Origin of the sequence: Janthinobacterium breve, assembly GCF_051380895.1 — a bacterium.
Taxonomy (GTDB): domain Bacteria; phylum Pseudomonadota; class Gammaproteobacteria; order Burkholderiales; family Burkholderiaceae_D; genus Janthinobacterium.
On the sequence record NZ_JBNYXY010000003.1, the window covers coordinates 399970 to 457316 of the forward strand.

The 57347-nt window shown below is 61.5% G+C and carries 50 protein-coding genes, 1 tRNA gene and 2 pseudogenes (2 of these 53 only partly in view); 25 read left to right on the plus strand and 28 right to left on the minus strand.

Annotated features, from left to right (window positions below; genetic code table 11):
* The 8 genes from ACQ4W0_RS07220 to pepN form a co-directional block, all read right to left on the minus strand.
* On the minus strand, positions 1-1209 hold the 5' portion of the coding sequence (locus tag ACQ4W0_RS07220) for an efflux transporter outer membrane subunit (RefSeq protein ID WP_436576133.1). 189 nt of this gene lie to the left of the window's left edge; only the first 1209 of its 1398 coding nucleotides appear in the window; it begins with the start codon at positions 1207-1209; the stop codon falls past the left edge of the window.
* Positions 1206-2375, minus strand: coding sequence for an HlyD family secretion protein (locus ACQ4W0_RS07225; protein WP_436576134.1), 1170 nt, complete (start codon positions 2373-2375; stop codon positions 1206-1208). Before ACQ4W0_RS07225 ends, ACQ4W0_RS07220 begins: the two co-directional genes overlap by 4 nt.
* Positions 2362-4056, minus strand: a complete 1695-nt coding sequence (locus ACQ4W0_RS07230) for an MFS transporter (protein ID WP_436576135.1) — start codon at positions 4054-4056, stop codon at positions 2362-2364. The genes ACQ4W0_RS07225 and ACQ4W0_RS07230 overlap by 14 nt, the downstream gene beginning before the upstream one ends.
* A 194-nt stretch (positions 4057-4250) precedes the next feature.
* Positions 4251-6662, minus strand: a complete 2412-nt coding sequence (locus ACQ4W0_RS07235) for a catalase (RefSeq protein ID WP_436576136.1) — start codon at positions 6660-6662, stop codon at positions 4251-4253.
* Positions 6663-6902: 240 nt separating this feature from the next.
* On the minus strand, positions 6903-7256 hold the full coding sequence (locus tag ACQ4W0_RS07240; protein ID WP_436576137.1) for an ElaB/YgaM/YqjD family protein: 354 nt from the start codon (positions 7254-7256) through the stop codon (positions 6903-6905).
* Positions 7257-7713: 457 nt separating this feature from the next.
* Positions 7714-7789 (minus strand) — tRNA-Thr (locus ACQ4W0_RS07245).
* A 117-nt stretch (positions 7790-7906) separates the two neighbouring features.
* Positions 7907-8908, minus strand: coding sequence for a class 1 fructose-bisphosphatase (locus tag ACQ4W0_RS07250; protein ID WP_101482594.1), 1002 nt, complete (start codon positions 8906-8908; stop codon positions 7907-7909).
* 33 nt (positions 8909-8941) lie between these two features.
* The gene (gene pepN / locus ACQ4W0_RS07255; protein WP_436576138.1) at positions 8942-11596 is read right to left on the minus strand and encodes an aminopeptidase N; all 2655 of its coding nucleotides are present in this window, start codon (positions 11594-11596) and stop codon (positions 8942-8944) included.
* Between the two features lie 198 nt (positions 11597-11794).
* Between pepN and ACQ4W0_RS07260 the strand changes: the two genes are divergently transcribed.
* Entirely contained in the window at positions 11795-12424 is a 630-nt protein-coding gene (locus ACQ4W0_RS07260) for a DUF4136 domain-containing protein (RefSeq protein ID WP_436576139.1), read from the plus strand.
* Positions 12425-12593: 169 nt separating this feature from the next.
* Here ACQ4W0_RS07260 and ACQ4W0_RS07265 read toward each other — a convergent pair whose 3' ends face one another.
* The 4 genes from ACQ4W0_RS07265 to ACQ4W0_RS07280 all read right to left on the minus strand — a co-directional run bounded on the left by ACQ4W0_RS07265 (position 12594) and on the right by ACQ4W0_RS07280 (position 17520).
* Positions 12594-13523: a quinone oxidoreductase family protein gene (locus tag ACQ4W0_RS07265; protein WP_436576278.1), complete on the minus strand. Its 930-nt coding sequence runs from the start codon at positions 13521-13523 to the stop codon at positions 12594-12596.
* A gap of 93 nt (positions 13524-13616) precedes the next feature.
* A complete protein-coding gene (locus ACQ4W0_RS07270) occupies positions 13617-14006 on the minus strand; it encodes a methylglyoxal synthase (protein WP_102122069.1) in 390 nt (129 codons plus the stop codon).
* A gap of 29 nt (positions 14007-14035) precedes the next feature.
* Entirely contained in the window at positions 14036-14956 is a 921-nt protein-coding gene (locus tag ACQ4W0_RS07275; RefSeq protein WP_436576140.1) for a DMT family transporter, read from the minus strand.
* A gap of 92 nt (positions 14957-15048) precedes the next feature.
* A complete protein-coding gene (locus tag ACQ4W0_RS07280; protein ID WP_436576141.1) occupies positions 15049-17520 on the minus strand; it encodes an alkaline phosphatase D family protein in 2472 nt (823 codons plus the stop codon).
* A gap of 186 nt (positions 17521-17706) precedes the next feature.
* Between ACQ4W0_RS07280 and ACQ4W0_RS07285 the strand changes: the two genes are divergently transcribed.
* From ACQ4W0_RS07285 to ACQ4W0_RS07335, 11 genes are all read left to right on the plus strand, one after another.
* Complete coding sequence (locus ACQ4W0_RS07285; protein ID WP_010401062.1) at positions 17707-18432, plus strand: YebC/PmpR family DNA-binding transcriptional regulator; 726 nt, start codon at positions 17707-17709, stop codon at positions 18430-18432.
* Between the two features lie 73 nt (positions 18433-18505).
* On the plus strand, positions 18506-19774 hold the full coding sequence (gene purD, locus ACQ4W0_RS07290; RefSeq protein WP_436576142.1) for a phosphoribosylamine--glycine ligase: 1269 nt from the start codon (positions 18506-18508) through the stop codon (positions 19772-19774).
* A gap of 140 nt (positions 19775-19914) precedes the next feature.
* Positions 19915-20727, plus strand: coding sequence for a hypothetical protein (locus tag ACQ4W0_RS07295; protein ID WP_436576143.1), 813 nt, complete (start codon positions 19915-19917; stop codon positions 20725-20727).
* Positions 20728-20830: 103 nt separating this feature from the next.
* Positions 20831-21745, plus strand: a complete 915-nt coding sequence (gene hemF / locus ACQ4W0_RS07300; RefSeq protein WP_436576144.1) for an oxygen-dependent coproporphyrinogen oxidase — start codon at positions 20831-20833, stop codon at positions 21743-21745.
* Positions 21746-21756: 11 nt separating this feature from the next.
* Positions 21757-22425, plus strand: a complete 669-nt coding sequence (locus ACQ4W0_RS07305) for a nicotinate-nucleotide adenylyltransferase (RefSeq protein WP_436576279.1) — start codon at positions 21757-21759, stop codon at positions 22423-22425.
* Entirely contained in the window at positions 22426-23112 is a 687-nt protein-coding gene (gene rsfS / locus ACQ4W0_RS07310; protein WP_436576145.1) for a ribosome silencing factor, read from the plus strand.
* A 6-nt stretch (positions 23113-23118) separates the two neighbouring features.
* Positions 23119-23589 (plus strand): 23S rRNA (pseudouridine(1915)-N(3))-methyltransferase RlmH, encoded by a 471-nt coding sequence (gene rlmH / locus ACQ4W0_RS07315; protein WP_034747108.1) that lies wholly within the window; start codon positions 23119-23121, stop codon positions 23587-23589.
* 7 nt (positions 23590-23596) lie between these two features.
* Complete coding sequence (locus ACQ4W0_RS07320) at positions 23597-24217, plus strand: Maf family protein (protein WP_436576146.1); 621 nt, start codon at positions 23597-23599, stop codon at positions 24215-24217.
* 43 nt (positions 24218-24260) lie between these two features.
* Positions 24261-25724: a ribonuclease G gene (rng, locus tag ACQ4W0_RS07325; protein WP_034747098.1), complete on the plus strand. Its 1464-nt coding sequence runs from the start codon at positions 24261-24263 to the stop codon at positions 25722-25724.
* A gap of 2 nt (positions 25725-25726) precedes the next feature.
* On the plus strand, positions 25727-26509 hold the full coding sequence (locus ACQ4W0_RS07330) for an AraC family transcriptional regulator (RefSeq protein WP_436576147.1): 783 nt from the start codon (positions 25727-25729) through the stop codon (positions 26507-26509).
* A 79-nt stretch (positions 26510-26588) separates the two neighbouring features.
* Complete coding sequence (locus tag ACQ4W0_RS07335) at positions 26589-27218, plus strand: LysE family translocator (RefSeq protein WP_436576148.1); 630 nt, start codon at positions 26589-26591, stop codon at positions 27216-27218.
* Here the strand turns inward: ACQ4W0_RS07335 and ACQ4W0_RS07340 are convergent.
* Together ACQ4W0_RS07340 and ACQ4W0_RS07345 are read right to left on the minus strand one after the other, a co-directional pair.
* On the minus strand, positions 27215-27547 hold the full coding sequence (locus tag ACQ4W0_RS07340; RefSeq protein ID WP_436576149.1) for a DMT family transporter: 333 nt from the start codon (positions 27545-27547) through the stop codon (positions 27215-27217). The two genes, ACQ4W0_RS07335 and ACQ4W0_RS07340, sit on opposite strands and share 4 nt — an antisense overlap.
* Positions 27544-28416: an NAD(P)H-binding protein gene (locus ACQ4W0_RS07345; protein ID WP_436576150.1), complete on the minus strand. Its 873-nt coding sequence runs from the start codon at positions 28414-28416 to the stop codon at positions 27544-27546. The genes ACQ4W0_RS07340 and ACQ4W0_RS07345 overlap by 4 nt, the downstream gene beginning before the upstream one ends.
* 199 nt (positions 28417-28615) lie before the next feature.
* On the opposite strand from ACQ4W0_RS07345, the gene ACQ4W0_RS07350 reads away from it, so the two are divergent.
* Complete coding sequence (locus ACQ4W0_RS07350) at positions 28616-29209, plus strand: TetR/AcrR family transcriptional regulator (RefSeq protein WP_436576151.1); 594 nt, start codon at positions 28616-28618, stop codon at positions 29207-29209.
* 69 nt (positions 29210-29278) lie between these two features.
* On the opposite strand, the gene ACQ4W0_RS07355 is transcribed toward ACQ4W0_RS07350, so the two are convergent.
* A complete protein-coding gene (locus ACQ4W0_RS07355; RefSeq protein ID WP_436576152.1) occupies positions 29279-29818 on the minus strand; it encodes a hypothetical protein in 540 nt (179 codons plus the stop codon).
* Between the two features lie 64 nt (positions 29819-29882).
* A complete protein-coding gene (locus ACQ4W0_RS07360; protein WP_436576153.1) occupies positions 29883-30908 on the minus strand; it encodes a LacI family DNA-binding transcriptional regulator in 1026 nt (341 codons plus the stop codon).
* A 207-nt stretch (positions 30909-31115) separates the two neighbouring features.
* On the opposite strand from ACQ4W0_RS07360, the pseudogene ACQ4W0_RS07365 reads away from it, so the two are divergent.
* From ACQ4W0_RS07365 to ACQ4W0_RS07380, 4 genes and pseudogenes are all read left to right on the plus strand, one after another.
* Positions 31116-32354: pseudogene (locus ACQ4W0_RS07365) on the plus strand (malic enzyme-like NAD(P)-binding protein); the annotation flags it as partial.
* Positions 32355-32607: 253 nt separating this feature from the next.
* Positions 32608-33825, plus strand: a complete 1218-nt coding sequence (locus ACQ4W0_RS07370) for an O-antigen ligase family protein (protein WP_436576154.1) — start codon at positions 32608-32610, stop codon at positions 33823-33825.
* Positions 33826-33875: 50 nt separating this feature from the next.
* Complete coding sequence (gene msbA, locus ACQ4W0_RS07375; RefSeq protein WP_436576155.1) at positions 33876-35609, plus strand: lipid A export permease/ATP-binding protein MsbA; 1734 nt, start codon at positions 33876-33878, stop codon at positions 35607-35609.
* A gap of 35 nt (positions 35610-35644) precedes the next feature.
* Entirely contained in the window at positions 35645-36745 is a 1101-nt protein-coding gene (locus ACQ4W0_RS07380) for a glycosyltransferase family 9 protein (protein WP_436576156.1), read from the plus strand.
* A gap of 14 nt (positions 36746-36759) precedes the next feature.
* Here the strand turns inward: ACQ4W0_RS07380 and ACQ4W0_RS07385 are convergent, their stop codons facing one another.
* The 4 genes from ACQ4W0_RS07385 to ACQ4W0_RS07400 form a co-directional block, all read right to left on the minus strand.
* Positions 36760-37371, minus strand: coding sequence for a response regulator transcription factor (locus ACQ4W0_RS07385; protein ID WP_436576157.1), 612 nt, complete (start codon positions 37369-37371; stop codon positions 36760-36762).
* The gene (locus tag ACQ4W0_RS07390) at positions 37358-38953 is read right to left on the minus strand and encodes an ATP-binding protein (RefSeq protein WP_436576158.1); all 1596 of its coding nucleotides are present in this window, start codon (positions 38951-38953) and stop codon (positions 37358-37360) included. Before ACQ4W0_RS07390 ends, ACQ4W0_RS07385 begins: the two co-directional genes overlap by 14 nt.
* A gap of 118 nt (positions 38954-39071) precedes the next feature.
* Positions 39072-40460 (minus strand): ATP-binding protein, encoded by a 1389-nt coding sequence (locus ACQ4W0_RS07395; protein ID WP_436576159.1) that lies wholly within the window; start codon positions 40458-40460, stop codon positions 39072-39074.
* Positions 40457-41143 (minus strand): response regulator, encoded by a 687-nt coding sequence (locus ACQ4W0_RS07400; protein ID WP_436576160.1) that lies wholly within the window; start codon positions 41141-41143, stop codon positions 40457-40459. The genes ACQ4W0_RS07395 and ACQ4W0_RS07400 overlap by 4 nt, the downstream gene beginning before the upstream one ends.
* Before the next feature lie 157 nt (positions 41144-41300).
* Between ACQ4W0_RS07400 and ACQ4W0_RS07405 the strand changes: the two genes are divergently transcribed.
* From ACQ4W0_RS07405 to ACQ4W0_RS07420, 4 genes are all read left to right on the plus strand, one after another.
* A complete protein-coding gene (locus ACQ4W0_RS07405) occupies positions 41301-42122 on the plus strand; it encodes a MipA/OmpV family protein (protein ID WP_436576161.1) in 822 nt (273 codons plus the stop codon).
* Positions 42123-42182: 60 nt separating this feature from the next.
* Entirely contained in the window at positions 42183-42770 is a 588-nt protein-coding gene (locus ACQ4W0_RS07410) for a universal stress protein (protein WP_436576162.1), read from the plus strand.
* 46 nt (positions 42771-42816) lie between these two features.
* On the plus strand, positions 42817-43815 hold the full coding sequence (locus ACQ4W0_RS07415) for a VirK/YbjX family protein (RefSeq protein ID WP_436576163.1): 999 nt from the start codon (positions 42817-42819) through the stop codon (positions 43813-43815).
* 178 nt (positions 43816-43993) lie between these two features.
* Positions 43994-44224, plus strand: coding sequence for a DUF6139 family protein (locus ACQ4W0_RS07420; RefSeq protein ID WP_436576164.1), 231 nt, complete (start codon positions 43994-43996; stop codon positions 44222-44224).
* A gap of 65 nt (positions 44225-44289) precedes the next feature.
* On the opposite strand, the gene dnaE is transcribed toward ACQ4W0_RS07420, so the two are convergent.
* Positions 44290-47838: a DNA polymerase III subunit alpha gene (gene dnaE, locus ACQ4W0_RS07425; protein ID WP_436576165.1), complete on the minus strand. Its 3549-nt coding sequence runs from the start codon at positions 47836-47838 to the stop codon at positions 44290-44292.
* A gap of 137 nt (positions 47839-47975) precedes the next feature.
* On the opposite strand from dnaE, the gene ACQ4W0_RS07430 reads away from it, so the two are divergent.
* From ACQ4W0_RS07430 to ACQ4W0_RS07445, 4 genes are all read left to right on the plus strand, one after another.
* Positions 47976-48869, plus strand: a complete 894-nt coding sequence (locus ACQ4W0_RS07430; RefSeq protein ID WP_436576166.1) for a sulfurtransferase — start codon at positions 47976-47978, stop codon at positions 48867-48869.
* Between the two features lie 151 nt (positions 48870-49020).
* On the plus strand, positions 49021-49995 hold the full coding sequence (locus ACQ4W0_RS07435; protein WP_436576167.1) for a glycosyltransferase family 2 protein: 975 nt from the start codon (positions 49021-49023) through the stop codon (positions 49993-49995).
* Between the two features lie 115 nt (positions 49996-50110).
* A complete protein-coding gene (locus ACQ4W0_RS07440; protein ID WP_436576168.1) occupies positions 50111-50449 on the plus strand; it encodes a DMT family transporter in 339 nt (112 codons plus the stop codon).
* A gap of 61 nt (positions 50450-50510) precedes the next feature.
* Positions 50511-51821, plus strand: coding sequence for a hypothetical protein (locus ACQ4W0_RS07445; protein ID WP_436576169.1), 1311 nt, complete (start codon positions 50511-50513; stop codon positions 51819-51821).
* Here the strand turns inward: ACQ4W0_RS07445 and ACQ4W0_RS07450 are convergent.
* The 7 genes and pseudogenes from ACQ4W0_RS07450 to ACQ4W0_RS07480 form a co-directional block, all read right to left on the minus strand.
* Positions 51818-52993 carry an alginate O-acetyltransferase AlgX-related protein gene (locus ACQ4W0_RS07450; RefSeq protein ID WP_436576280.1) on the minus strand — a complete coding sequence of 392 codons (1176 nt, stop codon included), beginning with the start codon at positions 52991-52993 and terminating at the stop codon, positions 51818-51820. The two genes, ACQ4W0_RS07445 and ACQ4W0_RS07450, sit on opposite strands and share 4 nt — an antisense overlap.
* 6 nt (positions 52994-52999) lie before the next feature.
* Positions 53000-53338, minus strand: coding sequence for a hypothetical protein (locus ACQ4W0_RS07455; RefSeq protein ID WP_436576170.1), 339 nt, complete (start codon positions 53336-53338; stop codon positions 53000-53002).
* Between the two features lie 11 nt (positions 53339-53349).
* Positions 53350-53970 (minus strand): MBOAT family O-acyltransferase, encoded by a 621-nt coding sequence (locus tag ACQ4W0_RS07460; protein WP_436576285.1) that lies wholly within the window; start codon positions 53968-53970, stop codon positions 53350-53352.
* Positions 53877-54740 (minus strand): annotated as a pseudogene (locus tag ACQ4W0_RS07465) (MBOAT family O-acyltransferase). Before ACQ4W0_RS07465 ends, ACQ4W0_RS07460 begins: the two are co-directional and overlap by 94 nt.
* 221 nt (positions 54741-54961) lie before the next feature.
* Complete coding sequence (locus ACQ4W0_RS07470; protein WP_436576171.1) at positions 54962-55804, minus strand: GNAT family N-acetyltransferase; 843 nt, start codon at positions 55802-55804, stop codon at positions 54962-54964.
* Positions 55805-55940: 136 nt separating this feature from the next.
* Entirely contained in the window at positions 55941-57071 is a 1131-nt protein-coding gene (locus ACQ4W0_RS07475; RefSeq protein WP_436576172.1) for a lipopolysaccharide biosynthesis protein, read from the minus strand.
* A 184-nt stretch (positions 57072-57255) separates the two neighbouring features.
* Positions 57256-57347: the 3' end of a polysaccharide biosynthesis protein gene (locus ACQ4W0_RS07480; RefSeq protein WP_436576173.1), read on the minus strand. It continues 1822 nt past the right edge of the window; 92 of the gene's 1914 nt are visible here — the last part of the coding sequence; its start codon lies off the right edge, out of view; the stop codon is at positions 57256-57258.

The window sequence follows — 57347 nt, forward strand, 5'->3', positions numbered from 1 at the left end:
TGCGGTGGCGCGGCGCGCATCGTTTTCCACGGCTTGCTGCTTGAGCCGGTAGATGGCGCCCAGGCTGTTCTCCGTTTCGGCGAAGGCGTTGCGCACCACGTTTTCATACGTGTACGCCAGCTGGTCGCGCTGCGCGCCGGCCGCATCCGTCTGCGCCTGCACCCGCCCGCCGTCGAACAGGGGACCGGCCGCCAGCGCCGTCAGCCGCCACAGGGCCGTCGGTGCATGCAGGAAATCGGTGAGCTTCGTGGCTTGCCCGCCGCCCACGGCCGTCAGCTTGAACGAGGGCAGCAACTGGTCGCGCGTGGCGGCCAGGCTGGCATTGGCGGCCGCCAGGTTATGTTCCGCGCGCGCGATGTCGGGCCGCCGGCGCAGCAATTCGGACGGCAGGCCGGCAGGCACACCGGGCGCCGCCAGTTCGGCCAGCGGCAAGCCTCGGGCGATGGGGCCGGGATTGCCGCCGACGAGGACGGCCAGCGCGTTTTCCTGTTCGAATATCTGCCGCTGCAGCTGCGGCACCTGCTCGGCCGCCGCATGGTATTCCGATTGCGCCTGCAGCCATTCCAGCCGCGAGCTGTAGCCCACCTCGAACTGCTTGCGCGCCAGCTCGCGCGACTGTTCGCGCAGCTGCAAGGTCGATTGCGTCAGCGCCAGCTGCGCGTCCAGGCCACGCAGATTCAGGTAGGCCGTGGCCACGCTGGCGGCGATCGACAGGGCCGCCGCATCGAGGCTGGCCTGCTCTGCGCGGTAGCTCTCGCCGGCCGCGTCGCTCAGACTGGCCAGCCGGCCCCACACATCGATTTCATAGCTGGCCTGCAGTTCCGCCTGGAAGACGTTCGTTACATACGGCACGCCGTTATAGGCCAGCGTGCGCGTGCGCGTGGGCGAGCCGTCAAAGGCCAGGTTCGGCGCGCGGTTGGCATCGGCCTGCGCCAGGCGTGCGCGGTATTCCTGCACGCGTGCGCGCGCCACGCGCAAGTCGCCATTGCGCGCCAGCGCCTCGCCCACCAGATCACTTAAAACGGGATCGCCGAACGCCTGCCACCACAGCTGTTCCACCTGCGTGCCATGCGCGGACGCTGCGTCGCCCTCGCCTTGCGCGCGCCAGCCGGACGGCAGTTGCAAGGCCGATGCGGGCTGCGGCGGCGCGTTGGCGGCGCAGCCAGCCAGCGCCAGCACGCTAGCAATCAGCAGAAGGCGGCGCTTCATGGTTTGGCCTTTTTTGGCGCAGGCGGAGGCGCCGGATTATCCGCCGAGTCGTTCAGCACGGCGGACGTGTCGACGCTGACCACCACCGACATGCCCGGCACGAGCCGGCGCGCATTCGCCTGCCCCGCATCGATGCGGATGCGCACGGGAATGCGCTGGGCAATTTTGAGGTAGTTGCCCGTCGCGTTATCGGCCGGCAGCACGGAAAATTCGGAACCCGTGGCCGGTGAGATGCGCTCCACCTGGCCCGTCAGCACGGCGCCGTCAAGCGCGTCCACGTGGAAGGTGGCGCTCTGCCCTTCCTGCACGCCGTTCATCTGCGTTTCCTTGAAATTGGCGATGACCCACATCTGGCGCGGCACCAGCGCCATCAGCTGCGCACCCGAATTCACGTACGCGCCCTGGCGCACCGCCACCTGGCCCAATTGTCCATCGGATGGCGCCACGATGCGCGTGTTATCGAGGTCGATCTTCGCCGCCTTGACGGCCGCCTGCGCGTTCGCCACGGCCGCTTCCAGCGCCTGCTTGTTGACCACCACGCTATGCACGCTTTGCTGGGCGATGTCGAGATTGGCGCGCGCCTGCGCCAGCGCCGCAGCCATCTGCGCCTGCGTGGCGCGCGACTGGTCGTGTTCGCGCTGCGACAGCGAACCGTCGGCCACCAGCAGCTCCACGCGATTCAGGTCGGCGCTGGCCTTGCGCGCCTGCGCTTCCGCGTTGGCCAACGCCGCCTCGCTGACGGAAATCCCCGCCTGCGCGCTGGCCTTCTGCTGCGCCCAGTTCGACAGCGCCGCCTGCTGCGCCGCCAGCTGCGCCTGCGCCTGCTCGTAGCGCTGCTGGTAGATGCGGTCGTCGATGCGCACCAGCAGCTGGCCCTCCTTCACATCCATGAAATCCTGCACCGTCACTTCCACCACATAGCCGGACAGCTGCGTGCCGATGATGGTCACCTGCCCGCGCACGGTGGCGTTTTCCGTCGTCACGATGGGACTGGTGAACGGCGGCAAACGCCACGCATACAGCACGATCAGCACGCCCACTAGGGCCACGGCGGCAAAGGCCAGCGCGGACAGCCACTGGTGGCGCCGGTCCGGCTGTGCAACGGAAGGGGCGGCGGGTGCGGGTGCGATGGGAGGTACTGGCGGCGTGCTGTTATTTTCTGTCATTGCTCGGTTCCGAATTGGTAATGGGGACGATGGCCATGGCCGTTTGCGCATCGCGCACGGGGCCGACCAGGCGACGCGCGCCGGAGGTGATGCGGGTCCAGGACTGGCTGACCAGCATCCACAGCAAGGTGGCGATGGCGACGCCGGCGATCATCAAAAAAACATCGTTGTACGCGAGGACATTGGCTTCGCGCGTGGCGATGGCGCCCAGGCGCGCCACGCCCTGGGCGCTGCGCAAGGCGGGGTCCATCAACACGCCACTGTAGCTTGCGGCGCCCGACTGCACGCGCGCGGCCACCTGCGGGTCGAGCATGGTCAGGTGCTCGACCAGGTAGCTGGAATGGTATTTTTCGCGCGCCGTCTGGATGGTGCCGACGATGGCAGAACCGAGCAAGCCGCCCAGGTTCTGGGTCATGGTAAACATCACGGAAAAACTCACCAGGTTGCGCGGTTCGGCAATCACGGCGCCCATGCCGGCCACCATGGTGGGGCCGAGGAAATACGTGCCGCCAAAGGCCAACAGGAACTGGCTCAGGTACATATTGACGGGGCGCGTCTGGCTGGTGGCGTGCGCGTCGATGAGCGCCCCGGCGGCGATCAGCAGCAGCGCGAACATCAGCGAGCGGTTCAGCGTCGCCGGATTGATCGTCAGCGCGCTGACCACCAGGCCCGCCACGCTGCCCAGAAGCACCACGATGAACAGGTTCTGCATCTGGTCCGTGTTCAAACCCAGCGCTTGCAGGAAGCCGACGGCCCCCGTCGACTCGGACAACACAATGCGAAACAGCAGCACGGATAAAAACAGCTTGGCGATCTTGCCCGTGCTAAGCCAGCGCGTATTGAGCAGCGGGCGCGCGCGGTTATGCTCGATGGCCAGCGAGGCGGCGATCAGCACGATGGAGCACGCCAGGCACACGCCCACCCATTCGGCTTCCATCCACCACGCCGTGCGCCCCTGCGCCAGCACGGCGCACAGCAGGGCCACGCCGGGCGCGAACAGGATGAAGGTGAGGAAATCGAGCGGCTCGAAGGTTTGCACGCGGTCTCCCGGCGGCAATTTGAGGGCCAGCACGCAGCCCAGCGCCAGCAGGGCCAGCCCCAGTTCGAACAGGTACAGGCCGTGCCATTCGCCGATCTGCAGCAGTTCGGAGGTAAAGATGCGCGCCAGGGGCAAGGCCAGCTGGGCAAAGCCCAGGCCCAGCACCACGCCCTTCAGGCGGTGCCGCGCGGGAAACGCCTGCAGGGTGTAGTACAAGCCCAGCACCCCCAAGGCGCCGCCCACCATGCCATGCGCGGCGCGCACGGCGATCGCCGACGGCAAGGTATTGGCATACAGGTGGGCGAACGTCACCAGCGCATACAGCACCAGGAACGCTTCCGTGAACAGGCGCAGGCCGAACTGCTGGCGGAACTTCACCAGCAGCAAATTCATGGACACGATGGTCATCACATAGGCGGCCGGCAGCCACTGCATCTGGTAGGCATAGGCGGCCAGCGAACCTTGCAGGTTCAGCAAATTGGCCGTCACCAGACCGTTGCCCAGCCCTCCCGTCAGCGCGACGATCAGGCCGACGATGAAATACGCGACACGCTTGGGTGTCGAATGTTCTGGCATCGATGGCGACCCGGGCAAGGTCGGGCGTTCGCCCGGCCCCCAGGTGCGAGGTGTGTACTTGTCCATGCAGTAATCGCGATCCGGTTTGCTGAAGCTGTTCTTTGCTGCTATAGAAATAGTTGCAAATGAACAGTTCTAGTCAGCAGCATATCACCGCGGGACGTTTTTATTGTTTACATTGTTGCAGGGCGTTGCGCAGGCAGCGCAAACAGGATATGCAACGGAACCAGCGCATCCGGCCCCGTTGCTGACGCAGCCACTCACACCCTAGGCGGATCCGTTTCGCGCGCGAACGCCCGGTGCGCCGTCAGCGCCTTTTTAAAGGCCGCCACGGCTTTCACCACGTCGCCGGATGGCGCGACGATGACGGCAAGATCCGGCTTGCCATCGGGCAGGGCCGCCGGCACACAAGCCTTGTCCAGCAAACCCTTGCCCGCGCCGATAGCCAGCATCGGCTTGCAGTGGCGGTATTGCAGGCGCAGGAAGTCGAGCGCGTTGGCGTCGGCGCCCAGCTGCTGCACGGCGCCCTGGCCGTCGGCAAGCACGACGGCGTCGAACAGTACGGACGGTCCCGCTTCGAGCGAGATTTCCACGTCGAGCGGCGCACCGCCGCTGGTATCGACCCGGCCAAGCTGGCTGCCCACCAGGCGCGGCACGGCGCCGTCGGCCAACAGCGCGGCATAGATACTGCGCACCTGCGCGCCATCGCTGCCCGGCCCCACCAGCATGGCCACGCGCAGCGTATGGATGCCCGTCTTGCCGGGACGGAAAAAGAGCGACAGCGCTGGCGACGGCGCATACGCGGGCAGCGGCTGCAGGGAGGCGCGCGGCATGACGGGCGGCAGCGCCAGGCCCAGCGCATCGGCCAGGCGCTGCGCCAGGGTTTCGTCGACATTGCGCAGCATGGCGACGATGCGCTGACGGATCACCACCGTCTGCACCTTGCTCAGCTCAAAGCGGAAGGCGTGCACGATATGGTCTTGTTCGACCGGCGTCTGGCTGATCCAGAACAAACGCGCCTGGCCATAGTGCTCGGCGAATTTCTCGGGCTTGCCGCGCACCTTGTCGCCTTCGGCGGCTGCGGGAAAACTGTTAAAACCCCTGGCGCCCGCCTGGAACGGGCAGCCGCCCGCCAGCGAATTGGGTTCGTACGCGACCCGGCCACGGTTGACGGCCTGGCGATGGATGCCGTCGCGCTGGTTGTTGTGCACGGGCGCCAGCGGAGCATTGATGGGAATTTCATGGAAGTTCGCGCCACCCAGGCGCGTGATCTGCGTGTCCATGTACGAGTGGATGCGGCCCTGCAGCAGCGGGTCGTTGGAAAAATCGATGCCGGGCACGATGTGCGCCGTGCAAAAGGCCACCTGCTCCGTCTCGGCAAAAAAATTGTCCGGATTGCGGTTCAAGACCATTTTTCCGACGGGGACAAGCGGCACCAGCTCTTCGGGAATCAGCTTGGTCGGATCGAGCACGTCGAAGGGAAAAGCTTCGGCCTGCGCTTCCGTGAAGACCTGGAAGGCCAGCTCATATTCGGGATACTCGCCGCACTCGATAGCTTCCCACAGGTCGCGCCGGTGGAAATCGGAATCGGCGCCGCTGATCTTGACGGCTTCGTCCCACACGAGGGAATGCGTGCCGGCCATGGGCGACCAGTGGAATTTACAGAAAACGGACTGTCCCTTGGCATTCACGAGACGGAAGGTGTGCACGCCGAAGCCCTGCATCATGCGGTAGCTGCGCGGAATGGCGCGGTCGGACATGGCCCACATCAGCATGTGCGTGATTTCCGGCGACAGCGAGGCGAAATCCCAGAAGGTGTCGTGCGCGCTGGCCGCCTGCGGCATGCCATTGTGCGGCTCGGGCTTGACGGCGTGGACCAGGTCGGGGAATTTCATCGCATCCTGGATGAAGAAGACGGGCATGTTATTGCCCACCAAATCCCAGTTGCCTTCATCCGTATAAAACTTCACGGCGAAGCCGCGCACATCGCGCGCCGTATCGGTCGAACCCCGTTCGCCGGCCACGGTGGAAAAACGCACGAAGACGGGCGTGCGCTTGCCCGCCTTGGCGAACAGCGTCGCGCGCGTATGCTTGCTTTGCTCCTTGTAGCATTCGAAGTAACCATGGGCGGCCGAGCCGCGCGCATGCACGACGCGCTCGGGGATGCGCTCGTGGTCGAAATGCGTGAGTTTTTCACGCAGAATAAAATCTTCCATCAGGGTGGGACCGCGCAAGCCCGCCTTCAGCGAATTCTGGTTGTCGCCCACGGGCACGCCCTGGTTCGTCGTCAGCACGCAGCCACTGTCATCGGACCTGGCGCGGTCCAGCGAGGCATTCGCGGCACTCTCGCCCAGCGCGGGCTGGCCATCGCCGGTCTTCGGTGACGCTGTCGTTTCACCCGTGGTGCTGGCCGTGGCCAGCGGTTCGCCCACTGCCACATGCACGCCTTCGGCCGGCGTGCGCGCCGCGTCGCCGTACTGGCCGCCTTCCTTGGGATTGACAGCCATGGCCTCGGCCAGCTGCTGGCCGGCGGCCGTTTTTTGCAGCAGCGAGCGGGTCACATCATTGTCCGCGCCCAAGCTGTACGGCGCCTTGCTGTCGGATGGGCCGGACATGCTGCTCAAGACGGAACCCGCACCGTCCGTGGACGGCGTTTTCTTGTTGCTAGCCATGACATCTCCTGTGAGGTGTTGCCCTGGGAAGTAACGCTACAACTCCCTCATTCAGCGCACGAACAGGGCAATCAAAATAATGATGGGAATAGGTATGCCGATCAAGCACAACAAAACGGAGCGCATCATCACTCTCCTTTCTGCCTGCTACTACCTTGTGCGCGTGGGCGCTGACCCGACTCGCCATGACGGCGAAAGGAACAGCGCCCACGACAACTACCTTGCCGGACTGCGTAAAACTTATTTACGCGAACCCAGCAGTTTGGACAGGCCATAACCGGCCGCTGCAGCAATCAGCAGGGATACGGCAGGGCGCTCGCGCACATAGCCGCGCCCCGTCTCGCCGGCGCGCTGGCAGGCGGCGCCCAACTGCTTGCCGCGCGCCATCAGCGTTTCGGAAGCTTTGCTGACGCTGTCGCTGACCTGTTCGATGCGCTCGCCCACCTGGTCCACGCCGTCGTGGGCGCGCGTGGCCACCTTGTCGGCCAGGGGCTGGGCCTGGCTTGCCACCTTGTCGATGGTACGGTGCAAGTCCTGGCGGGTATCTTGGACGGTGCCATTCAAATCGGAGCTGGTTTTTTCAATCGCGTTCATGATGGTTTCCTTTAAAAGTGAATAAATCCAACCATGCTCGATGCCGTGACCGAATCATGATTCTCCTCGCTTCGGTGAAAAAGAAGCGGCTAAACGCTGCCGGGCTGAGCCATATCAACTACTGGATCAGCAGCAAGCTGTTGACACCACCTTAACCGCGCCTGCCGCACGCCACCGTGCGCTGCCACACCTTGTGACCCAGACTTAAATGCCTGTCGGAAAGAACCATCCCCGCCGGGCTGGTAGGGCGGGCGAGACGTTTCCCTCCTGCAATTGCCGCAATTGCAAGAGCTGCCCCGGAGTCGCGCGGCGCTGGCGCAAGCGCGCAAGGATGGCCTGCGTGGCCAGTCCCAGGCGCGAGGCGGCGGAGATCCCGCCAGAGCAGGCTGGCGGCGACAAAGCTGCAGGCGAAAAAAAACCACCGTTTGAGCGGTGGTTTTTTTCTACTGCGAATACTTGGTGCCGTTGGCCGGAATCGAACTGGCGACCTTCACATTACGAATGTGCTGCTCTACCAACTGAGCTACAACGGCGAAGACCCACATTCTACAAACAATGCACAAAATTTGCTAGTGTCAACGCGATCTTTTTTGATTTTTTTTAGCAGCCCGGCTGCGGGCCGCTGAAAATCCTGGAAAAATGCGGTTTTTTTACTCCGCGTGGTAGGCCGTCACGCGGGCCACTTCGTCCTTCGAGCCGAGGAACACGGGCACGCGCTGGTGCAGCTTGTGCGGGGCGATGTCCATGATGCGCTGCTGGCCGTCGGTGGCGGCGCCGCCGGCTTGCTCGACGATGAAGGCCATCGGGTTCGCTTCATACATCAGGCGCAGCTTGCCCGGCATCGACGTGTCGCGCAGGTCGGCCGGGTACATGAAGATGCCGCCGCGGTTCAGGATGCGGTGCACGTCGGCCACCATCGAGGCGATCCAGCGCATGTTGAAGTTGCTGCCGCGCGGGCCCGTGTCGCCGGCCAGCAGTTCGTCGACATAGCGCTTCACGGGCGGATGCCAGTGGCGCGCGTTCGACATATTGATGGCGAACTCCTTCGTCGTCGGCGGAATCTGCATATTGCTTTGCGTGAGCACCCACGACCCCATTTCGCGGTCCAGGGTGAAGCAGTTCACGCCATTGCCGAAGGTCAGCACCAGCATGGTTTGCGGACCGTACACGGCGTAGCCGGCGGCGACCTGCTTGGTGCCCGCCTGCATGAAGTCCTGCTCCGTCGGCTGGCCCATGCCCTCCGGCGCCTTCAGTACCGAGAAGATGGTGCCGATCGAGACGTTGACGTCGATGTTCGACGAACCATCGAGTGGGTCGAACAGCAGCATGTATTCGCCCTTCGGATAGCGGTTCGGAATCGGGTGGATCGATTCCATCTCTTCCGACGCCATGGCCGCCAGGTGGCCGCCCCATTCATTTGCTTCGAGCAGGATCTCGTTGGAGATGATGTCGAGCTTTTTCTGCACTTCGCCCTGCACGTTTTCCGTGTCGGCCGTGCCCAGCACCTCACCGAGAGCGCCCTTGCCGACAGCGTGGCTGATGGTCTTGCAGGCGCGCGCGACGACTTCAATCAGCAAGCGCAGTTCGGCCGGAATGCTGTTGTTCGAGCGCTGCTCTTCAACCAGGTATTGCGTAAGACTGATGCGTTTCATGAATTCCCTCTGTTTTGATGTGTTATTGCGGTGTTAATTGGCCAATGCCTTGCTGACGACTTCCATCACGTCATTCGACAAACTGGCCTGGCCGGCGACTTTTTCCAGCGCATCGCGCATGTGGCTTTGCAGCGCGGGTACGTAACGGCGCCAGCGGTCCATGGAACGCGCCAGGCGCGCGGCCACTTGCGGGTTCAGGGCGTCGAGCGCGATGACTTGCTCGGCCCAGAAGGCGTAGCCGCTGCCGTCCGCCGCATGGAACTGCGATGGATTGCCGTTGGTAAAATTGAAGATCAGGCTACGCGCGCGATTCGGATTTTTCAAGGTGAACGCCGTATGCGTCATCAACTGGCGCACGGCCTGCACATCGGTCGTTGGCGCGGCCGCCTGCATGGCAAACCACTTGTCGACCACCAGCGCTTCGTTCTCGAAGTCGGCATAGAAACTGGCCAGCGCCGCCTGTGCGTGTGCAGTAGAACCCGAATGGATCAGGGCCGCCAGCGCAGCCGCGCGGTCCGTCATGTTACCGGCGCTGTCGAACTGCTGCTGCGCCAGCGCCAGTTCAGCAGTGCCTGGTGCGATCAGCAGGTAGGACAGGGCCAGGTTTTTCAGCGCCCGCTTGCCGGCCGACAGGGCGTCGGGGCTGTACTCACCCGGCGTCTGGTTGGCATGGTACTGCGCCAGCAGTTCCGGTTTTAGCGCCGCCGCGATGGTTGTGCGCATGAATTGGCGCGCCGCATGGATCGCTTGCGGGTCGACTTGCGCCATGCGCTCGGCGATGATGGTTTCCGACGGCAGGATCAGGGCCAGCTCGCGGAAGGCAGGATCGAGCGTTTCGTCGGCCAGCAGGGCACGCTGCGCTTCGATGAAGGTGTCGTCCAGCGCCAAGGTCTCTCCGGCGGCGACGGCGCCAGTGAGTTTCAGCAGGCGCTCCATGGCCAGGCGCTGGCCCGCCTCCCATCGGTTGACGGGGTCGCTGTCGTGACGGAACAGGTGCAGCAGTTGCGCATCGGTATAGTCGTATTCCAGCACCACGGGCGCGGAAAAGTCGCGCAGCAGCGATGGCACGGGCACTTCCCCCACCTGCGTGAAGCGGAAGGTTTGCGACGCTTCGGTCAGCTCCAGCACGACGCTGGTGGCGCCGTTCGACGCCACGCCATCGATCTGCAGCGGCAGGTCGCGCCCATCCGCGCCCAGCAAGCCGACCGTGACGGGAATATGGAATGGCAGTTTTTTCGGCTGGCCCGGCGTGGCGGGGCAGCTTTGCGCCAGGGTCAGCTCGAACGTCTGGCTGGCCACGTCGTAGCGCGTGGATGCCTTGACGACGGGCGTGCCGGCCTGGCTGTACCAACGTTCGAATTGCGTAAAATCGCGGCCGTTCGCGTCCGCCATGGCGGCGCGGAAGTCGTCGCACTGCACGGCCTGGCCATCATGGCGCTCGAAGTACAGGTCCATGCCCTTGCGGAAGCCGTCGCGGCCCACCAGGGTCTGGACCATGCGCACCACTTCAGCGCCTTTTTCGTAGATCGTGACGGTATAAAAGTTATTGATCTCGACGAAGGAGTCGGGACGCACGGGATGCGCCATCGGGCCTGCGTCTTCGGGGAACTGCGCCTGGCGCAGGGTGCGCACCTGGTCGATGCGCGTGACGGCGCGGCCCGTGTCCGTGCCTATCATGTCGGCCGAGAATTCCTGGTCGCGGAACACCGTCAAGCCTTCTTTCAGCGACAACTGGAACCAGTCGCGGCAGGTCACGCGGTTGCCAGTCCAGTTATGGAAGTACTCGTGGCCCACCACCGCTTCGATGCCCGCGTAATCGACGTCGGTCGCCACGCGCGAATTGGCCAGCACATACTTGGTATTGAAAATGTTCAAACCCTTGTTTTCCATGGCGCCCATGTTGAAGTCACCCACGGCGACAATCATGAAGCGGTCCAGGTCCAGCTCCAGGCCGAAGCGTTCCTCGTCCCAGCGGATCGAGTTTTTCAGCGACTGCATGGCGTAGTCGGTTTTATCCAGGTTGCCCTCTTCCACCCACACTTGCAGCAATACTTCGCGGCCCGACTTCAGGGTGTAGCGCTCTTCCTGGCACACCAGGCGCGCCGCCACCAGGGCAAACAGGTAAGACGGCTTCTTGAACGGGTCTTCCCACTTGGCGTAATGGCGGCCATCGCCCAGGTCGCCCTCTTCGATCAGGTTGCCGTTCGACAACAGCACCGGATACTTGTCCTTGTCGGCGCGCAGCATGACGGTGTACTTGGCCATCACGTCCGGGCGGTCCGGGAAGAAGGTGATGCGGCGGAAGCCTTCCGCTTCGCACTGCGTGAAGAAGTTATGGTTCGACACATACAGGCCGGACAGCGAGGTATTGTCCTGCGGGGCCAGCACGGTCTCGATATCGAGCAGCACCTCGTCCGGTGCCTTGGGAATGGTCAACATGCCGGCCGTCAACTTGTACTGCGACGGTTTCAGCAGCTTGCCGTTCAGGCGCACTTGCACCAGTTCGATGTGTTCGCCGTGCAACTCGATGCTGCGGCTGGTGCTGGCCGGGTTGTGGCGCATGCGGATCCGGCTCGCCACCACTGTGCGGGCGGGATCAAGATCGAAACCAAGTTCGACGCTGTCAACCAGGAAGCTGGGCGGCGTGTAATCTTTGCGGTAAATCGTCTGAGGGCTGTCTGTGCGCATAGGGATTTGGGTGGGAGCGGAGGCAAAAGCCTATTTTACCAACACCAGCCCCCCGATAGTCGCGATTCAGGTCAGGAATGTCAGATTCCCTTACACGCCGACATACCAGGTAACATTCTGTAATAATGCATGGAAACAAATAGAACTATTCTTATAATACTAAGCGATGAATTGCGTCTACTATCAGGAGATCATGCAATGAAACGATATCTCACCATCATGATGGCCGCATTGACCGTGTTGCTGACCGGATGCGCCACCACCGTACGCAGCGATGTGACCGTCTTCCATGAATGGCCTGCGCAATTGCAGGACAAATCGTATGTCTTTGAAGCGCCAGTGGCGGAAAACGATACGCTGGAATACCGCAACTACCAGAACCTGGTGCGCGCGGAACTGGCAAAACACGGCTTCGGCGAAGCTTCAGGCCCTGCGGCAGCCAATTTGCGCGTGGCGATGAATTTTTCGACAGTCGACTATCCTGAGCGCGTGCTGCAAGCATCCGATCCATTCTGGTATGGCCCCGGCTACTGGCCTGGCCGCTACGGCTATCGCTACGGCGCGTGGCCAGGCTATGGCCGCTTTGGCTATAACCCCTACTGGTATGGCCCGATGGAAGTGGAAGAAAGCGTGCGCCATCAATACGAACGCGAATTGCGCGTGACGATCAATGACCGCAGCGGCAAGAAACTGTACGACGTGACCGTGCAATCGACCAGCAACAAGCGCGCCACCTCGCAAGTGATGCCAGCCATGGTGGCCAGCGCCTTTGCCGACTTCCCCGGCCAGAGCGGCGTGCCCCGTAAAGTGGAAGTCAAGGTAGAATAATTACGTGGCAATACAAAAAACCGGCTTGTGCAGCAATGCGCAAGCCGGTTTTTTTTCACTTAAGAATAATATGCCTCGGCGGCGAAGGTGAGCACGCCGATCAGGGCCACTGCCAGCAGCAGCACAATCAGCAGGCGGCCGAACTTCGGCGTGCCGTCATGGGCGCCGCTCATGGCACGATGATGGTCGAGCCGGTGGTCTTGCGCCCTTCCAGGTCCGTATGCGCCTGGGCGATATTGGCCAGGCTGTAGCGCTGATTGATCTCGATTTTGACTTCGCCGCTGCTGACGACGCCGAACAGCGAGGCAGCCATCTCTTCCAGGTTCACGCGGTTGGAGGCATAGCTGAACAGAGCGGGGCGCGTGATGAAGAGCGAACCGCGCGAGGCCAGCTCGGACAGGGTAAACGCCGGCACGGGGCCGGAGGCATTGCCGAAGCTGACCATCATGCCCAGCGGCGCCAGGCAGTCGAGCGAGCCCGTAAACGTGTCCTTGCCGATGGAATCGTAGACGACAGAAACGCCCTTGCCGCCGGTGATCTCGCGCACGCGTTCGACGAAGTTTTCCGTGTTGTAGTTGATGACATGGGCCGCGCCATGCGCCTTGGCCAGCGCCGCCTTTTCATCGGAGCCGGCCGTGCCGATCAGGTTCACGCCCAGCACCTTGGCCCACTGGCAGGCGATCAGGCCCACGCCGCCCGCGGCCGCGTGAAACAGGATGGTATCGCCCGCCTTCAGGGCCACCGTGCGGTGGAACAGGTATTGCACCGTCAAGCCTTGCAGCATCATGGCGGCGGCCGTATCGAAACCGATGCGCTCGGGCAGCGCCAGCAGCAGGGCCGCCGGCAAGTTGCGCTGCTGCGCATACGCGCCATTGATGCGCGCCGCGTAGGCCACGCGATCGCCCACCTTGACTTCCGTGACACCCTCGCCCACCGCCTCGACGATGCCCGCGCCCTCGACACCGAGGCCATTGGGCAGCGGCTGCGGATACAGCCCCGTGCGGAAATACACATCGATGAAATTGAGGCCGATCGCCTCGTGTTTCACGCGCGCCTCGCCGGGACCTGGCGGCGGCAGCTCCACATCCACATATTCCATCACTTCCGGGCCGCCCACGCGCTTTACACGGATGGCTTTGGTGGTAATCGTTGCGCTCACAATATGCTCCTTGAAGAAGAATCGGGAAAAACGTCAGGCGGCCGCGCGGGCCAGCGCCTGCAGCTGCGACAGCACCAGGTGCGCCGACGACAGATTCGTCGCGCACGCCACGTTGTGCACGTCGCAGGCGCGCACCAGGGCGTTGATGTCTGGCTCGTGCGGCTGCGGCGTCATCGGGTCGCGCAGGAAGATCACGCAATCGATCAAGCCTTCCACCAGCAGGGAGCCGATCTGCAAGTCGCCGCCGAACGGGCCGGAATGCTTGCGCTCCACTTGCAAGCCCAGCTCGTTGATCAGGCGGCCGCCCGTGGTGCCCGTGGCCGACAGTTCGCAGCCCTTGAGAAAGTCCAAGTATTCGCCCGCCAGGGTAATCATGTCATCTTTTTTCTTATCGTGGGCAATCAGGGCGATGCGTGTTTTCATGGTGAAGACCATTTCAGTGGGTGGAGGAATTATTTCTTTTTCGACAGCAAGTAAATACCGGCCAATACCAGGCTGGTGCCAGCCAGTTGCCAGTTGGTGATCGGTTCATCGAGGATCATGGCGCCCAGGAACAGGGTCGACACGGGACCGATCATGCCCGCCTGCGAGGCAACGGGTGCGCCGATGCGCTCGACGGCGATCATCGTCATGAAGACGGGCATCACCGTGCAAAAAATGCCATTCAATAAAGACAAGCCATACACGGGCATGGGCTGAATCAGCAGCTCGACGGGGCGCAGGATGAAGAATTGGGCGATGCAGGCAAAGCTGGCCACGCACATCGCGTAGGAAACCAGCCGCATCGAGCCGATGCGTTTCACCAGTTCGCCAGAGCCCAGCAGATACACGGCATACGAACAGGCCGAACCCAACACGAGAGTCGAACCGAGCGCCACATTGCTGGCGCCGCCCTGCAAGTCGTGCACGAAGACCAGCACGATGCCGCAATACGAGGTGAACAAGGCCATCCATTGCAGGCGGCTGATGCGCTGCTTGAAGTACACGGTGGTAATCAGGAGCACGAAAGTGGGCGTGAGGAACAAAATCAGACGTTCCAGTCCCACGGAAATGTATTGCAAGCCCAGGAAGTCCAGATAGCTGGACAGGTAATAGCCAACCAGGCCCAGCCCGACCAGGCGCCAGCGGTCGCTGGTCGACAGCGGCGGCTCCGTGCGCATCTGCCACCAGGCGATGACGGCGAAAACGGGCAGCGAGAAAATCATCCTGAAGGCGATCAGGGTGACGGCATCGATCTGGTAGCGGTACAGCAGCTTGGCGACGATGGCCTTGGTGGAAAACAGCACCGCCCCGCCCACGGCGATGGCCAGGCCACCGAGGTAGACGGAACGGGGAATCGATGCAGGGGTTGCTTGCGGGGAACTGGAGCTCATGCCCAGATTGTAAGGCAAAAGCCGGGGTCAGACCCCCACAAGCGACAGCACAAGCCTCTGAGTTAGCGGCATTGAGGGTCTGACCCCAGCAGTTACGCCACCACCACCGCCGCCGCACCCGCCGCCACCGTGGCCGTCGTCACCCTGGCAATCACGTTCGCAGGCGCCGCCGTGCCGATCAGTTTATTCACCTGCTTGAACTGCGCTACCAGCTTGCCTGGCGTCAAGGTCACCACCGTGTAGCCTTGCGCATCCGTATTCAGATGCTTGATCCACGGATTGTTGCCCAGGCCAGACAATTGCTGCGCCAGGCCCAGCAGGGTCGTGCTGAAGTCAGTGCTCGCTTTCAAGCCCGCCTGCACGGCCGCCAGCGTAGCGTCCAGCTGCGCTTCCGGCACGCCCTTGGCGGCCAGCGCGCCGCGCAGCTGCACGCGCAACTGCTCCAGCAGGCTGTCGACGGTGGGCGCGGCCTTGCCCATGGTGTAGTCGAGCAGGTTGATGTCGAGATTGACCGTGCCCAGGCCCGTGACGGGAATGGCCAGCGGATAGCTGACGAGGGTGCCGATATCGCCCATCGTGCCGGCGGCAGACTTCAGGTAGCTGAAGAAGGAATCGGAGCTGACACCCGCCGACACCAGGTCCACCATGACGGGCGTGCCGCCGCCGGCAGCGTCGAAGTCGTCGCTGACGGTGCCGGCAAAGAAGGAATGGATATCGCCCGTAATCGCCACCACGTTGCTGATGGCATTCGTCTTCAGGTGCGCCATCAGATTCTTGCGCTCGCTGTTGTAACCATCCCACTGGTCGCAATTGAGCAGGAAGCGCGTAAAGAATGGCGTCAGCGCCGCCTGCTGGCCGGAAGCGGCGACAAAGGCCGATGCGGCGCCCTTGGCCTGCACATCGGGCTTGATCCAGCCGAAGGCGATCACTTGCGCCGCGGCTGCCGGCGAGCCGCTGTTGTAGGCGGCTACCGTGATGCCGGCCTGGGCCGCGCTCAAGCCGGCGCCCACGGCTGCGGCGCCCTGCGCGCCGGCGTTCGCTGCGGCGCCAGCAATCGCCATGGCCGCCGTTTGCGCCACGGTCGTCGATGCGCCCGCCGTCGAGGCGGCCACGATGGCGCAGGCCAGCGGCACGCTGCCGCCCACCAAAGGCAGGGTACTGGCAATGGCCTTGCCCACGTTCGACATGGCGCTCAGGGCCAGCAGGGTGGCTATCGCATCCGTGCCGTTCAGGCCCATGCGCAGCAGCGATACTTCATTGCCCCACAGCTTCCAGGTGGACGTAGCCGCCTTCATCTTGCCCTTCCACCAGTCGCGCTGCGTGCTGCCCAGCATGCCGACGGCGGCCAGCGGGTCGGCGCCGGCCTTGGTGGCGGCGGCCATTTTCTGCCCTTCCACGCTGTCGAACAGCGCTTGCGGCACCAGGTAGCGGCTGCCGATGCTGCCCAGCGGCTTGCCCGTGGCGGGATTGATGGTCGACTCGGCGATCGCGTGGTCGGCACGGTACAGGCGCTCGTCCGTCATCACCAGCTGCATCAGCTTGCCGAACTGGAAATCGCGGTAAATCTGGATATTCTGGAACGTTGTCGCGGCGGCATCGAACGTGACGTCGGCCGGCATGTATTCGAACCAGGCCTGGTTGGCGCTGCGCCGGCGTGCCGGCTGGTGCAAATCGCTGCCGTCCGTCGCCACGATGCCCTCATAGGTGGAAGCGTCCTGCCAGGCGTCGTCTGTGAATTCGTGGTCGTCCCAGATGGCGATGAAGGCGAAGCGCTCGTGCACGGCTTGCAAGCGCGTATCGGTGCGGTATTTCTTGTACAGGTAGCGGTAGTCGGCCACCGTGGTCGCGTACTTGGCGCCGGCGTTGCCACTCTTGTACGTGCCGTCCGGCAGGATCAAGCGGTCGTGGCGGCTTTCCACGGCGCCGCTCTGGAAGGCCTCGCCCACCGTTTCATAGATGTAGTCGCCCAGGTGGACGATGAAGTCGAGCGACTCGTTGGCGGCGATGTGCGACAGCGCGCCCCAGTGGTTGATGCTCCAGTCCTGGCACGTCAGGTAGGCGAACTGCAGCTGCGATACGTCGGCCGTGGCGGCGGGCGCCGTCTTGAAGCGGCCCACGTTCGAGCGCACGTCGCCGGCGATGAACTGGTAAAAATACACCTGGCCCGGCTGCAAGCCCGTCACCTTGTGCCGCAGGGTATTGTCGAAATCGGCTTTCAAGGGCAACTTGGCGTCGACGATGGGGGTGCCGGCCAGGGCCGTGTTGCTGCCCAGGGCGGCCGTATTGTCGGTGGCGCTGACGATCAGGCGCACGGCCACGTCCGACTTGCCGGCCACGGCGAGGGCGACGGCGTCAAAACTGGCGGGCACGACGCGTGTCCACAGCATGGCGCTGTCGGCGCGCGGATCGCCCGAGGCCACGCTTTGCGGGAATTTCCAGTCGCTGCCCGAAGCGAGCGGCACGCCAGGATCGCTGTAATCGGTACTGCCGCAGGCGGCGAGGCCGACAGTGGCGACAGAGACAGTTATAAAACCGCCCAGTCTCAGAAATTGCCGTCTATCCATTTGACTTGCCATGATGTCGCGCCCTTAATCTTGATTATTGGAGTGATGGGATGATGCATAACATGAAAGCGCATCACTTTAACAACAAAATGTGTCGGCTTGATGACGGGGCCATGCCGCTTCACAGGGGGGCAATATGCTAAAATGTCGGCCACAATTGAACACCTCGTCTAAGGAAGATTCGACATGGCAGGACATAGCAAATGGGCCAATATCAAGCATAAAAAGGCTGCCACCGATGCCAAGCGCGGCAAAATCTGGACGCGCCTGATCAAGGAAATCACGGTCGCGGCCCGCATGGGTGGCGCCGACGCCATCACCAATCCGCGCCTGCGCCTGGCGGTCGACAAGGCGGCTGACGCGAACATGCCGAAAGACAACGTCCAGCGCGCGATCAACCGCGGCAGCGGCGGCGTCGATGGCGCCAACTACGAAGAAGTGCGCTACGAAGGCTACGGCGTGGGCGGCGCGGCCGTCATCGTCGAATGCATGACCGACAACAAGGTGCGCACGGTGGCCGAAGTGCGCAACGCCTTCAACAAAAATGGCGGCAACATGGGCAACGAAGGCTCCGTCGCCTTCATGTTCCAGCACTGCGGCCAGTTGCTGTTCGCGCCGGGCACGGATGAAGACAAGCTGATGGAAGCGGCGCTGGAAGCGGGCGCAGACGACGTCATCGCCGACGAGGAAGGCGGCTTCGAAGTGCTGACCCCCGTGCACGATTTCGCCACCGTCAAGGAAGCGCTGGAAGCAGCCGGATTCAAGGCCGAAGTGGCCGAAGTCATCATGAAACCGGCGACGGAAACCGTGTACGCGGGCGACGACGCCATCAAGATGCAAAAGCTGATCGATGCGCTGGAGCTGCTGGACGACGTCCAGGAAGTCTTCACCAACGCATTAATAGAGAATTAATCTAGAGAATTAATCACTCTGCACACAAGGGCGGCACCGCCGCCCTGCAACCCACACTGAACGAACGGTCCCTATGAAAATTCTGGTAGTCGGCTCTGGCGGCCGCGAACACGCCCTGGCCTGGAAACTGGCCCAGTCCGAACGCATACAGATGGTGTATGTCGCGCCGGGCAATGGCGGCACCGCGCGCGATGCGCGCCTGGTCAATCTCGACATCAGCGACCCGCAATTGCTGGCCGACTTCGTTCAGCAGGAACACATCGGCCTCACGGTCGTCGGTCCGGAAGTGCCGCTGGCAGCGGGCATCGTCAACTTGTTCCGCTCGCGCGGCCTGAAAATCTTCGGCCCGACGAAAGAAGCGGCGCAGCTGGAATCGTCGAAAGACTTCGCCAAGGCCTTCATGCAGCGCCACGGCATCCCGACAGCCGCCTATCAGACGTTCTCCGACGTCGCGCCCGCGCATGCCTACGTCGACGCCATGGGCGCGCCCATCGTCATCAAGGCCGACGGCCTGGCCGCCGGCAAGGGCGTGGTCGTTGCCATGTCCCTGGAAGAAGCGCACCAGGCAGTCGACATGATGCTGTCCGATAACCAGTTCGGCGACGCCGGCGCGCGCATCGTCATCGAGGAATTCCTCGCCGGCGAAGAAGCCAGCTTTATCGTCATGTGCGACGGCAAGAACATCCTGCCACTGGCCACCAGCCAGGACCACAAGCGCCTGAAGGACCACGACCAGGGCCCGAACACGGGCGGCATGGGCGCGTATTCGCCGGCACCGATCGTCACGCCGGCCATGCATGCGCGCGTCATGCGTGAAATCATCGTACCAACCATCCAGGGCATGGCCAAGGACGGCATCACGTTTACGGGCTTCCTGTACGCAGGCCTGATGATCGACGACAAGGGCACGCCGAAGACATTGGAATTCAACTGCCGCATGGGCGACCCGGAAACGCAACCGATCATGACGCGCCTGAAAACCGACCTGGTGACCGTCATGGAGCACGCCGTCAACGGCACGCTAGACGCAGTGGAACTGGAATGGGACCGCCGCACGGCCGTTGGCGTCGTGATGGCTGCCGCCGGCTACCCGGACGATCCCGTCAAGGGCACGCCGATCGGCGACATCCCGGCCGAAACGGTCGACTCCGTCACCTTCCATGCGGGCACCCGCATCGAGGGCGAGCGCCTGGTCACCAACGGCGGCCGCGTGCTGTGCGTGGTGGGTCTGGGCGACAGCATCAAGATGGCGCAGAAGCAGGCGTATGAAACCGTGGAAAAAATCCATTTCGACGGCGCGCAGTACCGCCGCGACATCGGCTGGCGCGGCCTGAAGCACTAAGCACCAGGCACTAAGCACTCCCTTTGGCGGCAAACGGCGGGGCCGGCGCGGAATGTATCTGCCCCGGCCCCGTTTGCATAGGCGCGCCGGAAAAACGGGTCTTGCGCCAAGATTTTTCCTTCCTGATACAGTTGCAGCCCATGACAACCCACTCCCACCCTGCCCTCGCTCAGGTACACCAACTCGGCCTGATCACGGACGATGAACTCGACGACGCTATCGCGGAACTGGACATCATCACGCTGCAGCGCAACCATAATGCAGACGAAGACATCGACGTGCCGGAGCTGGCCGCTGACGCGGGGCTCGTCGATACCCTGGCATGGCTGCTGCTCACGGACCTGCTGCCACAGGACGGCTTCCTGCAGCGGGTGCGCGATCTGCCGCGCCAGCATGACGGCGCGGCCCTGCTCGAACGCCAGCAACTGGCCGCGGACGCGCTGCGCCAGGTCAACCGCCTGGCCATCGACACCCTGTACGACGAAGATGTGATCGACCAGTGGCAGCGCGACGCCGCCCACGCCAGCTTGCCAGGGGACCGTATCCTCGCCTCGCCCATCGCCGCCCTGCGCGACATGCTGCGGCAAGGCACCCTGTCGGCGCAGCAATTCGAGGCACTGCGCCTGCGCACCCGCCAGCGCGGCTCGGAACTGGCCCGCATCATCGTCGACGCTGCCGCACGCCATGCCCGCAGGGAACGCCCCGCATATGCGCGCCCAGGGATATGGGTGAGGGCCGCGCTGATACTGCTGCTACTGGCCTTTGCGGCCCGCGCCATCGTCTCCAGGCAGGCGCCCGCTCCCGCCGCAGCCCCCGCCGCCGAGCAAGGCGTCGAGCGGCGCGACCTGCAGCAGCGCGCCGCGCAGGCCGTGGAGAGTGCGCGCGTGCCCGGCGCCGGGGCGGACCTGTCCATCACCGTAGTGCAGGACGGCGCCACGCCGCCGGCGCGCTGAACCACAACACAAACGCACAGCACCAGCGCCGCGCTATCACAAAAACGCGTAACAGGGTACAATCCGTCCTTACTTTTTTATTTCGGCCTCGTCGGCCCACGCGATGTCGTCAACTCCCTCTCCTTCGGCCGTCAAGGCTTATTTGCTCGATTTGCAAAGCCGTATCGTGCAGGCGCTCGAAGCGCAGGACGGCAAGCCTTTCCTGACCGATGTCTGGCAACGCCCCGAGGGCGGCGGCGGCATTTCGCGGCTGATCGAGGAAGGCAATGTGTTCGAGCGGGGCGGCGTGAATTTTTCGCACGTCACCGGCGCCGCACTGCCGCCATCGGCAGCGGCCGCCCGCCCTGAGCTCGGTGGCAAGGCATGGGAAGCGATGGGCGTGTCGCTGGTGCTGCATCCGCGCAATCCGTATGCGCCCACGGTGCACATGAATGTGCGGTTTTTCAGCACCGTCAATGCCGCTGGCGAAGCCGTATGGTGGTTCGGTGGCGGCATGGATTTGACGCCGTATTATGGCGACGCGGGTGACGTGAAGCACTTTCACCAGGTGTGCCATGCTGCGCTGGCGCCGTTTGGCGCGGAACTGCATCCGAAGTTCAAGCAGTGGTGCGACGATTATTTCTACCTGAAGCACCGGCGCGAAGCACGCGGCGCCGGTGGCATCTTCTTCGACGACTTCAACGCCCTGGGCTTTGACGACAGTTTCGCGATGATGCGCAGCGCCGGCGACGCCTTCATTGACGCCTATGTGCCGATCCTGGCGCGGCGCAAGGACACGCCCTACGGCGAACGCGAACGCGATTTCCAGTGCTACCGGCGCGGACGCTATGTCGAGTTCAACCTGGTGTTCGACCGCGGCACCCTGTTCGGGCTGCAATCGGGCGGACGCACCGAGGCGATCCTGATGTCGATGCCGCCCGTGGTCAAGTGGCGCTACGACTGGCATCCTGAGGCGGGCAGCCCCGAAGCGGCGTTGTATACTGACTTCCTCGTGCATCGCGACTGGCTGCAGGCGTGACCGAAGGCAGCATGGCGGGAACGACGGCATGCGTGACGCTGCTGGGCGGCAGCTACGATCCGGTGCATAGTGGCCATGTCGCGCTGGGCACGCATTTTTCCAGCCTGCTGCACGCCGATGAGCTGCGCGTGATTCCGGCGGGCGCCCCCTGGCAAAAGGGCAATCTGGGCGCCACCGGCCAGCAGCGCGCCGAGATGGCCAGCCTGGCTTTTGCCGGCCTGCCCCTGCCCGTGGTGATCGACCGCCAGGAAATCGAGCGCAGCGAACATGGCCAGGCCAGCTACACCATCGATACCTTGCGCCAGGTACGCGCAGAACTGGGACCGCGCGCTTCCATCGTTTTCCTGATGGGCGCCGACCAGTTGCAGCGCCTCGCGACATGGCGCGAATGGCAGCAATTATTTGAATACGCGCATATCTGCGTCGCGGCCCGCCCCGGCTTCGCGCTGAATGACACAGCAGTACCGCAAGTGGTCGCCGACGAATTTTCGCGCCGCCTGGGGTCTCTGGAAAGCATCCGCAACACGCCGCACGGTCTGACTTATCTGGCACAGGACTTCGCGGTGGATATCTCCGCCACCGAAATACGTGCGGCATTACAACGGGGGAATCGGGCAAACTCGCTTGTTTCCCCGCTAGTGCTAGACTATATTGAACAACATAATTTATACAAAAGCTAAATGGACATCAAAAAACTGCAAACCCTCGTCGTTGACGCCCTTGAAGACGTCAAAGGCCAAGACATCGCCGTCTTCGAAACGAGTCACCTGACCAGCCTGTTCGACCGCATCGCGATCGTCTCCGGTACCTCGAACCGTCAAACCAAGGCGCTGGCCGCCTCGGTGCGCGACAAGGTCAAGGACGCCGGCGGCCAGATCATCGGCATGGAAGGCGAGGAAACGGGTGAATGGGTACTGGTCGATCTGGGCGACATGATCGTCCACATCATGCAAGCGCCTATCCGCGCCTACTACCGCCTGGAAGAAATCTGGGGCGACACCCCGATCAAGCTGGGTGCCGCCAAGCGCGCGCCGAAAAAAGCCAGCGACGAAGAGCCGAAGAAAATCAGCGGCCATCTGGCGGCCAGCAAAGCCAAGGTCGAAGTTTCGCCCGTGATCGAAAAGAAAGCACCAGCGAAGAAAGCCACGGCAGCCACCGCCGCCAAGAAAGCCCCGGCGAAAAAAGCCGCCTCGAAAGCTGTCGGCAAGACCGTGAAAATCGCACCGACCAAGACCGAAGCGGCCGCCGTGAAAGCCCTGAAAGCGCTGCCAGAGAAAAAAGTGCGCACCCCGCGCGCGGCCAAACCGGCAGCCGATGCTGCACCGGCAAAAACCGTGATCAAGCGTATCAAAAAAGTCGAAGCGTAAGCCTCGATGCAGCTCATCATCGCTGCGGTCGGCCATAAAATGCCGGCCTGGATAGAGACGGGCTTCGCGGAATACGCGAAGCGCATGCCGCCGGAATTGCGCATCGTGCTGAAAGAAATCAAGCCGGTGGAGCGTTCCGGCAGCAAGACCGCCGCTACGGCGATGGCGCTGGAACGCGAACGCATCGAAGCCGTCCTGCCCAAGGGCGTGCGCATCATCGCCCTCGACGAACGCGGCAAGGACCTGACCAGCGTAGGCCTGTCGCAGCAGTTGATGGCGTGGCAGCAAGATGGCCGCGACACCGCCTTTCTGATCGGCGGCGCCGACGGCCTCGATCCGCAACTCAAGGCACGAGCCGAAGGCATGCTGCGCATTTCCAGCATGACCCTGCCGCACGGCGTGGTGCGCGTGATCCTCGCCGAGCAGCTGTACCGTGCCTGGTCGATCACGCAAAACCACCCCTACCACCGCGTCTGAACTCCCCATGAAAACGGCTGATCACAAGATCTACCTTGCTTCCAAAAGCCCGCGCCGGCGCGAACTGCTGCGCCAGATCGGCATCGATTTCGAATTGCTGCTGCTGCGCAGCGACGGCCCGCGCGGCGCCGACGTCACCGAGGAAGTCCTCGCCGACGAGTCGGCGCTCGACTATGTCGCCCGTGTGTCGAATGAAAAAGCCGCCTTCGCCTGGGACCTGGTGCGCCGCCGCCACCTTACCCCGCGCCCCGTGCTGGCGGCCGACACTACCGTCACCATCGATGGCATCATCCTCGGCAAACCGGCCGACCGCTTTGAGGCTGTGGCCATGCTGCAGCAGCTGTCTGGCCGCACGCACCAGGTGCTCACCTCGATCGCCGTGCACTACAAGAACTTCGCCGAGCAGCGCACGCAGGTGTCGCAAGTGCGCTTCGGCGTACTCTCGCCCGCCGCCATCGCCGCGTATTGCGCCACGCCGGAACCGTACGACAAGGCTGGCGGCTACGGCATCCAGGGCAGCGCCGCGCTGTTCGTCGAGCATATCGAAGGCAGCCATTCCGGCATCATGGGCCTGCCTCTGTATGAAACTGCACAGTTGCTAAGACTAGCAGGTTTGCCCCTGCCCTGATCCCGGGTATGATGTCATTCGTTGCCTCCACTCCCCCGCCTCCATGAACGAAGACATCCTGATCAATATCACGCCGCAAGAAACGCGCGTCGCCCTCATCCTGCAGGGCGCCGTGCAGGAATTGCACATCGAGCGCACGCTCACGCGCGGCCTGGCCGGCAATGTGTATTCCGGCAAAGTGGTGCGGGTGTTGCCGGGCATGCAATCGGCCTTCATCGACATCGGCCTGGAGCGCGCCGCCTTTCTGCACGTGGCCGACATCTGGGAAGCGCGCGGCCACGATGGCCAGAACGCGACACCGGCGCCGATCGAAAAAATCCTGTTCGACGGCCAGGTGCTGACGGTGCAGGTGATCAAGGACCCGATCGGCACCAAGGGTGCGCGCCTGTCGACGCAGATTTCCATCGCCGGGCGCATGCTGGTGTACCTGCCGCAAGACAAGCACATCGGCATCTCGCAGAAAATCGAAAAGGAAGCGGAACGCGAGCAATTGCGCGTGCGCCTGCAAAGCCTGCTGCCGCCCGATGAAAAAGGGGGCTACATCGTGCGCACCATGGCCGAGGACGCTTCCGACGCGGACCTGAAGGCAGACGTCGACTACCTGCGCAAGACCTGGAGCACCATCACGCACGGCGCGCGCACGCGTCCCGCCACCAGCCTGCTGCACCAGGACTTGAGCCTGGCGCAGCGCGTGCTGCGCGACTTCGTCGGCGACGAAACGGCCACCATCCAGGTTGACTCGCGCGAAAACTATGTGAAATTGCGCGAATTCGCAGAAATCTATACACCCAGCGAACTGACGCGCCTGCAGCACTACACGGGCGAGCGCCCCCTGTTCGACCTGTACGGCGTGGAAGAAGAAATCCTGCGCGCACTGGGCCGTCGCGTGGACCTGAAATCGGGCGGCTACCTGATCGTCGACCAGACGGAAGCGATGACCACCATCGACGTCAACACGGGCGGCTTTGTGGGCGGACGCAATTTTGCCGACACCATCTTCAAGACCAACCTGGAAGCGGCGCACGCCATCGCGCGCCAGCTGCGCCTGCGCAACCTGGGCGGCATCATCATCCTCGACTTCATCGACATGGACAACGCCGAGCACCGCAACGCCGTGCTGGCCGAGCTGAAACGCACCCTGTCGCGCGACCGCACCAAGGTATCGGTGAGCAATTTCTCGCCGCTGGGCCTGGTGGAAATGACACGCAAGCGCACGCGTGAGTCGCTGGCCCACATCCTGTGCGAACCGTGCCCCGCCTGCGCCGGCAAGGGTCAAGTCAAGACCTCGCGCACGATCTGCTATGAAATCCTGCGCGAACTGCTGCGCGAGGCAAAACAGTTCAACCCACGCGAATTCCGCATCCTCGCCTCGCAGGAAGTCGTGGATCTGTTCCTGGAAGAGGAATCGCAGCACCTGGCCATGCTCGGTGATTTCATCGGCAAAAAAATCTCGCTGCAGGTGGAAAATGCCTACCACCAGGAGCAGTACGACGTGATTTTGATGTAGCCATGCCGGACACTGCCGCCTTCTGGCGCGACCCGTTTCTGCCCCATGTGGAGAGCCGGCGCGCGTGCCACAGTCGGGCGTGCTACAAGCCGCACAGCCATCCCACATTCTCCATCGGCGCCGTCGACGCGGGCGGCAGCGTGTTTACGGGCAGCCGTGGCCGCCAGAGCGCTCTCAGCGCCGGCAGCCTGGTGCTGGTGCCGGCCGGCTGCGTGCACGCTTGCAACCCCCTGCATGACGCCTTCTGGAGCTACCAGATGCTGCATCTCGATGCCGTATGGCTACAGGGCAAGGTGCCACAGCTGTGCATGAACAACGCCAGCGTGCTGCAGGTGCCCGCCCTGTACGCGCAATTCTGCGCCATGAATGCGCTGCTGTTTTCCAGCGCCGGCATGCACGAAAAAAACGCCGCGCTGCTGGCCTTCCTCCACGCTTGCGTCAGTGCAAGCGAGACGACACCCCTTCCCTCCGAGATGGCGGTCATTCCTGCACAGCTACGCCCCGTCCTGCAGCGACTGCAGGGGCAGCCGCCGGCCACCCTGGAGCACCTGTCGCAGCTGGCCGGCATGAGCCGCTACCAACTGATCCGCGCCTTCCGTGCCGCCACGGGCATGACGCCGCATGCGTATCAGCTGAACCTGAGCGTGAACCGCGCGCGCCATCGCTTGCATGCTGGCGTGGCGCTGGCCGATATCGCCTGCGAACTGGGCTTTGCAGACCAGAGCCATCTGCAGCGCGTGTTCAAGGCGCATGCGGGCATCACGCCGGGGCGCTATCGCGGCTGATGTACCTGCAATTTTCTTCAATACAGGCTGTAGCCGGCCCCTGCATACTCGCGCATCGCCATTGCCGGAGCCGACTTACATGCAGGATTTTCTCTTCATCGCCGCCGCCCATTTCCTGGCCCTGCTCTCGCCCGGCCCCGATTTTTTCCTCGTTGCCCGCAGCGCGCTGGCACAGGGCTGGCGCTGCGCGACGGGCGCCTGCGTCGGCATTGCGCTGGCCAATGGCGTGTTTATCGTGGCGGCCTTCAGCGGCGTGGCCATACTGCGGCCAGGCAGCTCCCTGTTCATCGCCGTGCAACTGGCCGGCTGCGCCTATCTGCTGTACCTCGGCTGGATGTTCCTGCGCCATGCGGGCAACAGCTCCCTGCAGATGAGCGGCGCTGCCAAGCGCGCGACCAGCTGGCGCACGGGACTGGGCATGGGTTTCATCTCCGCCATTTTAAATCCAAAAAATGCACTGTTCTATGTCAGCCTGGCATCCGTGCTCGCCAGCAGGCATACCAGCGGCGGCTGGGTGATGTTGTATGGAGTATGGATGGTGTGCGCCGTGCTGGCGTGGGATATGACGGTGGCGCTGGCCATCGGCAACGCCGCGCTGCGCCAGCGCTTTACCCGCGCGCTGCCGGTGCTGGAGCGGCTGTCCGGGGGCATGCTGCTACTGCTGGCGGCGGCGCTGCTGGTCAATCTGGCCGCCACCGCGGGCCACTAGTGCGATTCCGACCCGGAAAACAACTGAATGGTCAGCACGCCCGCGACGATCATCGCGATACCCAGCATGGCCGCCACATCGAGCTTCTGGCCGAAGACAATATAACCGATGGCGGCAGTCAGTACGATGCCCACGCCGGCCCAGATGGCATAAGCGATGCCTATCGGCAGGGTTTTCAAGGTCAGTGATAGAAAATAGAATGAGATGCCATAACCGAGCGCACAGGCCAGCGATGGCCACGGTTTGCTGAAGCCATGCGATGCCTTCAGGGCGCTGGTGGCGCCAACCTCGCCCAGGATGGCCAGGATCAGGTACACATAGCTGTTCATGCAACATCCTTTCCGCTCGCCAACGCTGTCGCCACGAGAGCGGACAGGGAGGTGGTAGGTCTGCCGATCAATTCACTCAGATCGCGGCTGTCGCCCAGGACATCCCCGTGCGCCGCGCCCGTATCGGCACTGGCCAACGTGGCGGCCACTACCGGCGGAAACCCATGGCGCATCAGCAGAGCCCGGTAATCCGGCTCCGTCATGTCGACGTACCTGACGGCCTTGCCCGTCTGACCAGTGATTTCCTGCGCCAGCTCTTCCAGGCTAAAACTGCTGTCGCCCGCCAGTTCATACACAGGCTGACAGCCAGCGGAGGCGGTCAGCACGGCTGCGGCCGCCGCCGCGTAATCGGCCCGTGCCGCGCCCGAGATGCGGCCCTTGCCTGCACAACCATACAAGACGCCTTCCTGCTCCGATGACAAAGCATGCATCGTGTAATTCTCCGTGTACCAGCCATGGCGCAGGAACACGGACGGCACGCCAGAGGCCGCGATCAACGCCTCGGTGGCGCGGTCTTCACTGGCATATGGCACGCGCGAGGTATCCGCGCGCAGCATGCTGGTATAGGCCAGCAGACGCACCGAAGCGCTGTCGCGCACCGCATCGATGACATTCTTGTGCTGCGCCACCCGCTCGCCCACGTCGGGCGACGAAATCAGAAAGACTTTCTGCACGCCTGCCAGGGCCAGCGGCCAATGGCCCGGCTGGGCATAATCAGCTTCGCGCACGACGATGCCCTGTTCTCGCAGATCGCGAGCCGCCGCGGGACGCCGCACTGCGGCCACGATTTGCCCTGCAGGTACACTTTTGAGCAATTCCCCGATTACCAGCCGGCCCAGTTGCCCCGTCGCTCCCGTCACACAGATCATTGTTTTCTCCCAGAAAATTCAAGCCCACATCGCGCACCTTTGCGCGTGCAGCAAGCAATGAATGATCCTATAAAAACCAAAATGAGTCAATATCGATTCATTTTGATTTATTTAGATTCTCCGACGCATTGCGACTTCGCTTGTCTTGGGTGACAATGGCTATTTGAGTGGAGGACGGTAGGATGAATCAAGCTGTTCCATGGAAAGCCTGCCCATGCATGGCGTGATCGACGACAAACTGGGCAACGCCCTGGCGCTGGCAGTGGCACGGCACCCCAGAGCCAATCTGCAACAGCTCGCCGCACTGGCGGGCATCAGCAAGGCCACCTTGTACCGCATCGCGCCCACGCGCGAGGCTGTCGTCGCACTGCTGGCAACGCGTGCCAGCAGCCACATGCGCGGCGCGCTGGAAAAAGCCAGGCTGGACGAAGCCCCCTTTGCGGCGGCGCTGCAACGCCTGACCGAAGGCGTCATGCAAGGCAAGGAATGGTATCTGTTCTGGAGCGCGTCGCTATGGAGCGATTTGCACGATGCAAAAAACGATGAAGTGACGGGCTACACGCCGTCGTTCTACAGTGCGGCGCTGGAAGCGTACTTCCTGAATGGCCAGAAGGCGGGGGTATTTCGCGTCGACATGTCGGCCAAATGGCTGGCGAAAGCCTATGACTTCCTGCTGTACGCGGCGGCCGAGTCGGCGCAAAAAGGCGAGATCGCCACGGTCGGCATCCCCGCCATGGTAGACCAGCTATTCCTGTCGGGCGCCAGCACCGCGGACGTCACGCACATGGGCTGACGAAGGTGCTGCGCCCCTGCGCGGCACGACCAGCAGCATGGCCGGCTTTGCCGCACTGGGTCTGAAAGATCAGGCTGGCAGCGGATCCAGGTAAAACACGGCATACACTTTCAGCGGTGACGTTTCCGTCGCCTTTTCCGAGCGCACGACGGAGCAGTCGTCGGCGGCCAGGCTGCGCCAATTCTGGATGCCCGCCTTGGCGAACATCGCGTGGGCCGGGGCATTCGCGGCCAGGTCCAGCACCAGGCAAGCGTTGCGCGGGCCGGCGCCGTAGTTGACGGCGCGGATCTCGATGCCAAAGGTCGTCATCCACGGTTCCCACAGGCCTTTTTCCTTGCCGGCGGCCATACGGTCCAGCATGTCGCCAAACGTCAGGCCTTTCTTGACGGTATCGCGCAGTGCTTGCAACGATGGCGCCAGGCGGGGATCGGGCTGCTTGTTACCGGCGCGGATCTCGGCGATCGCTTTCAATTCCTTGATGATGGCCGCATCGCGCTCCGTGTAATCGCGCATGCGCGCGTAAAACTCGGCATCGAGGAAAGGATTGACGGTCAGCTTGACGGCGCCCTCTTCGCGGCGTTTGGGGGAAGGCGTGGTGGTTTTGGTCATGGCGATGAGGGCAAGGAAATCAAGGAGGGCCGCCAGTGTACCACCTTGCGGCTCTGCCGCCACCTCAAACTCTGGGCGCCGCCGTCGATTCGCGCACCACCAGCTCGGGTTTCAGGCGCACGTCGAGCACTGCGGAATCGGGCGAGGCTATGGTTTGCAGGATCAGCCGCGCCGCTTCCGTGCCGATGCCATGGTGGCGGATGCGGATGGTGGTCAGGGGCGGACGGATCATGTCCATGTACGGCATGTCGTTGTGGCCCACCACGGAGATATCCTCGGGGCAGTTCAAGCCCAGTTCGCGGATGGCATCGTAGCAGCCGAGAGCCACCAGATCACTGCCCGTCACCACGGCCGTTGTCTGCGGCGACTGGCGCAGCAGCGCCAGCAGGGCGGCCTTGCCGCATTCGCGCGAATAGCCGCTGCTTTCAAAGACGAAGGCTTGCGAGGGATCGAGTTCGCTGGCCTGGATGGCGGCCAGGAAACCGAGGCGGCGCACGTGGCCAGTCGACAGGTTTTCCGGTCCCGCAATGTGCGCGATATGGCGGTGGCCCAGTGCCAGCAAGTGCTCGACGGCCAGGCGCATGCCGACCACGTCGTCGCTGACGACGCAGGAAGCGACGCCCGTCTCGTCACTGCGGTTGACGGTGACGACGGGCACATTCTGGTCGATGCACATCTTGATGACGGGATCGTGGCGGCGCGCCGTGGCCAGTATCAGGCCGTCGACCTGCTGCCCCAGCAGGCGGTTGATGACGAACAGCTGCTCTTCCTCGTCGGCGCCCACGTTGGCGACGATGGCCAGGTAGCCATGCTTGCGCAAGCCTTCCTCAATACCCAGCAGTATCGGTGGAAACACAGCGTTGGTAATGTCGGGCAAGACCACGCCGATGATGCGCGACTTGCGCGTGACCAGAGTGGAGGCGGCGCGGTTGGGCCGGTAACCGAGCCGGCCCGCTTCAGCCAGCACGCGCGCGGCCACCTCGGCACTGACCATTTGCCGCGTTGCCGGGTTCATCACGCGTGACACGGTGGAAAAGTGCACGCCGCTGGCCCGCGCAACGTCGCTTAAGGTGGGGTTCTTGTTTGTCATGGGCTTCCCGGATCGCAATACGGTGATTTTATCGCAAAAAATGCCCATGCCGTCAAAAACCGAGCAAACGCTTGCATTGAAATAATGCCGTTGTCCAAAGCGGTTTTGGCACTCTTAAGTACAATCCAGCCTTGACAGCGTGCAAACGCTTGCATAACATGGCTCGGACTTACCACTCGGGCCCTGTATGCCCTTCCCAGAATTCTTATGTCTACTTCCCACAGCAAGCACGCCGAACAGAACGGCGAAACCTTCAACCTGAAAGAAGCCGCCCTCGCCTATCACGCCGAACCTCGCGCAGGCAAGATTTCCGTGACGCCAACCAAACCGCTGGGCGATGCCCGCGCGCTGACCCTGGCGTACTCGCCGGGCGTGGCCTTCGCCTGCGAAGCCATCGTCGAAGATCCGCGCACAGCCGGCATCTACACCTCGCGCAGCAACCTGGTGGCCGTGATCACGAATGGCACGGCGGTGCTGGGCCTGGGCGATATCGGCCCGCTGGCCAGCAAACCGGTGATGGAAGGCAAAGCTTGCCTGTTCAAGCAATTTGCCGACGTCGACGTGTTCGACATCGAACTGGCCGAGAACGATCCCGACCTGTTCATCGACACCGTGGTGCGCATGGAGCCGACCTTCGGCGGCATCAACCTGGAAGACATCAAGGCGCCGGACTGCTTCTATATCGAGCAGCAATTGCGCAAGCGCATGAACATTCCCGTCTTCCACGACGACCAGCATGGCACGGCCATCATCGTCGCGGCCGGCATCCTGAACGGCCTGGAACTGGTGGGCAAGGACATCGGCAATGTGAAAGTGGCCGTCTCGGGCGCCGGCGCGGCGTCGATCGCCTGCCTCGACCTGCTCGTCTCGCTGGGCCTGAACAAGTCGCTGCTGAAAGTGTGCGACAGCCAGGGCGTGATCTACCCGGGCCGCGATGCCAACATGGAAGAGAACAAGGCGCGCTACGCGAACGACACGAGCGACCGAGACCTGGCCGACGCCATGGTCGGCGCCGACATCTTCATCGGCGTCTCGAAGGGCGGCGTGGTCAGCGCGCAGATGGTCGAATCGATGGCCGCCAAGCCGCTGATCTTCGCCCTGGCCAACCCGCATCCGGAAATCGCCCCGGAAAAAGTGCATGCCGTACGCGACGACGCCATCGTCGCCACGGGCCGCTCGGATTACCCGAACCAGATCAACAACGTGCTGTGCTTCCCATACATCTTCCGCGGTGCGCTCGACGTAGGTGCCACCACCATCAACGAAGAGATGAAGCTGGCCTGCGTGCGCGCCATCGCCGCGCTGGCCAAGGAGCCATTGCCGGGCCACACCACCAGCGCGCTGACGCCGCTGCAACTGATTCCGTCGCCGTTCGACGAGCGCCTGCGCAACTGGGTCGCGCCTGCCGTGTCGCAAGCAGCCATCGCCACCGGCGTGGCCACCCGCGTGCCGGCCAGCGCCTGATACGCATGACAGGCCTGCCGGCCTTGGCAAATTAACGGCAAGTTACCATTGCTTACAAAAAAACCATGATTGAAAACCATGGTTTTTTTCATTTCTGCCCTTGAGGCCGCCTATTTAGTGATAGAAAATCACATTTCTCAGGGGCGTTTTTGCTGCTGCCTTCGATTACAATGACGCCTACTTTATGTTGCTACAGTTGCCAGAATGGCGATGACGTGCGTTTCCAAGGATTTTCATGCTCGGCCTGACTTCTGTTTCTGTTTTTCTTTTTTTGGCATTGGCGCTGGCTGTCACCAGCGGATATTCCCTTGGCGCACTGGTGCTCCTGCTGGCCAGCAGCTGCTTGCTATGGAAACGCCCCCGCCTGAACTTGCAACGCCGGGATTATCTGATGCTCGGTACGCTGCTGCTGTACTTCGTCATTTTTACCGCCAACATGCTTTATCACGCCGATCCAGCGCGCGAACTCGACATGCCCCTGCGGGCGCTGCTGGCCGCGCCAGTTCTGCTGCTGCTGCTCGCGTATCCACCGCGGCCTGAGGCATGGTGGAGCGGTGTTGCGATTGGCGCCATCAGCGGTGCCACACTGGCTTTTTGGCAATTCTTTACCAGTGATATGGTCCGCCCCCAAGCTGCCACGAGCAACGCCATCCATTATGGCAATGTGAGCATGCTGCTGGGCATGCTCTCGCTGTGCGGCGTCGCGTGGGCACGTGCTCAATCGCGCCAGCGCCTGTGGACAGTACTGATGCTGTGCGGCTGCATCGCGGGAATCGCAGGTTCGATCATCAGCGGTAGCCGTGGGGGCTGGCTGGCATTGCCGGTCTGCGTCTGCATCATCGCCCTGCATCATGCTAAAAAACACGGCAATCGTTACCTTTTCAGCGTCGCCACCGCCTTTGTTGTATTGGGAACCCTGGTCTATGCGCTCCCCAACTCACCGGTGCGGGAGCGCAGCATCGCCGCCATCAACGAACTCAACAGCTTCAAGGATTCCGGCAACATATACTCTTCAGTTGGCCAACGCGTGGAAATGTGGCGTTCTGCGCTACGCATGTCCGACGACAACCTGTTACTGGGCATCGGCCGCAATGGCTACCTGCAACAAAAGCAGGAGCTGGCTGCCGAAGGCAAGTTGAATGCCGTGGCGCGCGATTTCACGAATGCCCACAACGACTATATCGATTCGCTGGTCAAGCGCGGCATGCTGGGCCTGTCAGCATTGCTGGTGTTGTTTTTCCTCCCGCTGCGCTTATTCACCCAGGCCCTGCGCGAGGCTGGCAATGGACAAGCGACACAACCCTATGCACTGGCCGGTGTCATCCTGCTGTCCTGCTATATCACGTTCGGCTTGACGACAAACTCGCTCACCCTGAATATCGGCATCATCATGCTGGTTTTCCCGATGGTGATATTGTGGTCCATGCTGCGCCAGCAAGAACGCACTTTCTGAGCTCGTTTTCCGCCTGACCGTTTTTGCTGTCCCTGCAAGGAACCATACCGATGCTCACGCCCGACTTGAAGCGCCTCACCGCGCTGCACGCGCCCTATAAGAAACACCTTGCCCTGGCCTTACTGGCGATGATCGTCACGGCGGCCACGGAACCACTGTTGCCGTATGCGCTCAAGTTACTGCTCGACAATGGCTTTGGTGGCAAGGTCGATTTTTCCTTCTGGCTGGTGCCGCTGATCGTCATCGGTATCTTTGCCATGCGCGGCGCATCGACGTTTGCCAGTAGTTACCTGATGAGCTATGTCTCCACGCGTATCCTCAACGAATTGCGGCGCAGGATGTTTGCCAGCATGCTGAACTTGCCCATCGACTTCTACAACACGCATACGGTTGGCAAAGTCATCAACTCCATCATGTTCGAAGTGCAGCAGATCATTGAAATGGTGACCAAGGTGTTTACCTCGATCGTGCGCTCCTCGCTGACCGTGTTGGGATTGCTGGCGTGGCTGCTGTACCTGAACTGGGTGCTGACCCTGGTCACCCTGGTGCTGCTGCCTCTGCTGACCATCGTCGTGCGCACCACGGGCAAGCGCCTGAAAAAACTCAACCGCTATTCGCTGGCCGTCAATGCCGAGCTGACCCAGGTCATCGAGGAAACCACGCGCGCGCAGCAAGTGATCAAGATCTTCGGCGGCCAGGACTACGAGAAGGCGCGCTTCGAAGAACGCGCCGAACAATTGCGCCGCTACAGCATGCGCATGACGACGACCTTTTCCGCCACCGTGCCCATCACGCAGGTGATCACGGCCGCCGCCGTGGCCCTGGTCATCGTGATGGCCCTGCTCCAGTCGGAACAGGGGCAAATCACGGTCGGTGGCTTTGTTTCCTTCATCACGGCCATGCTGATGCTGCTGACGCCCTTGAAGCAACTGGCCGAAGTCAACGGCCCCCTGCAGCGCGGCATGGCCGCCGCCGAGGAAGTCTTCCAGTTGATCGACAAGACACCGGAACGCACGGGCGGCAAGCCGCTCGCTGGCCGCAGCAAAGGCCGCATCGAGTTCAAGGACGTGAGCTTTGCCTACCCCGGACATCAGGAGCCGGCCCTGCGACACATCGATCTGAGCATCGCGCCAGGACAAACGGTCGCCTTTGTCGGCATGTCCGGTGGCGGAAAATCGACCCTGGTCAGCCTGCTGCCCGGCTTTTACTCGGCCAGCAGCGGTGAAATCTTGCTCGATGGGCAGAATATCGATGCCATCGCCCTGACGAGCCTGCGCAGCCAGATCGCCATGGTCAGTCAGCAGGTGGTGTTGTTCGACGATACCCTGGCCGCCAATATCGCGTATGGCGATGCAGCCCCTGACCGGCAGCGCGTCGAAGCGGCCGCCGCCGCCGCCTTCCTGTCGGACGTCATCGACGGCTTGCCCGACGGCCTGGAAACGCGCCTGGGCGACAACGGCTCGCGCCTGTCCGGTGGCCAGCGCCAGCGCGTGGCCATCGCCCGCGCCATCTACAAGGATGCGCCCATCCTGATTCTCGATGAAGCCACCTCCGCACTGGATACGGAGGCGGAACGGGCCGTGCAAGCGGCATTGGAGCACCTGATGCAAGGTAAAACTACATTGGTTATTGCTCATCGGCTATCAACAATTGAACGTGCGGACCGTATCGTGGTATTGTCACATGGGAAAATAATGGAAACCGGCAATCACCAGCAATTATTGGATGCCAACGGCGCGTATGCCAATCTGCATCGCCTGCAATTTTCCCAGCAAGTGGTTTGACACCATCGAATGAATACCTGAAATCGTACTGATACATGACGCCTTTGATTCCCGCCGAACTTCTACAAAAGTCGGACAAAATTCTTTTCATCGCCCATCTGGCGCTGGGAGACTTTACCTACCTGCAAAACGGTTTCCGCGCCTTTGCCGCGGCCTATCCCCATATCCAGATCCACCTGTGGGTCGATGAAGTGCGGCGCACGTCCGACGCCAGGCAATGGGAAGGCTTGCGTACCTATTCGCTGTACGACTGGGTAGAGCAATCGGGCCTGTTCGCCAAGGTGTACCGCAAGACCTACAGCCCGGCGCTGTACGAAGAGTCACTGCGCGAGGCCAAAGCGGAACACTATCCTGTCGTCGTGTCATTGGCCCACGTACGGCCACAGCAGTATGCGGATCTTGCCCGCGCGATCAGCCCGAACGGGCTGGTGATCGGCACGCGCAAACCGTTCAGCCCGCTGCGCCCCTGGCATTACCTGGCCTACCGCAAGATCGATGCCGTGCTGGCCTCGTATGCGGGACAGGATGCCGGCGAGCACCATATCAGCAGCGTGTATGCGGACTGGTTCCGTCAATTGACGGGACTCGACATTCCCGTGGCCGAACGCTATCCCTTCGTGCACATTCCCGAGCTTGCGTTGCAACAGGCGCAGGAACAGCTGAGTACCTGGGGCTTTGCCCCGCGTCAGGGACCGCTCGTACTGCTGAATCCGTTCGCCAAATCGCACAAGCGCAGCTGGCCGCTGGAGCGCATTGCCGAGCTGATCGCACGCATGCAAACGATGCCAGAATGGCAGAACGCCTGCTTCCTGATCAATGCCATGCCGCAGGAACTGGCCAAGGTGAATGCCGTCGTGCAGGCGCACAACTTGCCGCGCACGCAGGCCTTCAGTGCCATCGACAACTTTTTCCAGCTGCCGGCCATGCTGGCGCAATGTGATCTGATTATCTCGGTGGAAACGTCGATCATGCACTTGGCGAACGCCGTGCATGTACCCGTGGTGGCATTGATGCGCAAGAAAAATCCCGAATGGGCCCCCTTCGACAGTGCCAACAGCACCGTCATCACGGTGGCGCGGCGCAGCGACTGGGTCAAGGCGATTTCAGTCGATCAGGTATTGAAAACCATCGCCTAGAGAATCTTTAACGGTTAGCCGGTGCCCAGCATGCTGATGCGCACCAGGTCGGCCACATTATCGACTCCCAGCTTGTCCATCAGGCGCGCCTTGTGCACTTCCACCGTGCGCACGGAAATACCCAGCACCGGTGCGATATCGCGGTTGTGCTGGCCCGTCACCACCAGTTGCATCACTTCCCGCTCGCGCGGCGTCAAGGCGCGCAGCAAGGCTTGCCCCGCCGCTTGCCGCTGCAACTGGCCGCGCGCATGCGCCTCGCGCGAAAACGCTTCATCGATGGCCGCCAGCAACTTGTCGTGGTCAAATGGTTTTTCCAGGAAATCGCTGGCCTGTGCCTTGAAGGCCTGACGCGCCAGGGCGACATCGCCGTGCCCCGTGATAATGATGACGGGCAACATGCACTCGAGCTCCAGCAAGCGGCGCTGCAGGCTCAGGCCATCCATGCCCGACATGCGGATATCGATCAGCAGACAGCCGGCCCACTCGGGCCGCCAGCTGTGCAAGAAATCCTCGCCGCAGGAAAACAGGGCCGTGCGGTAGCCGCGTATGCCCAACAGCAAGCCCAGCGCATCGCGCACGGCGGGATCGTCGTCCACGATAAACACCGTCAAATTACTTGTCACCATGCTCTCCTGTAGCGGCCACACTGGCGCGCGCCAGGGGCAGGATAAAACGAAAAATACCATGCCGGCCCACTTCGGCCCAGAGCTGGCCGCCATGCGCTTCGACTATGCTGCGGCTGAGTACCAGCCCCAGCCCCAGGCCGCTGGCCTTGGTCGAGACAAACGGTTCGAACAGGCGTGCCGCCAGACTATTGGAAATGCCGGGCCCGCTATCTTCCACGGACAGCCGCAGCCGCCCACCCTCGAGCCGCTCGGCCGACACCGTGATGCGGCGCTGGCCGCGCGGCTGGCCCATCACCGCATCCTGCGCATTGGCCAGCAAGTTACGCAGCACCAGCTCGATCTGCAGGCGGTCGGCGTTGACGGCCAGCGGCGACGGTGGCGCCAGCACCAGCTCGATACCATGCTCATGGAACAGCGGCGTGAACTGGCGTGCCATGCCCTCGATCAAGGCGCTCGCCTCCACCGCTTCGAGCTGCATCGCGCCCGTGCGGAAAAAATCGCGCAGGCGACGCACCACGTCTGCAGCGCGTCCCGATTCGACGATCATATGCCCTACTGCGCCCTGCAGCAAGGCGCCAGTCTCGCCCCGTTCCAGCAGGTATTCACATGCCTTGCCGTAAGTGGACAAGGCCGTCAGCGGCTGGTTCAGCTCATGGGCAAGCGCGGCCGCCATCTCGCCGGCGGCCGCCAGGCGCATCGTGTGCTTCAGTTCGTCGGCCACCTGGCGCATTTCATCGACGACGATGCCGATAAAAAATCCCACCAGGGCCAGCACGGCATCGAGCAATTGCAATTCATAAAACTGGATATCGACCGCATGCGTCCATTTCACCAAGGTAATGATGCAAAGTTGCAATACAAACACGGCCAGCACGGCGCCATGCAAGCCCTGGCGCGAGGCGGCCCAGATCACGGGGAGAAACAGGAAATAGAAATGCTTGTATTCGGATCGCACGATAGAGCCGAAGACGCTCCACAGCACGAAGCTGGCCAGGGCCAGATACGCCAGGGTTTCCCAGCGCCAGACGGCAGCATGCAGGCGCTCCCGCCCCCGCTCGCTGAACAGCACCCAGATCAGCGGCATCGACACCAGCATGCCTACCGTGTCGCCGATGCCAAAACGCCATACTGCCGTCCCCCATTCGCCGGCCGGGATGCGCCCCGTCAGCGACAGCAAAGAAATATAGCCCAGCGCATTGAGCGCGGTGCCCAATAGCACCACGGCGACCCAGGTGCCCAGGCGGCGCCGGTTATCGAAGATATCGCTGCTGCTGAAACTGCGGCGCAAGACTGCGCCGATACCACCATAGCCGAGCACCAGCCAGGCCGAACAGAGCAAGGTCAAGGGCAGACCTGCCGGCATGCCGCGCACCAGCACCTCGCCAGCCAGCAAGGCGATAAACCACGGCAGCGCCGCCTTGCGGCCGTGGATCAGCCAAAACACCAGGCCCAGCGCGGGATCGGGATTCCAGGGGGTGATGTTCAGCCCGTACATCGGGTCGATATAGGTCGCCCAGTCAAACAGCAGATACAGGCCGACAAAGGCGGGATACGGCAGGTAGCGGGACAGGAATGGGCGCATAACGGTGTTTTTTGACTGTTCTGCATTATGCATCGCAGGCGTGCGCCACGCCATGCCATCTTGCGTTATACGCACATGAAATAATTTCCATGCAATATCGCAGGACACGCCTGCGCAGTCAGGCCTCGGCCAACGGCAAGCGCACCTCCACCAGCAAGCCCAGGCCGCCATTGCCGCTATGCAACTGAATCGTGCCGCCATGCTGGCGCACGACGGAAGCGACGATGGACAAGCCCAGGCCACTGCCCGGCTGCGGCTGCTGCGGCGCGCGGAAAAAGCGGTCGAACACGCGCGCATACAGCGCCGGCGCGATGCCCGGCCCCTGATCGGCCACATGCAACACGGCCTGGCCCCGTTCAGCATGCAGCGACACCGTCACGCTGCTGCCGCGCGGGCTGTACTTGATGGCGTTTTCCACCAGGTTGTCGATCAGCGAAACCAGGCTCTCCCGCTGTCCGGGCACGCTGAGCGAGACGCTGGCTTGCAACTCGAGCTCGATATCCCCCGCCTGAGCCAGGCCGGACAGTGCCGCCAGCCGGTCTTGCAGCAAGGTATCGAGCGCCTGCCGCCGCGGCAGCTCGCCAGCACCGGCCTGCACTTCGCTGCGCGTCAGCTGCAGCAGCTGGCCCACCAGGCGCGCGGCACGGTTGCCACTGTTCAAGATGCCATCCAGCAACTCTTGCTGGCGTGCGTCATGCGCCTGGCCCTGCAAGGCCTCGACATTCACGCGCATGGCCGCCAGCGGCGTGCGCAGCTCATGCGTGGCGTCGGCGATGAAGCTGCGCTCACGCGCGGCACTGGCATCGACCCGCTGCAGCAGGGCGTTGATATTATCGACCAGTCCCGCCAGTTCGCCATGCGGCGGCTTGAACGCCAGCGGACGCAAATCCTGCGGCCCGCGCGCCGCCACCTCCTGCGCCACCTTGCGCCAGGGGCGCATTGCAAGGCGGATCGACAGCCAGGCCGGCACCAGCAAGAACGGCAGGCTGATCAGCAGCGGCAGCAGGTAATAGCCATGTGAATTGATTGTGATGAAAAACTGCCAGGGGCCGCCCACCTCCAGCACCGTCACGCGCGTGTCCCCCTCGGTCAGGCTGCGGCTGCGCCAGGCCTGTCCCTTGATGTAGATCACTTCCATCTGCTCGGGGCCGGCGCTGCGGATACCGCTGGGCGCTGCGGGGGACTTGTAGACCAGCGTGCCCTCGCGCCAGACCAGGATGCGCGGCGCCAGCTCCGGCACTTTCCCCATTTCAAACTCTTCGCGCAAGGCTTCATCGATCGCACGCAAACTTTGCTCCTGTCGCTGCGGCTGCTCGGCCAGGTTATCGGCCACGCTGATAATGGCGTGCAAAACGCCGCGGCTGACATTGCTCGCTTCGCCCGTGCCCTCGATCAGCACATACGCGACCGCCAGGCTCCACAGCACGGTCAGCATCAGCATTTGCGCGATCATCAGGCGGCGCACCAGGGTAGGCCGGCGCAGCATGGCCCAGAACCGCCCCATCATGCGCCGGCCCCCGGCGGGGTGGATGTCTCGCTTTGCTGGTCGATGACATAGCCAACGCCGCGCACGGTACGGATATAGCCTTCCCCTATCTTGCGGCGCAGGTTACCCATATGCACATCCAGGGTATTGCTGGCATTGGCCAGCCCGCCGGGCAGGATATGTTCCTCCAGCACGCGGCGCGTGATGACGCGGTTGGCGCGCATCAGCAAGGTCTTCAGCAAGGCATATTCACTGGCGGTGAGCTCCACCGGCCGGCCGTGCACGCTGACGCGGCGCGTGGGCACCTGCAGCAGCAGGCCGCGCAACTCGATGGTGTCGCCATCGAAGCCATAGCTGCGGCGCGCCAGGGCACGCACGCGCGACAGCAGCTCGGCCAGCACAAATGGCTTCACCAGGTAATCGTCGGCGCCGCCGTCCAGGCCCCGCAAGCGCTGTTCCAGCGTGTCGCGGGCGCTGAGGATCAGCACCGGCAAGCGGGCCGCGCGCAGCCGGGCCAGCAAATCGAGGCCATCGCCGTCCGGCAAGCCCAGATCCAGCAGCACCAGCTCGCAACTATCGTGCTCGATGCTGCGCGCCGCATCCTCCAGGCTGCGCACCCAGACCACTTGCATGCCCTGGTCGCGCAAGGCAATCCGCACGCCATTGCCCAGGTCCATATCGTCTTCAATCAGCAGTATCTTCATGGTGAGTATTAAACCACCGCAAGCTGAAGAATGGGTAAAGACGCGTTCTTCATGCAATCTTAATAAAAGGCTCATTTTTCCTTCATGGCACGGACAGATACTGTCGTCTGTCAATCGAGCCACTCCGGACTCGGTTCTCCACCTGACGGAACACTCCATGCACGCATCTACAACCCTGTTGACCTCGTTGGCACTGGCCTGCGGCCTGAGCCTGAACCCCCTGGCCGCCGCGGCAGCCGAACCAGCTCCGGAAAATGTCTTCACCATCGGCGGCGGCGTCGCCGCCGTGTCCAGCTATTCCGGTTCCGACAAGCTGTCGGCCGCGCCCCTGATCATCCTCGACTACGCCATGGCTAACGGCCTGTTCATCAGCACTTCGCGCGGTATCGGCTATGGCGGCCAGGCCGGCCCCCTCAGCTATAGCGCCGCACTGGGCTACCGCGGCAATCGCGAAGACCACAAGCGCACGGGTGTTAACGGTTTCGGCGGAAGCGATTACCTGAAAGGCATGGGTGAAGTCAAGGGCAACGCCAGCGCCCTGCTGAGCGCGGGCTATTCGCCATTGCCGGGCCTGTCGCTGAGCGTGTCGAGCGACATTCCCCTGTCGAATCGCGAAAATGGCGCGAACGTGCATTTCGGCGCGACAGGCCAGATCTACGGCCGCGCCGATGCCAAGGGGGCGCAGCAAGACAGCGTGAGCATCGGCGGCCAGCTGGGCTGGGGCGAGCGCAAGTACGTGCAGACCATGTATGGCGTGACGGCCACCCAGGCCGCGAATACTTCGTTCAAACAATACACGCCCAAGGGCGGTTTTTATGAAGCGCAGGCCACCATCAACTGGGAGCACCGCTTCGATGCACGCTGGGGTATCAATACCCTGGTCGGCGTCGAGCACCGCATGGGCGACGCGGCCAAGAGCCCCATCGTGCAGCGCAAGACATCCCCGATCGGCGCCGTGTATGTCACCTACCGCTATTAAAACAGGGGCAAAATAAGGGAAACCCGTACGCTGTTTCGCCAATTTACAGGGCGTGAGGGCATGGATAAGATGATATGGTTTTCCGACCAGACCATCCCTTCCATGCATGCATCGCGCCTTGCCCCGCAACCCTACCGCGCCCACGACAGCGCCGAGGGCGAAGACGCGGGCGGCAAGCCGGAGCAGGATACCCTGCTGCTGCTCTTGCCCGTCAAGCGCGCCAGCGACATCATCTACGGTGCGCGCTACGCCAGGCGCTTGCAGGAATGGGGCATCAAGGTTCGCGTCAGCCTGCTGCACGTGACACCGGCGCTGCCTTACCAGGCCGATGGCTTGCCGCAGCATAGCGCCAGCGACTGCCATGTGCTGGACCTGGCTACGCAACAGATGATACACGAGGCGGGACTCTACCTGAGCCGTTCTCATCTCGCCTTCAGCACCCATATTTTTGCCGGCGAGCTGCTGTTCACGATACTCGACACGGCTGAACTGCTGGGTTGCCATGAAGTGATCTTGCCCGCGCACAGGCATAGCGGCTGGCCCCGCCATTTTTCGGGCGGGCTGGCCGCTCGGCTGGCGCGTGGCACCCGCTGCACCACCATCTTGCTGGCAAACCACGAGGGCGTCAGCAGCCCGGTACCCGTCTGAGCCAACACGGCTTGGACATTCTCTCTTTATCATGGACATGCGCACGATGATGCCAACTATTACCCTGTCTGACGGCTTGATGGCGATGCCGAACGGCATGCGCCGCTGGCGCGAAATGTTCAAACTGCATCTGCGCGCCAGCGTGCAACAGCGCCAAACCCGCCTCTGGCTACAACTGCTGAACTCGCATCCGGTTTTTCATGAGCTGATACAAGCCTATCCGCACATGATCCACAAGGTCTACCGCCCTTATGTGACGCTTACGCTGAATTGCCGCCAGCGCGTGGAATTGCTGATCGAGCACTACCACTTCATCTTGCAGCAAGGCTGGGGCAAGCTGATGAGCCAAGCGGCCCGCGGTCCCGTGCGCCTCGGCACGGTGCCGGGCAAGTCGGGCAGGCCCTACCACCTGCAACTGTGTTCGCTGCACCCGATGGACCGCGAAGGCGAGATGGTGCTGCAACTGATGCATGACGACGACGTGCTGTATTCGATCGCCTTTTCCTTCTTCGGCAGCCAGTTGCGCGCCACCCTGGGCATGCGCATCGGCTGCCTGCAAGGCCCGAAGGGCCAGGAAAGCGCGCACCGCGTGCGCGAGGCAACGCGCGACCTGCACGGCATGCGTCCCAAGACGCTGATGGTGCGCCTGGTACGCCAGTTGGGACACGAACACGGCTGCCGCAAGATGCTACTTGTCGGCAATATCAACCGCGCCGTGCACCACTCCGCCAAGAAAGGCCGTTTGTTCGCCGACTACAATACGTTATGGCAAGAACTGGGCGCGCAAGCGCGCCAGGATGGCGATTTTGAGTTAACGTGCGAAAACCTGCCCTTGCCGGCACTGGAAGAAATTCCTTCAAAAAAACGCTCGGAAGCACGCAAACGCCACGAACTGACACTGGCCATGATCGCCAGCCTGCGTAGCGGTCTCGACGCCCATCGCAGCACGGTGCAGGTCGCCACGGCAGGCGCTGCGGCAGCCGCCAACGATGTACGGCAATCAGCCGGCCTCGACGACGACGACTACGTTTCCGCTGCCGCCTGATCGGCCCTGGCCCCCACACGATGCCCCGCCCCCGCGTCGTTGCTCTCCATCACTAGCCACTCCGCCTTCCCTCTTGCACCACACGCTACAACCCGTGCGCGGCACAATCCTGTTACGCTAGCGCTATCGGTATGCATTACGGTGCACCGGTTCCCCCAACGTTTACTAGGAGGCATTCATGCGCGTAGACATCTACCGCCGGGCCGAGCACGACGGCATTTTTTCCTACCTCGCCGTGCCGGAAGGAAAGATCATTCCTGAAGAAGTTACCAATACCGACTGGCAAGTCGAAGTACGCGCCAGCGAAGTGGCCGACGATGCCCAGGCCTTGCCCGACTACCATATCGAACAGCCGCACCAGCAGATCGCCGCCAAAGGCTATGCGATCACGGGCCTGAAAGACATGTAAACGTCAAAAGCCAAACCCGATTCGCATCCGGTTTGGCTTTGGCGTATTGTCTGCGCTGCTGCCGGTCAGTATTCGACCGCCACCTCTTGCGCACCCAGCATTTGCTCCAGTGCCGTCTGCAATTCATCCGATGGCGCCACTTTCCACTCATCCCCAAACTGCAGCACGCAACTGACGCCTTGCGGGCTGACCCGCGCAGCGATCGGCAAGCCCGTCTCGGCCCGGTGCGGCATGAGCACGTCACGGATGCGCTTGGCGTCCAGGGTCGCCGGCAACGTCAGGCCCAACTGGCGGCCATACTGCACGCGCGCGGCGATGATATCGAAGGCGCTCTCGGCCGTGATGCGCAAGCCGCCCGAAAAGCGGTCTTCCGATACCTTGCCCACAACGGCGAGGAATTCATCTTCCTTGAAGATCTTCCTGTTGGCGTCGAACAATTCGCCATACACCGTCACTTCCACCGTGCCGCTCTTGTCGTCCAGAGTGACGATGAGAATCTTGCCGCGCTGCGTCATCTGCGTGCGCAAGCCCGTGATGACGCCGGCCATCATGCGCGGTTCGCGCGATGGCGACAATTCGGACAGTTTCGTGCGCGCAAAACGGCGCGCCTCGGGCGCATACGAATCGAACAAATGGCCGGACAGGTAGAAGCCCAGCGCGATCTTTTCTTCCGTCAGGCGCTGCTTATCGGTCCACACGGGCACCTTGACGTACTCGGGCGGCGCCACCATGTCGCTGTCGTCGCCGCCGAACAGGCTCACCTGGTTGGCCGCCTTGGCGGCCTGGTCGGCGCATTCCATGGCGAACGCCACGGACGCGAGCAGGATGGCGCGGTCGACCTTCAGGCAGTCAAAGGCACCGCTGCGTATCAGGGACTCGATGGTGCGGCGGTTGATTTGCTTTTTATCCACGCGCTTGCAGAAGTCGAACAGGCTGGTAAAGGGGCCACCGGCCTCGCGCGCGGCAATGATCGCTTCGATGGCGTTCTGGCCCGAGCCCTTCACGGCGCCCAGGCCGTAACGGATCTGCGTGACTTTCTTGCCGCTCACGGACGGCGCTGCGCCGCTCGGCGTGAAGCGGTAGTCCGATTCGTTGATATCCGGCGGCAACAAGGTCAGCTTGCAGATTTCCAGCGAGTCTTCCACCAGGATCTTGATCTTGTCCGTGTCGTCCATGGCCAGCGACAAGTTGGCGGCCATGAAGGCGGCCGTGTGGTGCGCCTTCAAATACGCCGTGTGGTACGACAGCAGGGCGTAGGCGGCGGCGTGCGATTTGTTGAAACCGTAACCGGCGAACTTCTCCATCAAGTCAAAGATCTCGTCGGCCTTGGCCGCCGTCAAGCCGTCCTTGGCCGCACCGGCGCGGAAGATCTCGCGGTGCTCGGCCATCTCTTCGGCCTTCTTCTTGCCCATGGCGCGGCGCAGCATGTCGGCGCCGCCCAGCGAGTAGCCGCCGACGATCTGCGCCATCTGCATCACTTGCTCCTGATACACCATGATGCCGTAGGTTTCGGACAGAATCGCTTCCGTGCGCGGATCGGGATAATCGAAACGCTCACCGTGCTTGCGCTTGCAGAAGTCGGGAATCAGGTCCATCGGGCCCGGACGGTACAAGGCCACGAGCGCGATAATGTCTTCGAAACGGTCGGGGCGCGCGTCTTTCAGCATGCCCTGCATGCCGCGCGACTCGAGCTGGAACACGGCCACAGTCTTGGCTTTGGTCAACAGGTCGTAGGACGGCTTGTCGTTCAGCGGCAAGGTGGCCAGGTCAAAGTTCGCCTGCGCAGGATCGAGCTGCTTGATGTAGCGCACGGCGCGGTCGAGAATCGTCAGCGTGGTCAAGCCCAAAAAGTCGAACTTCACCAGGCCAACGGCTTCCACGTCATCCTTGTCGTACTGCGACACGACGCCCGAGTCGCCGCCCTGCGTGTACAGCGGGCAGAAATCCGTCAGCTTGCCCGGGGCGATCAGCACGCCCCCCGCGTGCATGCCGATATTGCGCGTGATGCCTTCCACTTGCTGCGCCAGCTCCAGCAGCTGCTTGACCTCTTCCTCGTTTTCCAGGCGCTCCTTGAGCAACGGCTCTTCCTCGATGGCGTCGGCGATCGACACGGGCTTGCCCGGCTTGAACGGGATCAGCTTGGAAATACCGTCGCAGAAGTTGTAGCCGAAGTCCATCACGCGGCCCACGTCGCGGATCGCGCCCTTGGCCGCCATGGTACCGAAGGTGGCGATCTGCGAGACCGCCTCCTTGCCGTACAGATCCTTGACGTGCTGAATGACGCGGTCACGCCCTTCCTGGCAAAAGTCGATATCGAAGTCGGGCATCGAGACGCGTTCGGGATTCAGAAAGCGCTCGAACAGCAGGTTGTATTGCAGTGGGTCCAGATCGGTAATCAGCAGCGAATACGCCACCAGCGAACCGGCACCCGAACCGCGGCCCGGGCCGACGGGCACGCCGTTTTCCTTGGCCCACTGGATAAACTCGGCAACGATGAGGAAGTAGCCGGGAAATTTCATGTTGCAAATCGTATCCGTCTCGAATTTCAAGCGCGACTCGTAGCGCGGGCGCTCCTTTTCACGGCGCTCGGGATCGGGATACAGCTGTAATAAACGTTTTTCCAGGCCGGCCTGCGATTCGGCGACGAGGAACTGGTCGATCGTCATGCCGGGCGGCGTGGGGAAGTTCGGCAGTTGCGGCTTGCCCAGGACTAACGTCAAATTGCAGCGCTTGGCGATTTCCACGGAATTGGCCAGCGCGGCGGGCAAGTCGGCGAACAGTTCCGCCATGTCCGCCTGCGACAGGAAGCGCTGGCTGTCATTGAAACGTTTCACCCGCTTGGCGTTGGCCAGCATTTCGCCTTCGGCGATGCAGGTGCGGGCTTCGTGAGCAATAAATTCTTCAGGGGAAATGAATTGCACGGGATGCGTGGCAACAACAGGCAAGCCCAGCTTGGCCGCCAGGGCCACCGCATGACGTACCTGCGCTTCCTGGTTGGCCTGGCCGCCGCGCTGGATCTCGACATAAAAATGCCCGGGGAAAATCTCGGCCCAGCGCTGCGCGTTGCGCTCGGCCAGGGCCAGGTTGCCATTCTCGATAGCGATGCCGACATCGCCGAAATGCGCGCCGGACAGGACGATCAAGCCATTCGCTGCGCTTTCGCCCGGGTACAGCTCATAGGTATTCGTCGCCAGCGCCTGCAGCCACTCGATGCGCAGTTCGGCGCGTCCCTTGTACTGGTTGGTCAGCCAGGCCATCGACAGCAGTTCGCACAGTTGCAGATAGCCCATGCGGTTCTTCGCCAGCAACAGCAAACGCGACGGCTTTTCGCGGTTGTCGTCATTCGTGATCCACACGTCGACGCCGACGATGGGCTTGATGCCCTTGCCGCGCGCTTCCTTGTAGAACTTGACCATGCCAAACAGGTTCGACAAGTCCGTGACGGCCAGCGCCACCTGCTTGTCCTTCGCCGCCGCCTTGACCACGTCGTCGATGCGCACCAGGCCATCGACGATCGAATACTCCGAGTGCACGCGCAAGTGGACGAATGCCGGGCCTTGCGGGGCTTGCTGCATCGCTTGCGGTGAACCTGCCGGAGCACCGGCCTCTTGCATTACCATTTCCATCCTGTGTACCGTTTCGTGCAAAATTCAATGGGGTCTATTCTACCGCGTCGCGGGTGCGGACCGGGTATCCTGCCAGGCCTGTCGGGCTTATAATATCGGCTGTTCAGTCTAAGCCGATCGCCATCATGCAAGCCATCACCCCAGCAACACCCGCCGTTTCCGCCGCCGTCAGCCCGCTGGCCGCCACCTTTGTCAATATCGCCGCGTATAAATTCATTACGCTAGCCGATACGGAAGCCATGCGTCCCTTGTATCAGGAGCAATGCCTGGCGCTGGCACTGAAGGGCACGATCCTGCTGACGCCGGAAGGCATCAATATATTCCTGTCGGGCACACGCGAACATATCGATACCTTCCTCGCGTGGGTCCGCAGCGACGAGCGTCTGGCCGATCTGGAATGGAAGGAAAGCTTGTCGAACGAGCAATCGCACAAGCGCATGCTGGTCAAGCTGAAAAAAGAAATCATCACCATGCGCATGCCGCTGATCAAGCCGGAACTGGGCCGCGCCCCTTCCGTCGACGCGCATACGCTCAAGCGCTGGCTCGACGCCGGCGTCGACGACGCGGGCAAACCCGTGGTCATGATGGAAACGCGCAATGCCTTTGAAGTGGACGTGGGCACGTTCAACAACACGCTCGATTACCGTATCGACAAGTTTACAGAATTCCCTGCCGTCGCCGCCGCGCACAAGGACGAGCTTGAAGGCAAGACCGTCGTCACCTTCTGCACGGGCGGCATCCGCTGCGAAAAGGCCGCCATCCACATGAAGGAAATCGGCTACGACAGCGTGTACCAGCTCGACGGCGGCATCCTGAAGTATTTTGAAGAAGTGGGCGGCGAACACTATACGGGCGACTGCTTCGTGTTCGACTACCGCACGGCCCTGAACCCGAAACTGGAACCGACGGAAACCGTGCAATGTTTCGTCTGCCGCGCCGTCGTCACCCCGCGCCAGCAGCTGGCGCCGGAATACGTGTACGAGGTGTCTTGTCCGCATTGCTACGGCAATAAGAACTAGCCCCCGCCTTGCCCATGCGCGCCTGGTGGCGCGCAACAGCGCCATTCCCCGCCAGCGCGCCAGAGACGCGCCAACTGCGCATGTCATAATTCACGCTATTGCCCGATTCCGGGAAACGCCACCATGCATAGTAAAGACAAGCAATAACAAGATGACAAAACAAGGCTTGGCCATTGCGGTCGTCATACCCAGTTACAAGGTCGATAGGCATATCCTTTCTGTCATCAGTCAGATTGGCGCCGAAGTGAGCCGAATTTATGTCGTCGACGATTGCTGCCCGGACCGTTCCGGCGACCTGGTCGAGGAGCACTGCAGCGACAAGCGCGTGGTCGTGTTGCGCCATGCCGAAAACCAGGGCGTCGGCGGCGCAGTCATGACAGGCTACCGCGCCGCACTGGACGACGGCATGGATATCATCGTCAAGGTCGATGGCGATGGCCAGATGGATCCCGCATGCATTCCCGACTTTATCGCGCCCATTGTTGCTGGCGAAGCCGACTACACCAAGGGTAACCGCTTCTACGACCTGGAAAGCGTGCGCAGCATGCCCAAGGCGCGTCTTTTTGGCAACGCGATCCTGTCGTTCATGAGCAAGATCTCTTCCGGCTATTGGGACATCTTCGATCCGACCAACGGCTACACCGCTATCCACTGCGAGGTGGTGCGCCACCTGCCCATGCAAAAAATCAGCCGCCGCTATTTTTTTGAAACCGATATCTTGTTTCGCCTCAATACCTTGCGCGCCGTCGTCGCAGATATCCCCATGGATGCAAAATATGGCGATGAGGTCAGCAATCTGAAGATTTCTCAGGTGGTGCTGGAATTTTTTGCCAAACATCTGCGCAATTTCTTCAAACGCATTTTCTACAACTATTATTTGCGGGACCTGTCCATTGCCTCCATTGAACTGCCCATCGGGGTTCTGATGGTTGCCTTCGGATGCGTGTTTGGTGCGACGCAATGGCTGCATTCCGTCCATGACGCTATGCCCGCCTCGGCAGGGACAGTCATGCTGTCAGGCTTGCCGGTGATTGTCGGCCTGCAATTAATACTGGCCTTTCTCGGACACGATATCAGCTCGATCCCTAAAAAACCTTTCCATCGCATTCGGCGTGGCATGAAGTGAAGGCTCGATTGCATCGCCTGACAGACACACCGCAGGCAATGGCAGAAGACCGTGCCCGTGCGCTGGATACGGCGCACGGGGCAGCGCGCCCCAGCAACTCTATGGAGATAAATGAATGACTTACATCGTGGCCCTGTTATGCGTGCTTGGCATTGCAGCCGGACAAATCCTGTTTAAAATCAGTGCGAATGGATTGCTGCAAAGCGGCAGCTTTTTTTCCGTCAAAACCCTGACTGCACTGTCGGCGGCAATTTTCCTCTATGGGCTGACAACGCTGGCCTGGGTCTGGGTACTGCAGCGTGTCGAACTGGGCCGAATTTATCCGCTGATGGCGCTGGCCTTCGTGCTGGTGCCAATCGGCAGCCATTTTCTCTTTGGTGAACGTTTCCAGACCCAATACATAATCGGTGTCGCGCTGATCATTATCGGCATCCTTGTTGCCACCAAGGCATAAGCACCCTATCGCCGCCACCCACGGTGCTGGTTCATTCTCTTGCTCGAATTTGAAGTTACCCATGAAAAATCAGGTTTTCACTCCCCTGTCCATTGCCCTGACAGCCATCGTCCTGACTGTCATCTGGTTCTGCTTTGCTCCTGGCTTCATGTCATATGATTCCATGGTGCAATACAAGACGGCCCTGAATCAGTACTATACGGATAGCAATCCCGCCATCATGTCCTATGTGTGGCATCTGTGCCTGTATCTGGTTTCCGGCCCGCAAAGCCTGCTGATGCTGCACCTCGCCTTATTGGCAGCAGGCATCCTGATCTGGCACGGCAATATGGCACATCGTGGCTGGGCCCTGCTGATTCCCGCCATGTGTTTGCTGCCATGGGTCGTCAATTTTGCCGGTGTACTGTGGAAAGACGTGGGCATGGCCTTCGCCCTGTTCGTCTCGACGGGACTGCTGTATACAAGGACGAAGAACTGGCGAGTCGCCGTCCTGGCCATCCCTTTCATTTTCTATGCCTCCGCCGTCAGGCACAATGCCATCCTGGCCATCGTGCCCCTCATCTACTGTGCACTGCGCCACTTCTGGCCGACACGATCCATCGTGCAAATGGCGATCTTGAGCATGCTGCTGTCGGCCACCCTGCCCCTGGCAACGTCATTTCTCAGCTACAACGTCCTGCATGCGGAAAGAAAACACTTTGAAACATTAACGATGGGGGATGAAGTGGCCAGGATCGCCTTCATGACGGGCGAAAACTTGATTCCCTGGGTAAAGCCTGAAGACAATGCCGCCTGCTCACCCATGCCTATTCAATATGAACGGGCGATGTGCTTTGTACGCAAAGGTTACGACCCAAGCGGCAGCCTGTTTGCCGGCATGCCGCATACGGAGGCCCACGCCTTATGGAAAAAGACCATCTTCGAGCATCCGCTGCCGTATCTGCAGATCAAGGGCGGAGCATTCCTGTATTTCCTGCGCTCGCCCACGCTGGAACCCTACTATGCCTGGCACCCAGGCATCCTGGACAATGAATTGGGAATCAAACTGGACAATCCGAAACTGGCGCACCTGATGCAAGCCTATGTCGAAGGCAGCCAGGTCACGCCGTTCGCAGAACTCTTCAAGCCGTATTCCTGGCTGCTGCTGGCCATCGCCATGATGGTGCTTGGCTGGCGCATGCGGCCATCGCTGGAAAAAACCCAGATACTGGCATTGAACGCCTCTGCGCTCGGCTACTTCCTGGGCTACCTGGCGAGCGTACCGTCAGCCGATTTCCGCTATATCTACTGGTGCATCATCGCCACCAGCCTGTCCATCATCATCTGGCTGGCGGGGCGCGCCAGCGCACGTGCTGGCCTGGCCAAAAGCTAGCGGCCAAGCTCCACCGCATCAATCGTCAGCATCGAGCAAGCGTCGGGAGAATCGAGGTCAATACGCACGCCGGCGATCGTGGCCGTTGGCTGCCATGCCGGCAGCGTTGCCAGATCGATGGAATTGCTGCCAGGCGTAGCCATGAAACGTACGCTGAGCGCTTCGCTCGGATGGCCGTCCGCAGCGCGCCAGAACAGTTGTACCGGCACCGCCACGGACTTGTCGTCGCAGCCCAGGTTAAACGTCACTCTGGACGCCTCGGCGGCGCGCACTGCCGGTGCGAGCTTGAAAGTAAGGAAAGCATCGCCACCGGTGACCCGGTAAGCCCGGGAAGCAGGCACTGCTGCCAGGTCATTTGCCGAAGACTCCGTGCCGCGCACCATGGCCACGAAATTCGCCGGCCTGGCCGTCACATGCAGGGGCGGCGCCTGTTCGAAGCGGGGTGCTCTCGCATCACGCTCGACAACGGTGAAAAACACATAGTCGGGCTGATACTTCTGCACCAGCTTCACCACCATGGCGACATCGGGCACCCCATAATGAATCTGCAAGGTTTCACTGAACGTCGCTGCCATATAGGGCGACATGGCAGTACCGAAAGAATCGCGCAGCCACAGCACTTTCTTTCGATTCAGCGCATTGGGTGATTTGACAAGCACCGGCGTGCGCGGCGCGCCCACTTCCGGATTCCCGCCCGATTCCAGTAGACGGCCCGTATCAAAGTCATATTTCGCCGTCTCCACTGGACGCTCAATATCAATCTCGACAGGAATCTCGCTGTCATGCAAGGTCTCGCTCAACTTGAGGAAGTTGGCCAGATCGCCGCCGTTGCGCTGGCCAGCCGTACCGGGGCGCACCTGTTTTGCGGAGAGCGTATGCAGTCCCGGCGCCGTGCGTGCCAGCTCGTCACCGAGCGCTCGCATGGCAATCCATCCACCAAGCCGGTTCCAATGGGTGTCGGTCTTGTAGTAAAGGGTTTGCGAAAATTCTGTCCTGGATTTCAGCATGGCAGGCCGCACATCGACATACTGTCCTGGCTTCATGCCAGCGATGAGGGTATCAGTAGCCGATGGCTTGAGCGCTTGCGCCCAGCCAGGTGCCATGTCGCCATACACGCTATCCTTGTTCGGCCCCAGGACGATGTGGAAAGCCTGCACGCCTTGCGATGCCAGCTATTGCTACCAGCCCGCGGTGGCCAGCGCAATTTTCCTCGCCGCTTCGACATCGGCAGGTGTGCTGCCGCGCCGGGTCACCGTCAGCGTCTGTTCATATTGGTCCCCCAGATACAACCAGCCATCACGACCTATCGTCACCTGGCTGGGGCTGGTGGAAATACCAAAGCCATACAGTACCCGGCTCCAGTAAGGCAAGGCAAAATCAAGGTTGTACAGCACGGCACGGTGCCACCAGGCTTCGCCCGTTTTTTTTTGCACCTTGCCCAAGCTTAGGTTAATCAGGGGTACCAGCGACAAGGCCAGCAATGCCAGGCCGATAAAGGTAAGAATCCTTTTTTTCATGATGATACCGCTTAGAAATTGAAGTAAAGGAAGACGGACGTCGTTGTCACCAGCACGGAGTACATTGCAAAGCAAAACAGCAACAGGGCACCGGTCATTTTTGCCCGGCTCAAGCCGCTCTGCATCAAGTCGAAGGAATTCTTTTGTCTGACAATCACAAAGGCCACCACGACTGCGCAGAAGCACAGGAAGTTCGCCGCCAATCCGGTAGGCAACCAGCGCAGCAGATAGTCGGTCAGCCAGCCGCCCCAGGCCAACTGGTTGCTGGGGATCGCGACCAGCGGTAGCTGCTGAATCGATACGAAATCGAGCATGCCGCCCAGGATGCGACGTGCATCGTCCATGTCCTTGGCGCGGAAGAAGACCCACGTGACATTAATAAATATAAAAGTCATCAGCCAGGCCAGCGGCTTTGGCATGCGCCAGCCCCTGCCGCTCCAGAAGCGGTGCAACACCAGTGCGCCGCCGTGCAGCGCGCCCCAGATAATGAACATCCAGCTGGCACCATGCCATAGGCCACCCAGGACAAAAGTGGCCATCAAATTGAATAGACACGTCCAGGCGAACAGCGATTGCCGCCGAGTGGGATGTACAGGTAGTCGCGCAAATAACGGCTCAGCGTCATGTGCCAACGGCGCCAGAAATCCTGAATATCGAGCGCCTTATATGGCGAATTGAAATTGATCGGCAACCAGATGTTGAACAGCAGCGACGCCCCGATCGCCATGTCGCAATAGCCGCTGAAATCAAAATACAGCTGGAAGGTATACGACAGGCTGGTCAGTCAGGCAATGAAAAAATCCAGTGGCGCAGCGCCATCGAAACCCGCGTTGGCACAGATGGCAAAGGTGTCGGCGATCACGGCTTTCTTGAACAGGCCAATACTGAAAATGAACAGTCCAAGCAGGATATTACGATGACGGATGGACAAATTGCGGTGCGACTTGAACTGCGACATCATCTCGTGGTGATGAAGAATCGGACCAGCGATCAAGTGCGGGAAGAAGGTGACGAACAGCGCATAGTTGAGGAAGTCATATTCCTTGGCCTCGCCACGATAGCTGTCGACCAGATAGGCAATTTGTGTAAACGTAAAAAAACTGATCCCCAATGGCAGCAAGATCTGCGGCACCACATAGGCGGCGCCGGACACGGCATGGATATTGTCTACCAAAAAATTCGTACACTTGAAGTAGCCGAGCAAGGCGAGATTCAAGCCTATGCTCAGCGTCAGGACGCTGCGGCGCGACAAAGGGAAATGCCGCGAACGGAAATCCGAAGCCAAGTGGTTACCGATCAAGAAATTGAACAGAATCGAGCCCAGCAACAGATGAATGTAGGCAGGATTCCAGTAGGCGTAAAAGAACAGGCTGACCGCCACCAGCCATGCTTTACCCAGCACGACAAGCCGTATCCGGTTAAGGAAAAAATAGCCAAAGAACGAGACAGGCAGGAATAACAGAATGAACTGAGCGGAACTAAAAATTATCGGTACAACCTTTTCTTTCGGCGTTTTCCACGCACTTGTCGATCATTCGCGTCATCGTGACCAGAATAAAACACATGCCAATATGCTGACTTAAAAACAAAAGCTTGCAAGTATTGTCGAGCAGCAGGATTGCGTCAAATTCTATCCAGCACCGGGAACGTCACGTGATCGAGTAGCTGCTCCAAGGGCAGGACATCACGCAGTGGGAGCCACATCTGGAGCCGAACGGGGGCCAGCTCGAGCGTCTTTCCATGGCGCTGCAATGCATGCAATATCGCATCCTGCGCAAGCACGTTCAGGCGCCAGCAAGAGGGTAGATGGCGCACCATCGCCGAGGCGGCCGCAGCAGGCAAACCGTCGTATGCCGTGACAATGGCGCCATGGGCATCCTCCAGCACGACCATCGAGCACACTGGATCGCGATAGCAATAGACGGCGCGCGCAAACGGCGGCAAGGGCAAGCTGGTGTCGAGCACAAGTTTGCCATCGGGCTCGAATGACTGCTGATCGTTGCCCTCTACGTCCCTGACCCAGCCATACATCCAGCGGTCAGCCACCTGGAAGCCATGCTTTTCGTACACCGAATACTGGCTGGTCCACAGCGTCAGGTAATCGAACTGTTGTTCTCTCGCATGGGCAATAATGGCTTCCAGCATGCTGTTGGCGATACCCTTGCCGCGTTCCCGTTGTGCCACGCAGACGAGGCCGATCATCGCGATACGTAGCGTGCACTCACCCAGCTGATACTGCTTTTCCCGCAACACCAATCCGCCGACGGTCACCGTGCCGATGCGCGCTTCGGCAAAAATCACGGCATTCGACGCCGCCGACAGCCAGGGGAAATGACGCTGCAGCGTCACACCACGGTTTTTGCTTTGGAAAAAAACGTCCCAAAACAATGCTTTCAAGGCCTCGGATGCCACCGTGGAGAGTGTGATTGTCACGCCCTCTGCATGAACCATTTTCGACGATTCCATGAGTTAATCCGCTCCAACATGAACAGTGAGAAGAAGCAACAGATGGCATTCGCGGCGGCGCATCCAGCAGGTGCCATCAGCGATGCGTGCATCGGCCAAAACAGCTTCCAGGCACCTCGCGACTGCCCTGTTCCACTCAAGGACGGGCGCCATCCATATTCATCGCCCACCATTTACGCAGCAACACGATCGCCGAGGACATGAAGAAGCCGAATAGCAGACTGAGCAGCAATACCGCGGACATGCGGATATTGCGTTTCTCGGGCAAGGTAGGTCCAGCGATGAAACGGCTCTTTTCCAGATACAAATTGATGGAGCGCTGGTTATCAATCGTGATCATATTATAAACTTCCTTGACCACTTCATCGTTCAGGTTTTTGGTTTTGAAGACGCCTTCCTTCACCGCTTCGAGGCCGCGCAGCAGCGCTTCGCCCGATTGGTTGGTGTCCAGCAGGCTCTTGGCCTGGTCGTAGTACTCGCGCAACAGAATACTCTGTGCCTGCTCGCGCTTGAGGCGGATGATGGTTTCGCTGGTGCTCAAGGCTTCCACTTCGCCGGACATCAGATGGGTAATGGGCGACAAATAACGGGCACTGTCTTCCGTCACTGAAATCACCGAGGTTGCCGACTTGTTCGCCGCTTCCGGATAATTGTTCACGATCTTCTTGAGCACAACGCCCTTGCGCTGATACATCTCCAGCCGCTCATTCATGCTGATGATGTCGTTATCAAGCTTGGTGATCTTGGCCGATAATTCAATGTGCTTGAAACGCAGCACATCAGAATAATTGGAATAGATGATGCTATCGATGGTATAGCGCCCCAGCAAGCCCACCATGCGCTGGGCACTCTCGGCATTGCCTGCTGCATAGGAAATACGCAAACCAATCACATTATTGCCGCCGTCCTTGGGCTGCTCCATCAGCTCCTTGGCGTCCATCTTGGTGAAGGGGAAAATCGGCTCCACCATCTTGTTGAATCCGTCACCGCTGGCCATGGCCTTGCGCAGTCCCCCGATGCCGTCGACTGCCTGCAGCTTGTTCGCCTGCACAAAAGCGTCAAAGCGCTCGCTGGTACTGAAGGCGGCGGCGTAGCGTTTGTAATCAGCCAATACGATACCCGGATTACCTTCCTTGTCCTTGTCCTTTTTCGCATCCTTATCCTTGTCCAGCGTCTCCAATGGCAAGGGAATCGGACCGCCAAACTGCAAGAAGCCTTCACTGCGATACTGCCCCAGATACAAGGCGCCGGACACGGCAATGGCCATTACCGCTATCGTGGCGGCGCCAATCCACTTGCGCGCGTCACGCAAGGCTTTGACATAATTGACAACGTTCTCGCCATTGTGCTTGTCAAACTGATTCAAATTTTCCATGTTTCTTCTTTAGAAAGTAAATATATTAATCCAGTGGTACCGCAAGGCAAGAGGTGCGCAGGCTGTACCTGATTATTCAAGGCTGCAACGACGCGGCATCGCCACGGGCGCACCAGATCAAATCTTCAATACCGCACTGAGGTGCATATTCCGTTACCGCCTGCAGCA

What these genes read in the sequence shown, in the direction of transcription:
- ACQ4W0_RS07285 (WP_010401062.1), top strand. Translation starts at nt 17,707, where the DNA reads ATGGCAGGACATAGCAAATGGGCCAATATCAAGCATAAAAAGGCTGCC.
- ACQ4W0_RS07270 (WP_102122069.1), bottom strand. Translation starts at nt 14,006, where the DNA reads ATGAAAACACGCATCGCCCTGATTGCCCACGATAAGAAAAAAGATGAC.
- ACQ4W0_RS07280 (WP_436576141.1), bottom strand. Translation starts at nt 17,520, where the DNA reads ATGGATAGACGGCAATTTCTGAGACTGGGCGGTTTTATAACTGTCTCT.
- ACQ4W0_RS07330 (WP_436576147.1), top strand. Translation starts at nt 25,727, where the DNA reads ATGCCGGACACTGCCGCCTTCTGGCGCGACCCGTTTCTGCCCCATGTG.
- ACQ4W0_RS07440 (WP_436576168.1), top strand. Translation starts at nt 50,111, where the DNA reads ATGACTTACATCGTGGCCCTGTTATGCGTGCTTGGCATTGCAGCCGGA.
- hemF (WP_436576144.1), top strand. Translation starts at nt 20,831, where the DNA reads ATGTCGTCAACTCCCTCTCCTTCGGCCGTCAAGGCTTATTTGCTCGAT.
- ACQ4W0_RS07345 (WP_436576150.1), bottom strand. Translation starts at nt 28,416, where the DNA reads ATGATCTGTGTGACGGGAGCGACGGGGCAACTGGGCCGGCTGGTAATC.
- ACQ4W0_RS07400 (WP_436576160.1), bottom strand. Translation starts at nt 41,143, where the DNA reads ATGAAGATACTGCTGATTGAAGACGATATGGACCTGGGCAATGGCGTG.
- ACQ4W0_RS07260 (WP_436576139.1), top strand. Translation starts at nt 11,795, where the DNA reads ATGAAACGATATCTCACCATCATGATGGCCGCATTGACCGTGTTGCTG.
- ACQ4W0_RS07390 (WP_436576158.1), bottom strand. Translation starts at nt 38,953, where the DNA reads ATGCGCCCATTCCTGTCCCGCTACCTGCCGTATCCCGCCTTTGTCGGC.
- ACQ4W0_RS07335 (WP_436576148.1), top strand. Translation starts at nt 26,589, where the DNA reads ATGCAGGATTTTCTCTTCATCGCCGCCGCCCATTTCCTGGCCCTGCTC.
- ACQ4W0_RS07320 (WP_436576146.1), top strand. Translation starts at nt 23,597, where the DNA reads ATGAAAACGGCTGATCACAAGATCTACCTTGCTTCCAAAAGCCCGCGC.
- ACQ4W0_RS07360 (WP_436576153.1), bottom strand. Translation starts at nt 30,908, where the DNA reads ATGACAAACAAGAACCCCACCTTAAGCGACGTTGCGCGGGCCAGCGGC.
- ACQ4W0_RS07415 (WP_436576163.1), top strand. Translation starts at nt 42,817, where the DNA reads ATGATGCCAACTATTACCCTGTCTGACGGCTTGATGGCGATGCCGAAC.
- pepN (WP_436576138.1), bottom strand. Translation starts at nt 11,596, where the DNA reads ATGCGCACAGACAGCCCTCAGACGATTTACCGCAAAGATTACACGCCG.
- ACQ4W0_RS07240 (WP_436576137.1), bottom strand. Translation starts at nt 7,256, where the DNA reads ATGAACGCGATTGAAAAAACCAGCTCCGATTTGAATGGCACCGTCCAA.
- ACQ4W0_RS07475 (WP_436576172.1), bottom strand. Translation starts at nt 57,071, where the DNA reads ATGGCCATTGCCGTGTCCGGCGCCTTGTATCTGGGGCAGTATCGCAGT.
- ACQ4W0_RS07395 (WP_436576159.1), bottom strand. Translation starts at nt 40,460, where the DNA reads ATGATGGGGCGGTTCTGGGCCATGCTGCGCCGGCCTACCCTGGTGCGC.
- ACQ4W0_RS07430 (WP_436576166.1), top strand. Translation starts at nt 47,976, where the DNA reads ATGCAAGCCATCACCCCAGCAACACCCGCCGTTTCCGCCGCCGTCAGC.
- ACQ4W0_RS07455 (WP_436576170.1), bottom strand. Translation starts at nt 53,338, where the DNA reads ATGAAAAAAAGGATTCTTACCTTTATCGGCCTGGCATTGCTGGCCTTG.
- ACQ4W0_RS07235 (WP_436576136.1), bottom strand. Translation starts at nt 6,662, where the DNA reads ATGGCTAGCAACAAGAAAACGCCGTCCACGGACGGTGCGGGTTCCGTC.
- rsfS (WP_436576145.1), top strand. Translation starts at nt 22,426, where the DNA reads ATGGACATCAAAAAACTGCAAACCCTCGTCGTTGACGCCCTTGAAGAC.
- ACQ4W0_RS07370 (WP_436576154.1), top strand. Translation starts at nt 32,608, where the DNA reads ATGCTCGGCCTGACTTCTGTTTCTGTTTTTCTTTTTTTGGCATTGGCG.
- ACQ4W0_RS07225 (WP_436576134.1), bottom strand. Translation starts at nt 2,375, where the DNA reads ATGACAGAAAATAACAGCACGCCGCCAGTACCTCCCATCGCACCCGCA.
- ACQ4W0_RS07275 (WP_436576140.1), bottom strand. Translation starts at nt 14,956, where the DNA reads ATGAGCTCCAGTTCCCCGCAAGCAACCCCTGCATCGATTCCCCGTTCC.
- rng (WP_034747098.1), top strand. Translation starts at nt 24,261, where the DNA reads ATGAACGAAGACATCCTGATCAATATCACGCCGCAAGAAACGCGCGTC.
- purD (WP_436576142.1), top strand. Translation starts at nt 18,506, where the DNA reads ATGAAAATTCTGGTAGTCGGCTCTGGCGGCCGCGAACACGCCCTGGCC.
- ACQ4W0_RS07410 (WP_436576162.1), top strand. Translation starts at nt 42,183, where the DNA reads ATGGATAAGATGATATGGTTTTCCGACCAGACCATCCCTTCCATGCAT.
- ACQ4W0_RS07435 (WP_436576167.1), top strand. Translation starts at nt 49,021, where the DNA reads ATGACAAAACAAGGCTTGGCCATTGCGGTCGTCATACCCAGTTACAAG.
- ACQ4W0_RS07420 (WP_436576164.1), top strand. Translation starts at nt 43,994, where the DNA reads ATGCGCGTAGACATCTACCGCCGGGCCGAGCACGACGGCATTTTTTCC.
- ACQ4W0_RS07265 (WP_436576278.1), bottom strand. Translation starts at nt 13,523, where the DNA reads ATGGAATATGTGGATGTGGAGCTGCCGCCGCCAGGTCCCGGCGAGGCG.
- ACQ4W0_RS07340 (WP_436576149.1), bottom strand. Translation starts at nt 27,547, where the DNA reads ATGAACAGCTATGTGTACCTGATCCTGGCCATCCTGGGCGAGGTTGGC.
- ACQ4W0_RS07355 (WP_436576152.1), bottom strand. Translation starts at nt 29,818, where the DNA reads ATGACCAAAACCACCACGCCTTCCCCCAAACGCCGCGAAGAGGGCGCC.
- ACQ4W0_RS07380 (WP_436576156.1), top strand. Translation starts at nt 35,645, where the DNA reads ATGACGCCTTTGATTCCCGCCGAACTTCTACAAAAGTCGGACAAAATT.
- ACQ4W0_RS07305 (WP_436576279.1), top strand. Translation starts at nt 21,757, where the DNA reads ATGGCGGGAACGACGGCATGCGTGACGCTGCTGGGCGGCAGCTACGAT.
- ACQ4W0_RS07230 (WP_436576135.1), bottom strand. Translation starts at nt 4,056, where the DNA reads ATGGACAAGTACACACCTCGCACCTGGGGGCCGGGCGAACGCCCGACC.
- rlmH (WP_034747108.1), top strand. Translation starts at nt 23,119, where the DNA reads ATGCAGCTCATCATCGCTGCGGTCGGCCATAAAATGCCGGCCTGGATA.
- ACQ4W0_RS07295 (WP_436576143.1), top strand. Translation starts at nt 19,915, where the DNA reads ATGACAACCCACTCCCACCCTGCCCTCGCTCAGGTACACCAACTCGGC.
- ACQ4W0_RS07385 (WP_436576157.1), bottom strand. Translation starts at nt 37,371, where the DNA reads ATGGTGACAAGTAATTTGACGGTGTTTATCGTGGACGACGATCCCGCC.
- dnaE (WP_436576165.1), bottom strand. Translation starts at nt 47,838, where the DNA reads ATGCAAGAGGCCGGTGCTCCGGCAGGTTCACCGCAAGCGATGCAGCAA.
- ACQ4W0_RS07445 (WP_436576169.1), top strand. Translation starts at nt 50,511, where the DNA reads ATGAAAAATCAGGTTTTCACTCCCCTGTCCATTGCCCTGACAGCCATC.
- ACQ4W0_RS07250 (WP_101482594.1), bottom strand. Translation starts at nt 8,908, where the DNA reads ATGAAACGCATCAGTCTTACGCAATACCTGGTTGAAGAGCAGCGCTCG.
- ACQ4W0_RS07350 (WP_436576151.1), top strand. Translation starts at nt 28,616, where the DNA reads ATGGAAAGCCTGCCCATGCATGGCGTGATCGACGACAAACTGGGCAAC.
- msbA (WP_436576155.1), top strand. Translation starts at nt 33,876, where the DNA reads ATGCTCACGCCCGACTTGAAGCGCCTCACCGCGCTGCACGCGCCCTAT.
- ACQ4W0_RS07405 (WP_436576161.1), top strand. Translation starts at nt 41,301, where the DNA reads ATGCACGCATCTACAACCCTGTTGACCTCGTTGGCACTGGCCTGCGGC.
- ACQ4W0_RS07470 (WP_436576171.1), bottom strand. Translation starts at nt 55,804, where the DNA reads ATGGAATCGTCGAAAATGGTTCATGCAGAGGGCGTGACAATCACACTC.